The sequence below is a fragment of the Nostoc sp. C057 genome (assembly GCF_013393925.1).
GTDB lineage: Bacteria > Cyanobacteriota > Cyanobacteriia > Cyanobacteriales > Nostocaceae > Nostoc > Nostoc muscorum_A.
In genome coordinates this window covers 1-57671 of the sequence record NZ_CP040291.1, presented here as the reverse complement: position 1 = coordinate 57671, position 57671 = coordinate 1, and the positions used below count along the sequence as shown (strand labels likewise).

Sequence of the window (57671 nt, the reverse complement as noted above, 5' to 3'; positions counted from 1 at the left end):
TAGAAGGTAGTATTTAGCTCCGTTTTGATTACCCCAGTCCTGAACCTGTTTAGCAAGCATCTTGGCAATTCCTTGACAACGATAAATATGACTCACGCCTATATCGTCTAGCCAGCATTCAATATGACCTGCTTCAGTAGTGTGGAGTGATGCCAAGGCAAAGCCAACAATATTATTCTCAGAACAGGCAACAAACAGACCAGATGAAGAGATGTAAAGGCGACCGATGAGTTGTTTTCTAAAAATAGTTCCAGCTTCAGGGGATGGTAGAGCAAAACCTACTGCTTTTCCCTCAGCCAATTCACTGAAACTAATGTAAGTAGGATTGAATACCTCTTCGTATATCCTAGTTACAGCATTCAAATCAGTAGATATCATTTCTCTTATAATTACCTGTTCCATATAGTTTATGTAATTAAATATTAGAGTTTTAACGAATTGAAGGCTTCAAAGTTTCGTAATAATTCAGCAACCAGAAGTTAGAATTCAGAACTAATAAGAAGCTTAAGGATATCAGCGTATTCATCTATAATAATTTTTTAGTTAGTCTGGCTCCTAAATTCTGACTCGTGAATTCCCTAAAATAAGAGGGCGGTATTTCAAAGGAATAAACAGTAAATTCGACGGTAATATAAGGAGAAAGCAGATAAACATGTATTTACATAGTTGCCAATTATATTAATGTCCTATCCTAAAGACTAAAATGATGGCAATGAGATGAAATTTTAATGAATCGTTACAATACCCGGAATTAATTTCGGAGTTAATCAAGTGCCCCTAAAGCTTTCAGTGTGGATTTCTGAGCTTCTGTTAGACCTGTGATACCCCTAATATTCATGCCCTCGTAAAGTCTGGTGGCTCTTAAAATTTTTAAGCATTCGCCAGTTTCTACATCCCACAGCCTAATCCTTTCATCCTGGTTTCCACTGGCAACAATTTTACCATTGGGGCTAAAAGCAACTGACCACTCAAAGTTATTAGTACGACCTGAATCTGTCTCCCCCTCCAAAAATTTAAGATTCTCTCCAGTGCTAACCTTCCATAACCCTACTGTATGGTCTCCACTGGCACTGGCAAGGAGTTTTCCATTTGGACTGAATACAACTGACCAGATCCACTCCTTGTGTCCCTCCAAAGTATTAACGCATCGCCCCGCATCAACATCCCATAGCTTAATTGTCTTATCATCACAGCCACTAGCAAGAAGTTTTCCATTTGGACTGAACGCAACTCTCCATACTTGAGAAGTGTGACCCTCTAAAATTTTGAGGTATTGCCGAGTATTGACATCCCATAAAATGATCGTATTGTCACCACTGGAACTGGCAAGGAGATTCCCATTGGGGCTGAAAGCAACTGCCCAAACCTGATTAGTGTGTTTTTCTAAAGTACTGAGGCAGCGACCTGTATTAACATCCCATAGTTTTACCGTAAAATCACCACTGGCACTGGCAATGGTTTTGCCATCAGGGCTAAAAGCGACTGATGACACATTATTTTTGTGTCCCTTTAAAGTATTGGAAAATTGTCCTGTAGTCATATTCCACAACTTCACAGTTCCATCATTACTGCCACTAGCAAGTTTTTTGCCGTCGGGACTGAAAGCAACTGACCATACCTGGTTGGTGTGTCCTTCTAAGGGTGTAAACTTTTCTGTTTCAATATTCCATAGCCTTACCATTTTTGCTCCACACCCACTGGCAAGGGTTTTACCATCAGGGCTAAAAGCGACTACCCCTACTTGTTCACTTCGTCCTTGTAAAGTTTTAAGGCATTGTCCCGTTTCTACATCCCACAATCTTACGGTTTGGTCATCACTGCCACTAGCAAGAGTTTTACCATCAAAACTGAAGTATACCGATTGTACTCCACTATTATGTCCCTGTAAACGTTTGAGAAATTGCCCAGTTTTAATCTCCCACAAGCTTACAGTCTGGTCTTTACCACCACTGGCAAGGATTTTACCATCGGAACTGAAGGTAACTGACCAAATCTGATCCGCATGTCCTGACAAAGTATTGAGGCATTGACCAGTTTTAACATCCCACAAACAAATGGTTTGATCTTCACTACCGCTGGCAAGAATATGCAGACATGGACTGAAAGCAACAGAGCGTACCTTGTCAGTATGTTCTTGCAAAGTCTGCATGCAGTTCCCCGTTGTCACATCCCAGAGCTTTACCATTTTATCGTTGCTGCCACTGGTAAGGATTTTCCCATCGGGACTGAAGGCGACTACCCGTACCCCATTATTGTGACCTTCCAAGGTATTGAGGCATTCGCCAGTGTTGACATTCCACAATCTTATGGTTTTGTCATCACTGCCGCTAGCAACAGTAACACCATCAGGGCTAAAGGCAACTGCCCATACCCAACTGGTGTGATAACCTTCCCAAGTTATACGACATTCTCCGTTGTGAACATTCCATACTTTCACACTAAAGTCGTCACTGCCACTTGCTAAGGTTTGCCCATCCGGACTGAAAGCAACTGCTCTTACGTAATCGGTATGTCCCTCACAGGTCAAAATTAGCTTCAAGTCTGGAACTGTCCATAAGCGAATTACGCTACTATCATCACCTGTAGCTAGTTTTCCTTCTCGGCTAAGAGCTAAAGCATAAACATTACTTAATGTTTCAGCAAAAACAGACTTAGCCAAATCACAGTTCATGAGATTTACGCGATGTAACTGCACGTTTGGCAGATATGCTTGCCAGATCATTAAATTAGAAAAGTCATACTCTGTTAAATCAGTTCCTAATTCCGCAAACAGGTTGAGAAGATTTGCTCCTGCATATCCTGGTATTTCCAGAAATTTATCTTTGAGTATTGCAAGGATTTTATTAAGTTGTATTTTTAAGCTTTTTTTGTTATTAAAAGCTTTTAAAATTGGTTCGATTATGAGACAAATTTGAGTTTCTCTAACATAGTCTTTAGTCTGCGCTTTTAGCAGGGCATACTCATTAAAGACTGAAATTTGCCCTAAGTTAATATCGTGACATATCGCATCAATTAAGCGAGCAGTCACATGCTCCATAACTACTGGCTGTTGAGTAAAATTCGTTGCTGTTTTCTCTGTTATAGTTTTTTCCAGGAGAGAGCGCCATGCCAAAGAGTCAATTGCTTCTTGTAAAGATGATGATGAAACTGGTAATAGAATGTCATCTTTTAATTCTTGAAGAGAAATAGGCTCTCTTTCAATCGCCAGCCAGTACATCAGCATTTTCTCTTTCTCTGATAAACGCTTAAACTGCTCATCGAGTAAAGTACTTATATCGCCGAAAACTATTGTATTTGACAATAAAAATTCCGAAAGATTTCCATTATATGAATCTTGAATAGTTGTTGATACTAATTTTAAAGCCAATGGATTGCCTTTATAGTCAGCAATAAGTTTTCTGGTGTCTTGCTCTGTGCCAAAGATATTTTTCTCAGCAAATATTTTATTTCCTTCTTGTTCCGGTAATCCAGTTAGGTGTAATGAGCGCACAGGTTGATTGTTTCCCTCTAGCCTGACAAATTCTTGAGGCTTTTCTCGGCTAGTCAGTACTATGCAACTTTCGTGAGAAACTTCTCCCAATCGTCTAAATAAATCACCATATTCCTCATATCCTTCTCGATATTGCCCAGCACGGTCTTCCTCCCGCAGAATTGATTCCACATTATCCAGTATTAATAAACAACGGTGTTCGGTAAAATACTTAGTTAGTTTGGTAATTCTCTCGTATGTTGTTTCTGGTAAATTTTGTTCTTGGTGGTTAGATAAAAATTTAATAATTTCTGCTAATATGTCTTTGATAATCGGGGCATTTCGGAGCGATTTCCAGATAACATAATCAAATTCATTCTGAATCTCTTGCCCTAGCCTGGTTGACAGAGATGTTTTACCCATTCCACCCATTGCCAAAAGTAATACTAGGCGACATCTGTCTGTCAAAGTCCACTTTTTTAACTGAACGAGTTCTTCAATACGTCCATAAAAAATGGAAACATCAGGTGCTTCTATCCAATCAGCTCGTGGAGTAGCTATCCTTACTTCCTCAAATTTTTCCAAAGCTTGTTGATAGCTATTACATTGCAACAGTTCCCCACATAGAAAGTTGAGGTTCTTTTCTTGCATATTTAATATAGAAGTACTGTTAAAAAAATTACGGATAGTTTTCTCTGAAATTAACTTTTCTGAACTACCTGCTCTACGATCTATTTTGTCTTCGTAAGTAATATCGAGTTTCTTGATTAGTAAACTAGGTGACCCGCCAAATTTTTCTTGATAAGCTTTCTTAAGTTGCTCAAACACTTTTTGGTTTACTTTAATTGATGACATTTTGATTTCTTCTCAACATACCTACGCTTTAGAAATATTTTAAAAATAAAACTAAGTTAAAAATTATACTAGTTGTCTAAGGATGATATGAATCATCGTTATATAGATAAAGGTCTCAGAAGTTTGAGGTCAAATTACCTCCTGACTTACACATCTAGAAGGCTTAGGCGGCATTTTTATATTAATAATGTTTCGCCAACGGTATTTTTATCTCGACTCAATGCCCAGTTAGGGAAGTCGGACACTTACAAAATATAAGGTTAACTTTAACACCAATTGCTAATTGGTCTGTCTATTTTTCTTTAATGCAACAAAGCCACTTAGAACTGCTATAGTTTCACAAGCGATCGCAGAACTTTTTGATTTACTGATATTCTTCGTTACCTTGATTTACTGATATTCTTCGTCACCTTTAGCACTAAATTTCAATTACTATACCGTATATGTAGTGCTTTATCCACAATCCTTTCTGAGCAAGCTTTTTGAGACTAAACACGCTCATTTTAAGGGGTGGCAATCATCACCAAACCAAGTTATATAAAGATTAGAGGGTACATGCCCTTTGAAAAAATGGAGAAAAAACAGGGGTTTATTGACAATGAATCATGCATTGGTGAGATACCAGTCTCGTATTTCTTATAAGTTCTGCGTTCGCATTCAGCATAACCTTTACCTAGAAACGAGGATTTAATCGGTTTAATTTAGCTGTGTGCTGGAAAATAAATATAAAAATAAACAAGAAGATAATGCTTGGTATTTATTAACTAATCTCGCCGATTTAGAAACTGTCGTTAAAATTTATGTTTATCGTTTTGGAATAGAAGCAATGTTTAAAGACTGTAAAACTGTTGGTTACAATCTGGAGGGTTCAAAAGCTAATCCTGATAGACTTGTACGTTTAATTTTGTTAATTGCCCTGGCAATGACTTCTGCTTGGTTACAAGGATAAAGGACCAGAGGAAACGCACCTTATTTCCTAATAAAAACTTATAAGGATTTCAAAATAATTTATATAAGTGCAAAACTTGACAAAACAGATAAACAGAATAAATCGATTATTTTGCTAACACGTAAATTAGCTTATCTCTAATGAAAGAACTCTTATCTAAGAATAAATTAGTTAACTATTCAGGCATAAATAAGTAAGCTTATCCCTAAAAATAAGTAATAATCATAACTAAATTATTGACAGACAGGCTAGTTTACGCTAATGATAAAACTGTTTCTAAATAGTTGTTATCCATCGCGGCGAGAAACTGTTTATTTTTGATTCCTCGTTTGACTCGCTTCTCTTTACCTAAAAGATTGACTGCAATTTGCCGTAATACTGCGAAATTCTGTGGAGCATTGTCTTTCCTAATCCGGCAGTCATCTTCTTTTAAAGCAACATCCAACACCCAATGTAATGAGTTTTCTATAGCCCAATGACTACGAACAGAATTGGCGAATTCTTTAGCATTATTGATAAGGCTACTAATGAAATAACGAGTTTCGGCTGTTGTTTTACCATCAGATAAGCGGATGGACTCTACCATCCCAACACTGCTAAACTTTGACCACACTGAATCTGGATCGAGTTGTGACCCAATTCTAGTTAACATTACGTAATTGCGAATTTCATGACGACCATGCCCTGTTTCTTCTGTTTTATATGTGCTATGCTCAATTCCTTTAAAACTCGTACTTATCCTGTTTTAAATAGGTTTTCAACTGAGTCATAAAGATTACCTTGGTTCTTTTTTAATGTGATTACATAATCTGCTGATTGCTGTGTAATTAACTTCACAATCTCCTTCTGGCAACCGATTGCATCAATCGTCACAATACATCCAGATAGTTCTAATACCTTTAATAATTCTGGAATCGCTGTAATTTCATTTGATTTTTCATCCACCTTTACCTGTCCCAACACTAATTTATTTGTAGTTGCCCAGGCACTTACCATTTGGATTGCACTCTGCTCACTACTTTTATCGTAAGAACCGCGTAAAGTTTTCCCATCAATTGCTACAACTTCACCATTAGTTATCTTAGTTATTGATTTCATCCAATTAAGGAAACATTCTTGGAACTCTTGGGGATTTATTTGTGCAAATACTCGCGCAAAAGTGTCGTGTGATGGTATCCCATTTGGTAGCTCTAAAAACGTTTTTAACCCGACTACTTTGCACATCCGTATGTTTCAATTGCCACCCAACTATCTGCCCCACATATCACTCCACAAATGGCAATAGTCAAAATATCGATTAGCTTATGACGTTTTGTACGATCTATTCGTGGATCTGACATCTGTGCAAAGTGGTCAGCAATTGTAATTTTGGGCTTGAGTTTCACGCCTTCCGTGGGGCTTTATTGTTACTTCTACAATGACTTTACCATCAATGTCCCAAAGATATCCTTTATACCACACGCGTAGGCGTTCGCGTAGCGTCTCGTAGAGAAGCCCGCCGTAGGCATCGCTACCTTTATCCTTTATTTAGTATTTATGTACTATATTTAGATGCGTTTGCCCTGGATAAAGGACCAAATTACAAAGACAACTCTATATCTGTCGGACTCAAGAAAAAGGTAGAACTAAAAAACGGCACAGTAATTTTTGGATAGGTTTATACGGACAAAATTGGATAACTGCTTTTCGTGAGTGTCAAATATGGGTTGAGGAACTCATGGGTTCTATTCGCAATAAATAGAGGTTTTATCGCCAGGGTTTGAAAGCTATGTCACTTATATAGCAAGCTCTTTAGCTCCCTTGTCGCCCCCTGAACACTAAAAGTTAGACGAAGATTGCCTGGCTTTTCCTTATATTGCCGTCTATATTGCCGTCAAATTCCTGTTTATTCCCTTTGAAATACCACGCTCTTTTTTTATAGTTATCTCATCAGGCAAAGCTCAGGTTAATTAAAACCGAGATAACTGACAAAAACCAGTAAATAAGCAGGGAATAAGCATGAATAAACTCAAAAAAATCAGTATTTTGACGTTAATGTCTCTAATCTTGAGTGCAGTGCCACTTCTACAAGCTAATGCAACGTCAACAAAGCAGCGTATGCAGGTATGGGTAGGTAATAACCAAGGGCAAACCATAGACCAGGATCGCAGCTTTGTTGTTGTTACATGTGATACTACAGGTATGGTTAATGTTGTCGGGCATTTGCATAAAACTAATCAGATTTCAAAAGTGCTTAAGATAGCCGTTAAAAAGGATGCTTCAACACCCTTTGCTCCTGCTAACTCTGATTTCACCACAGACACAGCAGGTAACGGTAACTTCTCTTTTACTCTTACTGGCTTCGCTTCTGGAAAGCACGATTTAGTGGTTGAAATACAGAATTATGCATTCACTGGAGTGAACTTGTACTTTAACGAGGATGCAGCAAATGGCACTACCACTTACGGTGTACCTTTCATTTGCCCAGCGCTGTAAGCAGATGGAGGTCGCGTCAAAAGTACATTGACAAATTAAAGAACAAAGGATGCTGCGTTGATTGGGTGCAAAGTGTAGTGGCTGCGGAGAATGACCTTGCTACCAAGCTTAACCCACGCAGCTTTGAAGATCGGATCAAACCGCTTTTCTCAGCACTATTGCCGGAAAGCTATCTAGTACTAGGCGATACCGCAACCGACATCTACTATGCTCGGAGTATAGGCGCTCAAGTGGGCTGGGTAACCTTTGGCTACGGCGACCCCGATGTATGTCAGTCTTTGAACCCCGATTACATCATCCAGTCTATCCCTTCTGTCATCGATACTGTAACCAAACCATGCCTAATGTCATCAATATTGTGACCAAACCATGCCTAATGTCATCAATATTGTGACCAAACCATGCCTAAAAATAGTCTGAGTCTCGCAGTGCGCGAACAAGCTGACCGTTTATGTATGTTGGAAGATTTGAATTACGCACCTGTTGATCTCGGAATTATACGTGACTTCACAGATTTCTGCTCGCCTCATATTTTAAGGAGCAGCGCGCAGGAAGTTATCAACCAGATGACGTTTAAGCTTTTTACTCATCCGATGACCGCGTTTAGTGTGCCAGATATGATGATACCGATTGCCCGTGCTGGCAATATAATTCAGGATTTTTCAGCATTTTTGAGGATTTTTAGGTCTACGCTGAAGTCTATTACCTAAGTGCTTAAGTAGTTTTACCACTAGGGCTAATTTTAAAAAAGGGAATCTGTCATGAAAAACTTCAGAACTTTACCAAACCATTCACATCAAGCCCATTTTCCTTGGGAACAAATCAACACCCAGGATTTATTACCTGATTTCCTGAGAAATGGCGGATTCGCAGGTGATTCTGGATTAAGCCTGACTTGCAAAGCTTCGCAAGTCACGACATCAGTAGTTTTTGCGGAAAGTCTTCAGATTGATTCCAGTAGTGGAAATGACTTGTTGGAGATTCAGGGAATAGTGGATCAAGCTTTACAGGATACTTATAGCTATCTCAGTCAGTTCCGATTGGATGCAGGGTACACTGAGAAGTTGGAAACTGCTTTTGGTAAGGATTTTAATCAGGGAGTAGCTAATCAATTATTTGATAATTTTGCTCAAGGGGATCTTAGCGATATTCCTACCATTGAAATTGTGAATCGTAATAATATTAATGGTGCAAATGGAGCTTTTTCTATTACCACAGGCAAGATTTATTTAGCTTCTGAGTTTATTAGCCAAAATTCTCAGAATCTCAATGCGATTGTGGCTGTATTACTGGAAGAGTACGGTCATAATGTTGATTCAAAAATTAATACGACAGATGCGGCAGGAGATGAAGGTGATATTTTTGCTCGGTTAGTGCAAGGAAAAAATATCAGTCAGCAAGACTTAGCCGTTTTAAAGGCTGAGGATGATACGGCGACTGTTACTTTGAATAGTGAGGTTATTCAAATTGAGCAGAATGCTCAAACTACGTCTCAATTTATAACATTACTTAAACCTACAACCACATCCACAACTATTATCGATTATGGAAGTACCCAAGAGGATATTCTCCAACTTCAATCTTATAGAACTACGACACCAGGACTCGTACAAAAAGTTTGGGGTTATGACGGTGCTGATATCTTCAATGTAAATTTTGAGCTTCCTGGTAATGGCAAGGTCGGAATAGACTTTAATACTGGGAATTTAAAAAAGTTAGCTGAGATGTTAGTAGAGCCTGATTGGGATGTTCGGGCTAAACGTATTGCAGCGGATACAGCCGCAGCTATTACAGGCTCAGTAATTGACTATGCTGCTGCTTCTGCTCAAACGGCATCCTCAATTCCCTTTTTTGGAGGTGGTGTAGCTTCCGCTGCTGAAGTAATAGCCACTACAGCACATTTAGCAGTTGATCTAGCTAATATTGCCGCTAATGGGTACTTAGACATCGAAGAATATAATAATAGTCTGGCTGGTATAAACGACTTCTTTGCTGATCAAAACAATAGTAATTGGGGATCTGTTAATATATTAGATGCCAGAACAGGAGTTGAAATCAGGGATTTTCAACCTGGGGTAGATATAATCACGCTTCCTGAATTACCAACAAATTGGAGTTGGAAAGTCGGTTCAGGTACGTTCAGTGATACTGCTAAAGACTATGTTTCAATAGGCTTTGTAAATGGTAGTAATGCTTCTGGAGAAATTCTACGAATTGGCTTTAACGACTACTCATCATCACTAATCATTGGTAGCAAACAGGATTTTATTAGTAATTTGTTAACTACTTCAGCCAACTCAGGTTGGGTGATCAGTGACACTATTAAGGAGCAGAAAATTGCATCAGATAGTATCTTGAATGGAACTATTGCAAATGACGTACTCTCTATTTTAGCTACAAACTCTTTCCCAACAGTTACGCTTTCTGGTGGTTTGGGTGATGATGTGTTAATAGGTAGAACAAATGGAAATGACGTATTAAATGGTGGTGATGGCAACGATTATATAGTACTTCAGAAAGTGTCAGACACTATCTATGGTGGGATTGGATATGATCGGGTTGACTATTCCAATCTCACAGCAGGAGTAAATGTAACATCTTCATCATTTATATCTATAGAAGGTGTTATAGGTACTAAATATTCTGACGTTATCGATTTGAGGAATTTAATAGTCAGTACTTCCGAGAATTTAGTTACAGGACTTATCTCTATACAGGGGAATGATGGAAATGATAATTTAACAGGTAGCAATTATAATGATCTTCTGGATGGCGGTGCTGGTAACGACATTTTAGTAGGTAGGCAAGGTAATGATACTTATATTGTCGATAACCCAAATGATACCATTACTGAAAATATAGATGAAGGTATTGACAGCGTTAAAAGTTCATTTACTTACATTCTGGGTAATAATTTAGAAAACCTCACTTTAACAGGTAAAACTGCAATTAATGGCACAGGAAATGCAGCTAATAATGTCATCATAGGTAATGCTGTTAATAATATCCTAAATGGTGGTGGTGGTGATGACACCCTAAATGGTGGCGGTGGTAATGACATCCTAAATGGTGGCGCTGATAATGACACCCTTGATGGTGGAAGTGGTGATGACACCCTTGATGGTGGGACTGGTAATGATATTTATGTTGTAAATACAACTACTGTCATCATTACAGAAAATATCAATGAAGGTATAGACACTATTCAATCGAGTGTCACCTTTAGTCTGGCTAATTTACCTAACGTGGAAAACGTCACTCTAACGGGGACAACAGCGATTAATGGAACTGGTAACACAGCTAATAACTTTATCACAGGCAACAGTGGCAATAACACCCTTGATGGCGGTGCTGGTAACGACATTTTAGCAGGTAGACAAGGTAATGATACTTATATTGTCGATAACCCAAATGATACCATTACTGAAAATATAGATGAAGGTATTGACAGCGTTAAAAGTTCATTCACTTATATTCTGGGTAATAATTTAGAAAACCTCACTTTAACAGGTGAAACTGCAATTAATGGCACAGGAAATGCAGCTAATAATGTCATCATAGGTAATGCTGTTAATAATATCCTAAATGGTGGCGGTGGTGATGACACCCTTGATGGTGGAAGTGGTGATGACACCCTTGATGGTGGGACTGGTAATGATATTTATGTTGTAAATACAACTACTGTCATCATTACAGAAAATATCAATGAAGGTATAGACACTATTCAATCGAGTGTCACCTTTAGTCTGGCTAACCTACCTAACGTGGAAAACGTCACTCTAACGGGGACAGCAGCGATTAATGGGACTGGTAACACAGCTAATAACTTTATCACAGGCAACAGTGGCAATAACACCCTCGATGGTAGTGCAGGCAATGACACCCTCAATGGTGGTGGAGGTATTGACACCCTGATTGGTGACGCAGGCAATGATATCTATATTATTGATACAACCACTGACACGATTACAGAAAATGCCAATGAGGGAACAGATACAATTCAATCCAGTGTCACCTTCAGCCTAGCCGTCTTAGCAAATATCGAAAACCTCACCCTGACAGGGACAGCAGCGATTAATGGGACTGGCAACACAGCTAGTAACTTTATCACAGGCAACAGTGGCAACAACACCCTTGATGGTAGTGCAGGCAATGACACCCTGATTGGTGGCGCAGGCAATGATATCTATATTATTGATACAACCACTGACACGATTACGGAAAATGCCAATGAGGGAACAGATACAATTCAATCTAGTGTCACCTTCAGCCTAGCCGCCTTAGCAAACATCGAAAACCTCACTCTAATAGGGACAGCAGCGATTAATGGAACTGGTAACACAGCTAATAACTTTATCACAGCTAATGCTGGTAATAATATCCTTGATGGCGGTGCTGGTAATGACATCCTTAACCCTGGTTATAGCCAAGGCTCAGTTGACACAGTTAATGGAGGAGATGGTACAGATACTCTCGAAGCTAGTTACACAAACAAAACAGATGGTGCTGGTATTCATGTAGGAGCTACTAGTACTTCTAATACACCTCATATCAGGAATCGTGTTAATGGTCAGATTTTAGTCAATGTCTCTAATGTAGAAAACTATAATATTACTGGCACACAATATGATGACATTTTTGTAGGGCTTTCAGGCAATGACATCTTTAATGGCGGTGCTGGTAATGACACGTTTGATAGTGGTGCTGGTAATGACATCCTTAACCCTGGTTATAGCCAAGGCTCAGTTGACACAGTTAATGGAGGAGATGGTACAGACACTCTCGAAGCTAGTTACACGAAAAAAACAGATGGTGCTGGTATTCATGTAGGAGCTACTAGTACTTCTAATACACCTCATATCAGGAATCGTGTTAATGGTCAGATTTTAGTCAACGTCTCTAATGTAGAAAACTATAATATTACTGGCACACAATATGATGACATTTTTGTAGGACTTTCAGGCAATGACATCTTTAATGGCGGTGCTGGTAATGACAGGTTTGATGGTGGTGCTGGTAATGATATCCTTAACCCTGGTTATAGCCAAGGCTCAGTTGATACAATTGATGGAGGAGATGGTACAGATACTCTCGAAGCTAATTACACCAACAAGGTAGATGGTGCTGGTATTCATATAGGACATTTTGGTACACCTCATGTCTGGAACCGTGTTACTGGTCAGATTTTAGTCAATGTCTCTAATGTGGAAAACTATAATATTACTGGCACACAATATGATGACGTTTTGTTGGGATTTTCAGGCAATGACATCTTTAATGGCGGTGCTGGTAATGACACGCTTGATGGTGGCGGTGGTAATGACATCCTAAAAGGTGGGGCTGGCAATGATGTTTATGTTGTAGATACAACTAATGATAGCGTCACAGAAAATGCCAATGAAGGTATAGATACAATTCAATCGAGTGTCACCTTTAGTCTGACTAACCTGCCTAACGTGGAAAATCTCACCCTCACAGGAGCCACTGCGATTAATGGTACAGGTAATGCAGCTAATAACGTCATCACAGGTAATGCTGGTAATAATATCCTTGATAGTGCAGTTGGTAATGATACCCTTAATGGTGGTGATGGTAATGATATATTAACCGGGGGAGTTGAGAAAGATACTCTAACTGGAGGATTTGGAGCAGACCGTTTTGACTACCGCAACTTAGCTGATTCCATCTTCAGTAGCTTTGATATTATTACCGACTTTAATGCTACCACTGGTAATGATTTATTCCTCATTGCCAATACACGCACTGGATTTGTTGATGTGGGATCTGTGGCAACTTTGGATATAGTAGGCATTGCAGCCAAGTTAACAACCACTAGTTTTGCTTCTAACTCTGCTGCTCAATTTTCTTTTGGTAGTCGTACTTTTGTCGCTATTAATGATGCTACAGATGGCTTTAATACTAATACCGATGCCATAATTGAGGTAACAGATTTTGCTGGTACTCTAGGAATTAGTAATTTCACTACTACCTAAGCGTAGCTCCTAGTATTATTGAGCGAATCCTAACAAATCAAATTTTAAGTAGAGTGGGTAATAAGCCATGAATGTCATAGCTTTACCCACTTTATCAATGTGATAAGATTATTTTGCTCATATCATTACTACGCTCGTCAGTATTAAAACGCAAAATTCTCACTCCTCCACCAGATACCGCCGCATCATATCCGCCACCGCCACCGCCTTACCCTCCGGCGTATACACAACCTCACCCGACATCGCAATCACAACCCTCTGCCGTCTCGCCCACTTAAACCAATCCTCCACAGCAGATTTGGCCTGTGTGGACTCCGTTTTTCTCTCCCCCTTACAAGCAACAACAAACACGGCTTCTGGTGAATTAACGCCAATCCTCGTTCGGAGTGCTTCCTTCAAAGTCAGCGATCGCGCTACTGCTCCCAGTATTAACCAACACCCCATCAACACAAGCGATACCCCACTGCAAATACTTCGCCAGCAACTTCTTGATCACAATCTGCAAAGCTGGATCATCACTCCAACACTATTGCAAAAAGTCAAAGCCCGGATTCTGCCCTGAATTCGCCGCAACTTTCAGTTTCTGCATCCGCTCCGGTCGCATATTTGACCTTGCAACAATCGCCTCATGCGACCATTTCTCAGTACTGGGGATAGGCGCGGCGGAACCTTCACCTTCATCAACTGCTTTGATTTCTACACCTGAAACTGAATTTTCAACCAACAATGTAGCAAAATAATCTTGTTCTACCTGCCCCTGAGTTTGATTAGCGATCGTTGAACTTAAACAAAATTCATTTTGGGCGACGGGCGCGGCGGAAAAAGTAGCCTCATGAGAGTCTCTCACTTCCTCATCACAATCATTGATTAAACAAATTGGCAGAACATGAGCAGAATTTAAATGCGAGAGGGCTTCCAGTCTGCTTAATTTTGTTGTAGCAAAATAGACCATCAAGGTATAAAGGGGAGGTTACAGATTCAAGCGTAATTAGTGCTTTGTCGCCTCCATTTCATAACATCGCAAAATTAGAGGCTTAAGTCTATCAAAATCATTTACTGAATCAATTTTTATTTTAGACACCATCTCAGAATTAATCCCAGGCACATCTTGAATCACAAAATCAGGCGCTAATATCTTTGCTTCATCAGCACTTATCCTAGCAATAAAACTTTTCTTGCCTGATGATAGATATAATCGCAAAAACCACCATGTTGTTTTACCGAGATTAATCCCAAAGTAAGAAACAGTGTCTCTATGTTGGATACCAATATTGAATTTAGTAGAAGTTTGTGTGATTGCTTGAATTCTGTTAAAGGCCGCTAATTCTTCCTGGGTTGTAATAACATCGGCTTTTTCTTCAGCATCTAAATCGTTATTAATATCTGGGTCTATATGCTCTGAACGTGTCAAAGGTTGGTCATCAGCAGGATGAGTCATTTCTTGATTGACAGACCGAGTAATCAAAGATAGTAAACTAGATTGGAGCGAACGTTTAACAATAGGCTTAAATCTATTAATTACTCGTGCATTCACTACACTGCCTCGAAAATCAAATTTTGGTGCAACTGTACCAAGTTCTTTAATTAAAAAATGAACAAATTTATCTGAAGGAGATACTAAAAGCCCATCTATTAACTCACTTATCCCTTGAGAATAAAGCATTTCTTCAGCATCATTTTTAATGCTAGACGCATCAAAATTATCTCGGTGAAAAAGTTTAAGATTTTCTACATCTTTTGAGGTGTAATCTAGGATGTTGAAGGTGAAAAACGCTTCCTTATCCATCATGTGAAGATTTTCTAAATCAGTAAAAAATCGATATTCAACCCCATTCGTAACAACGCTAATTTGAACAGTTAAAATAGCATTGAAATAACTTCTAAGTTGTCCGTCGTGTATTTCTGGTTTTTCTTTACAAGACTTCGCTTCAACCAGCATAACGATGTTGCTGTTAATTGCGATTGCATAGTCTACTTTCTTTGGTTGTTTTACTCTTGTAGGGGTGCCAAAATCCGCGAAATATTCGTGTCTAACTTCGCTTGGATCGGTAATGTCGTAGCCTAAGATACTTAAAAATGGAGAAATAAAAGCTGCCTTGGTGTTTTCTTCTCCTATAACGATAGGAAGGTTTTTATTAACTTTTTCGGATAATTTAACTAAATCTTCTGCGAAACCCATACTGTAAACATGTGTGATACTTTTGATCTAATAAAAGTATTCCCAGGTTTCCCCAGTAACTATCACTTGTTTGTTAGGCTCGATCCGAAAGCAACGACGCAGTTGACTTATGCTTCGTGAAGGCAGTAGTCGGAAAGTTACCTATTGCATGGATCAGCCGTCTAATATTCCTGTGACAATTCGTAACTGAGAGTTTTTGCTGCGATGCCCACAACATATCTTGTATGGGAATAATTACATGAACTAAACTTCTATTTCTCCTGTGCTTTCTTGATGGCATAAAGCAGTGCTTCAAGATATTCCAGGCGTGTTAGGCGAAACTCCCCGTTGTTGCAATGGGTGGTGTGTCCGAGACATTTCAAGTGTAGGAAAATACAATACGAATAGTAGTATAAGGGTTGAATGGCACTAAGATAAGCGCAAATTCCTTATTTATAAGGCTTTTGGGTGATAGTGAGGAAGAAGTTTTTTCGCTATTCATTCCACTTCACCAACTCCCCATCCACAAACGCAATCCCCCACTGCGGAAACTTCGCCAATAGTTTTTTGATCACAATCTGTAAGGCAGGGTCATCATGACAGCATTGTTGGAGGAAGTGAAAACCAGGATTTTCCCCAACTAGAGAAGCCATCTTCAGTTTCTCCATTCGCAATAGTCTAGCTTGGGATCTCATGGCGATGTCTTCTCTACGAGACGCTCCGCGAACGGGGGTAAACAACGCCTCACTAGATTTTTGCACCTGATAATTGACTACAGATATATTCCACAGCTTCTCAAACTTGCTGATTGTTGCCCTCATGCTGGCGTAATACTTGCTGTCTAGCAAATATTGAATTACCCACAATGGAGGGCATTCTCCAAGGTTTGCTCTATCCAACCATTCAAATACCTCACTTTGATTTAATGACACGGGCGCGGCCGAACTTGTGCCTTCATGATCTACTTTATCTTCATCACCAGAAACCAAGTTTTCAGCCAACAAAGAAGCAGAGGGATGACTCGGTTCTATTTTTTGATGTGCGATCGCTTCCTTAGAAGAAAATTCATTTTGAGCAACGGGCGCGGCGGAACAAGCACCTTCATCACAGTCCCTCGGCTCAACACCATAGTCTTGGTTTTCAGCCAATAACAAAGCAGATTCACTCGGTGCAGCATCCACAAGCGCTAGCGTCGTGCAGTCCATTGCCACAGGCAAGCCTTCAAGTTCTGACGCGCTTTCGATATGTGAAGGCGACGCGCCCCTCAAGGGCGCATGAGCCGTCTTCTCTAAACCCGAATTTTCAGTTGGCGCGTCAGAACCAACTACCATACCAACAACCTTAGTTGGTTGTTGGTAGGTAGTTAACGGGTTGTTAGAAACGTTGTTAGGATTTTGGAACCCTTGCAAATCCTCACTTTTTTGACCATTCTTTTGGAATGATTCCAAATCAGTGTGGATTTGTTCCACGCCAGGGTAATTTTCATTCCGTCCGAGCGCATTTGTTTTCTCCCCGGCGTGGACGGCTTTCTCGTCACAAGAATTGGTTTCCGCAGACGTGGACGATTCCCAGTAAAAGCGATTGTAATAACCATGAAGGTTACGTACACGGTAGCTAATCAATCCAGGTCTACCGGAAGGCAAGCGGCCAAACACTTCCTCAAACTGAAATAATCCTTGAGCAGTTAACGCCGCCCCTGCTTTTTGCAAAGATTTGTAGGTGAGGTTAGTGTCGAGTTTATGGGCAGAACCTCCGAATTGTTCAGCTGCTACAGAGTCTAACCAAAGCTGCTGCACAGATGGAGGTTGCTGACGAACCCAGTTAATATCCTCTATCGATACTTTGCAATGTGGTCTAATCGATTTGTCTGCATCCGTCTGTTTGCGATCGCTTCGCTGTTTGCTGCCACCGTTAATTGCTTTTAATGCTGTAGTCATATTTCCCCCAAAATTTGCATGACAATGTGAGCGACATGGTTGCAATGCCGCGTTTAAGTTTTTTGGCTATTCTCTTAGCGAGTCTTTATCTACTGCTTCTCGCCCTTCCAGAATCGCAACTCGTCTCGAAAATACCTGTCAGTCTTTTTCGATTCGTTCTGCCAGTGATCCCAGGCAACGATTACCTCATCTCCCAAATCTTGAATTACTTCTCCTCTGGCGACATACAAGGTACGGTATGGGTCTGCGTGGGCAACGATAGAACCAACTTGAATAGTTGGCGGTTCGGTAGATGCTTTCTCAAGAGCAGCAATTAATTCTGTTTCTTCAGTAGTTAATTCCGCCCAGTAGTCTGATTTAATCACCTCGTACTCTTGAGCAACTTCCCAAAACTCCTGCCAACTACACCCAGGTTTAGCTAGCACCCGCCGAATATCACTAACCGCTTGGGGCAACATTTCCAATTGTTCGGCCCGATACGCGATCGCTTCAGGAGTCGGACTACTGCCCAGAATTATCGCAGCAGCTTCGAGCGCTTGGGTGTTGTTCATCGCACTGGCAAGGTTTTTCAAAGCCATTCCCATCAGCCGCAGACATTCTTGGGCATTCTCCTTGGGCGGTTCTACAGCTAGCGATCGCAAATCAATAGTTTTTTCCAAGGCTTGCTTCACCTGCTTGTTCAACGCTTTAGTCGCCTGTTGGGTCATGGTATTTCCCCATTGTTGAACCGGATGCTGTTGTACGGCGTGTTCTAATTCTTGGATACGTTGCTGGAGTTGTTGATTTTCAATCTCCAGTTTCCGTAACCCCTCCATTTCATCCAGCCGTTCCTGCAACTCGATGTTTTGCTCTTTCTGCTGCTTGTACAGGTTTTATAGAGATTGGATTTGCTCAATTACTTGTTCTTCTGCTCTGGCCGATACTTCTGCTTGTAGCCCAATTCTCAATTCCTGCTCTAGACGCTCTAACTCAAGCTTGTGTTGCTCTTTGATTTGGGCGATCGCTTCCGTGTATTCTTTTGGGTATGTGCGCTCTGCTGAGAATGACACAATCGCGTCATTTAAACCAGTCAAATCAGCATTGTTGATCAACAACCTTTCGCCATCAGCAAAGGTGACAATCTGCTGATAATTATTCGGTGCGTCTGCCTCAATCACTCCCGACTCCCCATAACGAGGATGCGAAAGGGAAGAAACAGTGACAGAATTACACAATTGCGTTTTGACTTTTTCTTGTTTTGTGCTACTGGTTCTAGTGGTTGACGTATTTTTTGGAACAACCTTCTGAACTGCAAGAGCAAAATCGGCGGCAGTGGGGAAGGATTTTTCTTGGGAGGCGATCGCAAACAAAGCGTGGTTTGTAAAAAGTTGAAACGAGCTATTTGCCTCATCTCACAAACTTGTTCATTTGTATATTTCCACAGCATTCACACACGCACCTATGGCGTTGATACTCCACTATTTCAACGGGACGTTCCACTAATTGCGCTACACAGTGCTTTTCTACTTTTACTGCTAGGGGTATAAATGCTTTTTGACCACAAAAAACACAATCTGTAGGACGTAAAATTTCATAACGATCTATTCTGCCAAAACCCTTACGAGTCTTACCTTGATGCCCAGGCTGTCCACCTGGTTTTCTTTTCGGTTGATTTGATTCCTCTTGTGGGGGTGCTTTTTTGTTTTCGCTCTTTTTGTGAATGTCCCCAGACGGTGGTTTCGACGAATTAGAGCTATCCAAATCTCTACTGACTTTTAAACGTTCTATTTCTTGCTGTAGTTCTAATACTGTTTTCTGTAACTCACGTATTACTTTGCTCTGCTCAATGATTATCTCTACCAGTTCTTCCTTCGACAACTGGTTCAAGCTTTCTCAGTCTAAATCTTGAGGCAGGTTTTGGTTCATATATGTGATACTCCCCCTCAATCGTTCCCCTTGTCAATACTCTGCCACCTGAATCCTTACGATTTAGCAACGTATATCGAACAATATATATACGATTTTCGGGATAAAGAGATAGTACACGATTCCTGTTTTAGGAAACAAGATACAATATGTATAGCAAATAATGGTATGTCTTTAGGTTATGGATTATCGTACCCAAAAGATACTGATAATATGAAACAATCTCTAATTTTGGATCATTTATTGGTTGGAACACTCTAAGTAGACAGCTAGAGTTGACCGGGATTGTTAACTTAATTTTAGTCATGGAATTGCTTGGAAAGCGTTTTTAGATTCTTACAAAGGAGATTAGATTATGTCTGGTGAAAAAGATATTCAGATTGTTCGTGGGAATAATAACCGTACAGCTAAAGGAGACAATAGCACTTTTGTTCAAGGAGACAATAACCAAATGTCTCAGGCCGAACAAGTCTCTACAACCGAAGTCATTGAGATGTTGGCTTACTTGGAAGAACAAATTCAAAATTTAACTGCATTGTCAGAAGTGGAACGGGAAAAGTCCGTAAAGCGTTTAGAAGCTGCTAAAGTAGAAGTAATCGAGTCTGAACCTGATAAGGAATCTATTGCTAAGAGTCTCAAACGAGTTAATGAAACCTTGAATGAAGCGGGTGAAACAACTCAAGAGGTGAAAGAATTGGTTAAAGAGCTTTTCCCCACTGTGGTAAAAGTTGCCGGATGGTTAGGATGTGCTGCGGGAAAAATTTGGATGATGTAGTTCTTTAGTATTGCTTTATGAATCAACCAATTATATGAAATCCGGATAATTACTATACTCAAGTCATTGCGACTGGAAAGGAGTGCAAGGAAGCAATCTCAGAGGTTTAGGAGATTGCTTCCTGTTGTTGGAATGACAAGTTTTCAATCGGATTCTATATTATTAAAGATCCTTTAGCTTTAACCTAGCGTGGCAAAACTTACTAGAGAAGAGCGGAAATCCTGTAATCTTGACCTTGTAGCGAAATACAGCACTTCCGGCAGCTATGAGGTACATCCTAAAAGCTGAAAGCGATGATAGGAGAGGGGCAAGGAGAAAACTATATTGCATAATAGCCGGAAGTGCTGTAATAGTGCAAAAACTTGGCAAGAAAAAGTTTAAAACCAGAGGCAACATCGTTTGAAGTACTCGATTGTGTTCAAAAAAAAATGCCCCTCGTGCGGTCAAGCAATGTGGAATGAATACAATAATCCTCGACATATAAGAACGTTTTATGGGGTAGTAGAACTACAGCTAAAAATTCGTCGATGTCAAAATAAGTCATCTCTGCGGTACAAAAAAGCATATCGACCAGAGCAAGAAGGGTCACTCGCTTTACCACAGAACGAATTTGGTTTAGATGTGATTGCTTATGTAGGAGCATTACGCTACCAGGAACATAGAAGTGTTCCTCAAATACACACTCACCTTGAATTAAAGAGTATATGTATAAGTCAATGAACCTGACTTTTCCCGTTAAGTCTCAAAAAGCTTGCTGGTAAAGGATTTAGGAGACAGCACAGTATATACAGTAAAGTAATAAAAATCTGGTGTTATGTTAAAGGTGACGAGCAATGCTGGACTGGTGGGAGAAAAATTTTGCAACTTGTGAGTTGGGCGATCGCCGATTGAATGAGCGTGCAATGTCAATTGGCTATGCTTTAAGTCAAGGATTTGGCAAAGCACTGTCAGAAATCTTCAGTGGAGCAACCGTACTCAAGAGGGCTTATGAGTTTTTGCTAACCCAAAAGTAGAATTTTCAAAACTAATAGAGCCGCACTGTCAAATGACGGCGGAAACTGTTGCAGAATATGATGTAGTGTTGTGTGTTGGAGACACTACTTTTCTTGATTATGGCAGTATTACGGTGAAAAAAGAAGGTTACGGCCCGATTGGTAAGGGAGGTAACGGTTTAATATTACACAGTGCTTTAGCTATAGAACCGGAAAAAGGTCAGTCCCTTAGTCTGCTATGGCAAAAACTTTGGAACCGAGAGCCAAAACAGAAGCTACCAAAAGATGAAACTCCGACACAGAAGAAACAACGGCAAGCAGCAGCCCGTAAAGAAGCTAGAAAACGCCCCTTTGAGCAAAAAGAATCTTACAGATGGGTAGAAGCACTTACCACTGTAGAAAACGAAGTTAGCAAGTCCACGCGCGTGATTCATGTCTTTGATAGAGAAGGTGATATCACAGAAGTTTTTGATAAAGTTCGTCAACTTCAGCACACGGGAGTTTTGGTGCGTGCGGCTCACAACCGTAGTTTAGATCAAAATAGTGAACGTCTGTGGTCAAAGCTGGAAGCTCAATCTATCGGTTTTGAACAGGAAATCAAACTCCCAGATACGAGCAAGCGTTCTGCTCGCAAAGCAAAGCTGGCTGTAAGATCTTGTCCCATTAATCTCCGTACTCCCTACCGTTTTGACAATCGCGATCCTCTACTCGTGTATGCTATTTATGCCACAGAAGTTGATTGTCCAGAAGGTGAAACCCCTGTAGAATGGATGTTGCTAACCACAGAAGTTGTCGCAGATATCCAGATGGCTTCTACGATTTTAAATTGGTATTCTTACCGTTGGCGAGTGGAAGAGTATCATAAAATTTTCAAGTCAGGGTGTCAGTTAGAAAGATATAGACTTGCTGCTGATGGGATGAAAACCTTAATTGGAATCTTTACGTGTGATTGCTGTTGAGCTTTTGCAGTTGACTTATCTACACCGTACCCAGCCAAATGCCGACGCAATTGTTATCCTCAATCCCCTTCAGCTTCGCATTTTGAAAGCTAAATCATCTAAACTACCCAAGATATTAACAGTTAGTTGGGCTGTGGAAGCGATCGCTCGTTTAGGAGGTTACTTAGAACATCGACATAAAACTCCTATTGGTATCCAGGTACTGTGGCGGGGCTGGTTAAAATTGCATGACCTCTGTGAGGGTTGGCAGCTTGCTAGAGAGACTTAACGGGAAAAGTCAGGTCAATGAACGGTTACGCACTTAATTGACAGATATGACGAGTTACTTTCTTTATGGCTAAAAGATCATAAAAGGTTAAAAGCAATAGTGGCTAATCAAGGACGGGTGATATTAGCGATCGATGGAATGCAGCCAGAAATTGGATATGAAGTATTATGGGTAATTCGAGATTGCTTATCAGGTGGCTCGAATTACGCTCTCAATTGCAAAAACACCACAAAGCCAGAATTGAACAGTATCGATTTCGCAAAGACCCCAAGGGTTACTTGGCTAATTTAGAGAGTCGTCTTCTCTAGTAAGTTTTGCCACGCTAGGCTTTAACTTCAACACACCACTAGAACACAACCTTTTCAATTCAATGATGTAGTCCTTTACTATGAACCTACTTCTCAATCTGGTGGGAACATTAATCCTTAGTGGTTTCCTCTTTTTTATTTTTGTTGCCCACCGCATAAGCAGCTAAGTCTGGAAATGAAACATTATTTTCTACCGCTATCTTATGGAGTTTTCTAAAAGAATCAGCAACATCAACTGGTATTGTTATTCCTCTAGCTTGTTTTAACCATTCAACTTGGTCATCAATTCCCTTGTATGGATAGTCAAGTGGTTTTTGATACACAAAAACATGAAAAGGAAACTCCATACCGGAATCTTTGATTGGAATAGTGAATCTTTTCATAGATTGCTTAGATGCTAGAGTTTCTAGTGCTTCAGCCCGTGAATTGTCAACCTGCACACCCAATCCTTCTTGATACATCCGTGCCAACAGTTTAGAACCTTCTTTTTTCCCCCAGCGTGAAGTGTATTCAAGTATAGGTTTTGCCTTTTCAAACCTATCTTTCTCAAATAGAAGTTTTCCCGTATGGTAATATGCACCCAAGATATTATCATGTAAGTAGAAATCAAACGAATGTTTCTCAAAAATCGGAAGACAAATATCGTTAATTGTTTTAAAGTCTTCCAGAACATCCTCAATATTTTCACTTTCATAGTTAATTTTCAGCCGTGTTGCATAAGCACCACACACCCAAGCATAACGCTCATCGTAAGTAGATGTGTCTTTGAGAATATTTGTCTTTGAGAAGCGACTTATGACTTCGTTCACATTCGCAAGATTTTCTTGAGGATTTGATTCTTTTTTGAAGCCTTCTAATTTATGGTAAACACTATCTGCTGCAATTAAAGCTATCTCTGGTGAATCACTAAAAACATCATTACTTTTTCCTATGGCAGCTATAATTTTTCCAAAAATATTTTTCTTTTCTACAGCACTATCATAGCTAATTAAATGATCTCGTATATTTGTATAAACTGTTTTTAGTGTCGATACATTAACAGGAAGAGTGTTTCCATTTCCCACCACATCTAACCAATCTGTTAGTACCATATTAAAATATCGATTTGCTGCTTCTTTGTCGCCTCGTTGAAATTTCTCTATATTTATTAAACGAGATGTAATGTAAGCTCGTAACAACTTGAATTCAACATTTGAAGGTTCCATCCGAACAAAAAAGTTAAGATCCCCTCTCACATCAAGTAATTTTGCAATATTTTCATCAGGTGTTCCTTGAAGGCTCTCATCGTAAGCACAATTAACAATTGTGTTTACAAAAGCTGCGGTAAAATTTCCTGACCGATCTACTTTGACAATTTCACAACTTTCCTTTTGATACCTATCTGCTTCTTCTGTTGGCATTAATGATTCAGGGGTTAGGGATAAATTTTTCACATATACCGCGAGAGTACCCTTGAACCTAACATCATCTTTGTCCAGAGACACAGCTTTCCTAGCAAACTCTACAGATAAACGTTGATGTTTCAATGATTTTTCATCATCATTTTTCTCCTTATATAATCTTGATAAACCATTTTCCAGTCCAGCAATTGAACGAATCAATTCAGGGCTTTGCTCTCCTGTATAACTATTCACAAATGAATTTGCCGTACTCAAGATAGACTCAGCTTCATCAAGATATCCATAGTTCATCCGATTCCAAGCATAAGAGAGTGCTATTTCATTTAAAAGCTGGAGCAATTTTGGAGGAACTGTTCCTGTTCCTGAAGCCGAAAACTTTTCCGTAGCAGCTTTTGCCTTCTCGAAAGCCAACCTTAATTGTTTTTGTGCCCCAATACTATCTCCTATTTTTTCTGAAGAACTTCCAATTCGATAGTGAGCTTCAGCACTTTGCCAGAAGTTGCTAGATTGATTATTTTGAATTATGTAATCATGGTAAGGCAAAAATAATTCAAATAACTCCTTCTGAATGGGGGCAAAACCAATAATTTCCTCACTTTTTTCTCCTTGAACTACTTCAGAAACTTCACTTATAAGTTTGGTCATTTCAGCTAAATTTTGATTGGCTTTATCTCTAGCAACAAGGGCACTACCCATTCCTGCTAAAGCTAGCAATAATGTTCCTCCTAATCCAAAAGTAAAACGACGTAATTGTTTGGCGTTACGAGTTTGTATGTCAGCTTGCTTTCTTTGCGCTTCAGCTAACTCTTGAGCCTGTTCCAATTCTCGTTGCCGTTGGGCTTCCTTTTCCCGAGTTTCACGTTCCCAAAAGTTTTGACTTTGGCACAGTAGGTCTTCTGCTGTCTCATCTAGAGTTAAAAACTCTCGCTGACTATTAATAATGTTGTATTTGTCCTCATTTAATAGCGTGCTAAAACGCTTAAAAGCTTCAACCTCCTGATTCAGCAACTCCTGAGCGGCTTTTTGGGCTTGTACTTCTGGGTCAATATCTATTTCATCCAGTAAATAATCGTGAGCTAATTCATAACTAGCTTCATCAGTTTCTTTGTCCTTTTCCACATTGATCAGTCGGCTTTCCACTAATTGAGCTAGTAGGTTATCTAAGCTATCGACAGTAATAATATAATTAGCTAGCATAGCAGCCAAATTACTGCGAGTGCGGCGAATACGGTGTCGTTCGGAAGAAACCAAAGCGATCAGCAATTGGCGAGCCAGTTCTCGTTCATGTTTGGTTGGCAAGGTGCGCTCTAACACCTGGTTCAAGTGACCACGCAAAATTCCTTCGGCTCGACCCTCCTCCTCATACATTTGCTGAGTAATGCTCAAAGATACATGAGGGTTGACAGCCTGCTGTTCTATGAAAACTTGGTATAGAGATGAACAAACCAATTGAATTTGTGGTGGGGTAATCTCATTATCTTGCCCTTTGAGGTCAGCTAACAACTGGTCAACTAAAGATAATTCAAAGCTAACCCCTTGCTGAATAGCTGGTTCAACAATAACAGCTTCAGCCTCAGCCAGAGTTAAACGGTTGAGACGGTAATCATTATCAAAAGGATTTTTAATACGGGGGCGGAAGTTAGCTAAGTTGCCAAAAAACTCACTACGCAAGGCTAACACCCAACGTACATTAAGGCTGTCATCTTCTAGACAGTCAGCTAGATCATTGATAAAGGTGATTCGGTCTGATTCCTCTTTTAGTAAAGTAAAGAACTCCTCAAACTGATCAAGCAGTAAATATAGAGTCGCAGACTGACCTAACACTCCAGTTACTTGATGTAAGAACTCACGCAGAGAGGACTCAGCCAAATTGGGTGTTAGTGCCAGATTAGGCAAAAACGCCTGTTTGATTTTTAGACTAGGTGGAGTATTGTAAGAACGAAGATTAACAGGTAAATGGCCAGCTGCAATTAGCCTGGGTGCAATTCCTGCTTGTAGAAGCGAACTCTTCCCAGAACCCGACTCAGCCTGCAAGACAGTCAAGCGTCCTCGTTGCAGACATTGCAGCATTTCGGAAATAGCTCGTTTGCGGCCAAAAAAAAGCTCGGCATCGTTAAGGTTATAAGATAGTAAACCCTTATACGGGCTACAAACATCCTTATTAACGTTTGCTATAGCAATGGATTTCAATCTTTCAGCAAAAGCTGTAACACCTCTAGCTAAGTGTTCAGCTTCAAAAGCATGGCGATCTCTAGCCTCTTCAATAGCTGTTTGTGCTCGCTCAACAAACGCACTAATATTTTGAACGACTTCCTGCCGACCAATAATTTTAATATCTTGTTCAGTGGTAGTAGAGTTATCAACATGATTATTATCACCTTGTACAACTTTACTCTCATTGCCTTGAGCTGTGTAGTTTTCGCTACCTTCGACAAACTGACTAGCTTTACTGATTGGTTGATTCATAACTCTTCCTAGCTGAATAGACCTCTTGCAGAATTACTTTTGTGTTGTATATTTAAGAAAATATGAATTGAGAATAGTGAGGTTAAAATTTTTGGCAGCAATAGCGAGCGCTAGTTCTTGGAGTTTTAGTTTTTTGTTATTTTGCATCTTTATTTCTGCTACTCTTAATTTACCAAAGAAGGTTAATCATAGGATGAATATTTTCTATTCAATAAATAATATTCAATACAAGATACATCATTGATTATTGTTACTAATTCGAGTAAAGCCAATCAAACACATTCTCGCTAATTAAATACGTATGTACTACTGATTCGCGATCGCACTGTGCCAGTTGCGTAAGTCCTGATCTAAAAAATATCATTAAAGTCCAGTATTCACACTTAATTGTAGATTTTTTTACTAAAGCTTTATATTGATCAAGTAAAATACGGACAAGTTAAAGGAAGTTTGAAGAAGAGAAAATACCTAAAGCTTATTGCGTCCTTATGAAACTATCTAGCAGTATCACATAGCTTCCATTTTCCGTTTTCTTTAATTAAACGAAATGCCTCTTTTTTTAGGTAGTTAGGAATTGAAACAACTCTTGTATTTCCGTTATCAGAATAAGTAACATTACCTGAAACTTTAACAATGGCTCTGCCTTTTTGAGGATCATAGAACCTCGTATCATAGTAAACGTCGGACATATCTACGTTTGTGAAAGCAGATCCGATTTTTATGTACGTCTCAAGTAACTCTCTCATCTGTCTTCCGAACAATACATCAGAAGCAGCTATCATCAATCTGTCAGATTGACAGAAGTTTTGCTCAATATTATCTACATTCCCGCTTCCTACTTTCTGGTGAAAATCCCTTAAGTCAGCTTCTGGGCTGTCTAGGTTTCTTTGTGGTGGTATATATGTCGTTGAAAGTGCTATCGCCAAAACTGACTGTTGAAATTTTTTAAGTTCACCAGGGGCAGTAGTTGCCGTGATGACGTTTAATACACCGTATTCATTGATATAACCAATCCAAAGAGCATCGTATTTTTTTCCATCTTCAACATTGTTTGGTTGTCTCCATAACCACAAAGTTTTTCCATATAACGTAACCTGCTGGATTTGAGACTGCGTTACATTTATCTTGTAACGACCAGATAGAAATCTTAGATAGGTTTCTAAAGCTCTTTCTGGTGTGTAACCAACAACCCCTGCTTGTTCTAGTATCTTTACAGGAGCAAAAATTCCGACATATACCTCATTTAATCCTCCAGTAAATCTATCTACGTTTGAGATTTGGTATCTGTCGTCTTGAGGTCTTAAACCACCATTCCAACTAGACGGATAACGTACTGCCAAACGACCAAACTTTAGATAATGTACATAATCAGCTATATTAGCAACGTCTTGTGGAACATTGTTTGTAATATTCTTTGGTAAATTCTCAGGAATAGTAAGATACTGTGCTTTAGCAAAATCATCACAGAATAAAGCAAGAAAAGAAGCAATTATAATTGCTTTAGTAAATTTAAGCATAAATCATTTAACAAGGATAGATTTTCTGATAGTAAATTAAAAAGGATAGGTTTTCTGATAAGAAATTAGACAATTGAGCCTAAAATGCAATATTTTTTGTCAATTTATTTATGTTTCTTAACAAGATAGATGTGGACAATAATCAACTATGGGGCAAAAAGGGCATGGATTGTTGAATCATCGGCCAAGTTAAGAGCCGTAAATCAAAATTGTCAGTTGAGTGCAGTTGCGATCGCAACAACTTAATTGATCCTCGACAATCTCGCTTACTCTGGCTGATGCTCTGGCGACATTTGGCAGAGTTCACATAAAAGGTAATCTGAGGTGCGTAGGCGCAGCCCGCCTCCTGCATCGCCCCTCCAAAACTTAAACAAAAAGGCGATCGCACCCCCAAACCGCGTAGGCGCAGCCCGCCTTCGGCATCGCCTTTTTCCTCTAAGAAAATTTGATCACAATCTGCAAAGCAGGATCATCATTCCAGCATTGTTGGAGGGAGTCAAAACCAGGATTTTCCCCAACCAGAGAAGCCATCTTCAGTTTCTCCATTCGCAATAGTCTAACTTTGGATCTCATGGCGATGTCTTCAGTGGTAAACAACGCCTCATACCAATTCGCAATTCGCAATTCGCAATTAAAAAACTTAGACGCAGCAAAGTTTTCACGCCTTACATCTGTATCAGATTTTTCATGAAATGGTATCACTAGATTTTTGCACCTGATAATTGACTACAGATATATTCCACTGCTTCTCAAACTTGGTGATTGTTGCCCTCATACTGGCGTAATACTTGCTGTCTAGTAAATATTGAATTACCCACAATGGGGGGCATTCTCCAAGGTTTGCTCTATCCAGCCATTCAAATATCTCACTTTGATTTAATGACACGGGCGCGGCCGAACTTGTGCCTTCATCACAGTCTTTCTGCTCAAAACCAGAAACTTGATTTTCCCCGGACAACGGAGCGGAATTACTTTGTTCTACTTCCTCCTGTGTTTGATTAGCGATCGCTTCCCTGTCAGAAAATTCATTTTGTGCGATGAGCGCGGCGGAACAAGCACCTTCATGAAAGATTGTCGCCTCAACACCACAGTCCTGCTTTTCAGCCAATAACGGAGCAGGTTGACTCGGTGCAGCTTCCACAAGCGCCAGCGATGTACAGTCCGTTACCGCAGGTAACTCTTCCACGCTTTCAACAGTCTGAGGCGACGCGCCCCTCAAGGGCGCATGAGCCGTCTCCTCCTCACGCAAATTTTCTATAAGCGTGTCAGAGTCACTCCTCACAATCTCTTTTGAAGAGTTTGTGAGGAGTTTCTGACCAGTTCGTGAGGGTTCCCAGAACCCTTGCTCTGACTGCTCTTTACCTAAAATAGATGCTTCATACAAAGCACCCATTTTTTCAGAGCCAGCATCTATCTCTGAATCCCCAGCATTTGGTTCTCGTTTTTCAGCATCTGGTTTTGGTGACGCAGAGTTAGCTTTCTCCCAAAATTCCTTCATCCGACTGCCATGCAAATTTTTCACCATCCAGCTAGCTGTTTCTCGGCCATCTTGAATCGATTTGTCCGGTTTGAAAATAAACAACCCGCTTTCGGAGAGAATTTTCTTTGCAGAGATAAAAGTACTGTAACCCAAAGCAGAGGTCAAAGGCATCCATCGGGAACCATAAGGGTCAGCCGTCCAGCACTCCTGCCATAGCTGATTAACAGACGGCTTTTGCTGCGAAGCCCACAGCATATCTTGTATGGGAATAATCACATGAAGCCTTTTATACGGTGACTGTGGTTTGCTGGCGGCAGCAGCCTTTTTGGGCTTGGGACGGGTAATGGTTGCAGTCATTTTACAATCTCCTGTTATATTGACGCACGGAAATTTCCCCCACTGTGATTGCGGGGCTTGGTTTGATATTTATCGGTCTTAAAAGTTATCAGTACATTTGGCGGTACAACTAGCTACATTGTTATAATCGTGTTGTTGTCTACCGTTTGCGGCGGAGACACTTTTCATAGGGTGATTGCACAGTTTTTAACTAAGCAATCGCTCTAATCAACAACCTCACCTACTCTTTTTCCGGTTGCCAGAATCGCAATTCGTCTCGGAAATACCTATCAGTCTTTTTTGATTGCTCCTTCCAACAATCCCAGGCAACCACCAACTCTTCGCCTAAATCTTGCACCACCTCACCCCTTTCCACATACAAAGTGCGGTATGGGTCGGCGTGAGCAACGATAGAGCCGAGTCCGATTGTGTCCGGTTGAGAGGATGCGTTCTGGAGTGTGGTAATTAAATCAGCCTCTTGGGTGGTCAATTCTGCCCAGTAGTCATGTTTAATCACTTCGTACTCTTGGGCAACATTCCAATAGTCCTGCCAGCTACACCCAGGTCTTGCAAGCACCTGCCGAATATCACTGACTGCTTGAGGCAACATTTCCAATTGTTCGGCACGGTAGGCGATAGCCTGTGGTGTCGGTTCACTCCCCAGGATTATCGCCGCAGCTTCTAAGGCTTTGGTGTTGTTCATCGCTTCGCTTAAGTTTTTCAAAGCTATGCCCATGAGCCGCAGACATTCCTGAGCGTTTTCCTTGGGTGGTTCTGCTGCAAGCGATCGCAGATCAATTGTCTTCTCCAGTGCTTGCTTCACCTGCTTGTTTAAAACTTTGGTTGCTTGCTGGGTCATGGTATTTCCCCACTGTTGCGAAGGACGCTGCTCTACGGCGTTTTCCAAATCCTGAATACGCTGCCTAAGCTGTTGATTCTCAGTCTCCAACTGCCGTAGCGATTCCATTTCATCCAGCCGTCGCTGTAACTGAACGTTTTGCTCCCTTTGTTGCTTGTACAGGTTTTGCAGAGATTGGATTTGCTCTTGCACTTGGGCTTCGGCATTAGCGGTGGCCTCTGTTTGCAAACCAATCCTCAATTCTTGGGAGAGTCGCTCTAGCTCCTGTTTATGGCGTTCTTCGATAGCAGCGATCGCTTCTGTATATTCTGCGGGGTAAGTGCGTTCTCTGGGAAAGGGAACGCTTGGGGCATCCAAATCAGTATTGTTGATAAGCAGCCTCTCACCATCAGGAAAGGTGACAATCTGTTGCCAGCGATTTGGTGCGTCTGCCTCAATGGTTCCCTCTTCTCCATACCTTGGGTGTGATTCTTGTGAAACAGTCACAGAATTACACAATTGAGTATTGGGGTTTTCGGTTTTTGTGGCGCGTTTAACCTTTGGCGCAACCTGTTGTACTGCTTTGGCAAAGTCTGCGGCGGTGGGGAAAGGTTTTTCTTTAGCTGCGATCGCAACAGCTTCGTGTAACTTATCAGGAGTTTTAGCCAGCCGGAGTAAGGGGCGAGTTTGAGAGGGTTTAGTAATCTTTTCCCTGAGTTCCTCTGGCAGAGTATCAACTACTTTCTTCGCAGACAGCAAATCTCTGACCCGGCGATATCCACCGTGCTTGGTTAGTTCTTTTTCGCAATAATCTTCAAAACTGGCATAACCAGCATCAGAGTAATAGCCGTTATTCCGCATCACCCGCAGTTCTTCTATTGCCTGCCACTCGAAGCGGTCTATGGCAGCAAAGGTATCTTGGATGCTGGTATTGAGAATGTTGTAATCGAGTGCTGATGTTGTTTCGGAACGGTTTAGTGTCAGCATGATTTTACCTGTATGTGCTGTATACACACGGGAAATACTGGTTAATGCAAATGAAAACTGCTGTATTCTCAGCAATTACTTTTTATTGCCTTTGGGAAAGCGTAATTATTTTTGCCATAACCTCCTTAAAATAAGTTCACAAAACAATTTGACGGCTGGAATACTCATGCCGTCTATGAATTCTTGTATAACTGAACTGGTTGATTGAACTCACAGTACAAAAACTATCTTGCCACATGACAACTGAAAGTGCAAATATAAAAGTAAAAAATACAAAGGAGGTAATTATGGTTCCCCTGGACTGGGTTGTTATGCTTGCGTGGAATAAAGAATGTGGAAATAGCCTAAGATTATTACGTGGCAAGAAGTCTAGGCGTGAGATTGCAGATGCACTTTTGAGCCAAAAGGTTGAATGCTCTCAAGAATACATTAGAAAGCTAGAGAATGGCGAAGCAGCCTCTGTTTCAACAAAAATCATTACAGCAATCGCCAAAACTCTTGGTGTAGAACTGATTGAGATTATGTCTGACTTACGTGTTGAAGTTTCCAAAAATATTTGTACTTCTAGTTGATTTTTGTACTCTGAGTTGTTATTATAGAGATATGAAAACAAAAGACGACCGCCCCAGCCTACGAAACTTGTGCGATCGCCCTTTGACCCTTTGCAGGAATCTATATTATGACTCAATCAGTTTACACACAGCAAACGGCTTCTAGCTTTAACTACAACACATCAACAACAGTTACAGAATTTCCCTTCAAAGATGAGCAAGCCCTAGCTCAAGCAGAACTAAACAACTACATCGAAACCCAAGCTGAAGTTGTAGCCCCAACCCAAGACCCCCTGACATCTCGTGACCGCCGCATCATTGGCGAGATTATTCAAGTCGAACCGGAATCTGTTCGTACTATCTGGCTGGAAGGTGGGATTACATTATGGGTGCAGTTAGTCGGTGGCGGACGGCTACCCTTTGATCGCAACTGGTTCGCTACAAGAGTAGCGCAAGTAAAAGCGACTCTGCCAGAAACCCCGCTAGAACGAAACGAACGATTGAGCGATGAATTGGAAAAAGCCTGCGCTGTTTTTGGTCTGTACCACGGAGAGATTGACTGGCTCTCGTTTAGCACCAAACTCTACCAAGACGGGCACTTTGTTGGCTTCGTCGGGTGCAATCAAGAAAGTTGGTACGCAAGACCAAGACAGTACGGGGTAAATCGGGTTGCTGGCAGTGCCAAAGATGTGATTGCGTTGTTGGGAGTCCGAGCGGCAGTAGCGGCGTAAGTTGCTGCAAGTGAGAAAGGCGATCGCACACCAAGACAACTGCGATCGCCTCTGCAACAGAATTTATGATCCAAATCATGACACACAGACTATGATTACCACATTTTCTCTTCAACAGACGGAGTTTGAAGAATCTGTTGACAAAATCCTCCTACCTCCAACCGACCCCAATGCAGAGGTGCAAGAGATTGCTGGCTACAAGCTGGTTTACGCTGACGGAGCTTGCCCCAGAAACTATCGAGTGTACACAGATGATTTCATGATTGGAGTGATATTTCAACACATTACGCACTGGTCGAATGCTGTAGATAAGATTCGATATGCCGAGCCGGTTGATGCAGCAGTTGGACTAGACAACTTCATGAAGGTGGCAGGGGTATCAAAAGCGACTACAGAACAATTGCCCACAGAAGAAGAGTTGCTAGATATTGAATTCGATTCGCTAACTTTTGAGGAGTGGGAAAGGTTAAAGAGATACGTGCCAGAAACTAGAGATTTAGTTGCAGCGTGAGTAAGGAAACGGGTGGGCAGGAAGACCCACCTGTATGGCGAGGAGCAAAACTAAATTATTAGTTTATCCGAATGTAACACCACAATTCATCGAATAAACCAATGTCACCCATAGAAATACTACAAGAATTCAACTCGTGCTACGTGAAGATTCAGGCGATCGCTCAAGATGAAAATTGGCTTTTGTTGATTGCGGATAAAAGGATTGACCCAGAGGCAGCAACTCACATAAGCGATACATTGCATTACTTAGGCGAGGTTATGGGGTGTGTAGAAGAAATCATTGAAATCAAGTTTAATCAGGAATCAAAATCATGAAACTCTATGCAACCAGTATTCCTCAAGTTTTGCCAACTTGGGCAACTGTTATATCAAATGATGCAGGTTTGATGGAGATAGAAATCAATGATCAAGACCCTGGCTTTCATTCAATTATTGAGGAATTATCTACTGAAATTGAGCCAGGAATTATTGGTATAAAAGCTAGCGATTTATGTCTCGTCCTCAGCATTGAGATGATTGATACTACTGAAAAAATTTGACAACCAAAATGAAATTTACAACTGTATCTGTTAGCTACTCAAGAAAATTCAATCTCGGTGACTATGAATCCCTAGAACTGGGCTGTTCTTTATGGGCGCAAGTCGAGGATGGAGAAGACGCTGATGGAATAACCCAATTTCTCTATCATCAAGCCAAAGCTTCAGTCAAACTTGCGGCAATGCCTGTTTTGAAAGCTTCCGAGTTTCAAATAAATAAAGCTAAATCTAGCAAAAAAGTGTCTGATGATGTTAACAAAAATGATTGGTAAGAGTTTGGAATTGACTAATGCAAGAATTAATCAAAGCTCTAATTAAAGCAAAGGCAGAGTTTAATCCCATTCAAAAAGACGGGACTAATCCTCACTATAAGCGCAAATATGCAACCCTAGATGCTGTATTAGATGCTGTCACTCCTGCGCTTGGTAAACATGGATTGGTAATAATTCAAACTACCGAAATCTTTGAAGGGAAAACTGTACTACGGACTCATATTTTTCATGAATCTGGAGAGAGTATCACCAGCACTTATCCTTTACCTGAAATTAGTGACTCTCAAAAGTTTGGTGCAGCATTAACTTATGCACGACGATATGCGGTTTGTGCAATTTTATCGGTGACGGCAGATGAAGATAATGATGCTGAAGGTGCAACTACTCCTCAAAAGCCTGAACAGCCACAGAATAACATTAGACCCCGCAAAGACAATCAACAGTATAGAGTCCAGCCACCAAAACAGGCTGTAACTGCACCATCAATCAGCCCAAAAGATTTGCGAGTCAAAGAAGTTCGCACACTTTTAAATTATCCGTTGGATTTAGTCAAAGAGTGGCTGCATTCTCGAAATGTTACAAGTCCAAGTGAGCTTGATTCTGTTCAGATTGATGAACTGGTGAAGACTATGTGTTTGGCTTGGGCTGGTAATAAGTTTGGACATCCTGATCATGCTGTTAACTCTTATCAGAAACACGTCGTTGATGCTGTATTGCGAGGTGTTTCTGAGATGGAAGCGATTCAAGCATGGATGGAAGGAGCGCTTGCACAATTACCTGAGTTGAATTGAAGCAAACATATCTTCTCATAACACTGATAGGAAAAATATCATGCCGAAAAAATCTACTTACCCCACCTCTACTGACCAGTCCTCACTATGCCTACAATACCTCCGTTGTTGTGGGGGTAGCGCTCGATTGGGCAGTATCAAATTTAGTCTTAGTGTGATTCAAACCTTGGTCAATCAAAGAAAGGTAAAGATTGCGAATACAGGTGCAGGTTTCTATGTCCAATTGGAGGAATCCAAATGACTAACTACAAACAAGTTGTTTACCAATCTCAATTAGACCACAAGAGTAAATTGGTTCTTCGCCGCCGTACTAAGAGAAGATTTAACCCCAGGATTTTTTTCGACCGCATCATAGAAACAACTGCAATTATCTCTCTGCTGTTGACTGGGTTTTTAGGAGTAGGGGCAATTGCTTGTTGGGGGCTAGAGATTATCGAGCATAATAACCCCAACATAATTTTCTCTGGTTGGGAGCAACAGAAAAATATTTGCCTGGGTGCAATGCTGGTCAGTTTTTTTGTCTTCTTAGGCAGTTCTTTAGTCGGAGCAAGTCTCAGTATTCAACAGGATAAATTTTAGGGAAAGAAACAACGATGGAAATTAAATTAACCACAGCAGAGATTCGGACTATCTTGCAAGGGTGTCAATATACATTGCGGCTTGTTGGAAGTAGTCGAGATTATCGTAAAATTCAATCGTCAGAACACTTTTCTACCTCAAATGATGTTGTGCTAAACGATGCTTTCAGTATTTTAGGAGAAATAGTGGACGCAATTGAGCAGGTAGAGCAATTTTCTCAACAAGGAGAATCCAGTCATGGAACAGGAAATTAAAAATGCACTTGGTTTAGACATTCCTGAACTTGCCATAGAGTCGAAACCAAAACCTGAAATAGAACCAAAACCAACAGTAACGATTTACGACTTCAGCGCTTTATTATCCAAACACGAACCGCCGAAAAAACCAACAATAAAAGATGAGCCTCCCTTCTCAACGGGCAGTACTAAATACTGTTCATCCCCACGGTTACTTGATGAAAAATGTCCTGATTGGTCAGTCGAGCAATCTAATGTTGTACATAGGAGCAATAATATGACATTCACTTTGAATAATCGCTCTCAAAATAAAGAATCTTCCTTAACTCAAGCATTACGGCAAATACAGCAATTGAATTCTAAGATTCAGGAATTAGAGCAGCACCATCAAGACTATGTGCGTTCACAACAGGATCTGATTCCAGCCATCGCTGAGATTTGTGTTTCTCCGATACAAGAAGTCGAGGCCCTTCGTATTCTGATGTATCGGGGAGGAGCAGCTTGTCGGCAGTATTTGCGTTCGGTGCTAGTCAAACAAAAGAAAGGTTCATAACCTCTATCAGGGAAAGGCATTCTAATTATGAAACGGAATCAAGCACGAGTAATTGTTGTAAGTCTGAGCAGCACATTAGCGGCTATATCTATCGGATATTTAGGGGTGCAATTTTTTGGCAAGAATGCAATGTACATGATTGCGACAGGAATGTTTGGGCTGGGTACTGGGGGTTCTATTGGTCAGGTTTTGGTAGAGAAAAGGCAGCAGCCAGTAGTACAAACACAATTAAGACAGTAATAATTGAAATCGCATGGAAACTTCAAAAGTTGTCATATCATCTTGTAAAAAACTTTGTTGTTCACAAACAAAATCATTCATTTTTTTTGAAAATATAAATTATGCTGAGATTTTTTCACCAACAGCTTGATGTATAATTTCTTTCTTTAACGAATCTGCTGCGACTGCTGCAATGGTTTCCCAATCTTCTTGTTTTAATAACAACCCAAGCAGTTCGCGCAGTATCTCTCGATTAGAAATGAATTCTTCACCATAAAGCTGATCATTTTCCAGAGTAGCAAGTATGTATTCTCTTACCTCTGGTGTCGGCAGTCTAAAATTTTCAAGTATTCTTTCTCTTGCAGTTTTTACAGCAATTTTCGTAGCTGTACCTAAATTCCAATTATTCAGCAGCAACCGCACTTCTCTATTTAGAGAAATACGCAACGTCGTGAAACGTCCCAACAGTTCTAGATTGCCCATTAAAGAACCAAATGCTGACCCCCAATCTAATCCAGCCCCAATGTTGCCACCAACTTTATCCTCAGCTTCAACACTTTTTCTTAAAGATTCTTCATCAAATAATTGACTCATTTAGCTTTACTACCTCATACAGGAGAACGAAAAACTCCATACTCAAAATAAACTAGTTCATCGTAATCTTCATCTTCTCCCACATCAATCATGCCTTGGTTATCATAAAATTCTTCTACTCCAGGTAGTGAGTGTAACCCTACTCTTCCCTCATAACCTAGCTCTAAACTGCGAGTTCTGGCAAACGCTAAGAATGCAGTTCCAACACCTTTTAATTTCGGAGGACGTTGGATATATGCCCGATTCCATGGTGCGGTAGCTATGCCATCAACATATACCAAGCGTTTTCCCTCTTGTAGACGAGAACCGTGCATTTGGGTTTCAATCAGCATTAACCCTTGAGTTTCATCTTTGTATTCAATCGCATAGCCTTCACGGTTTGCTTGTCTATTAATGATAAACTCCAGTTTAAAGTCCCAGTCCCAAAATTTGTCTGATTGGTCGTGCAGGTTCAATTGTTCTTTCCACTTGTTGGCATAATCATCGACGTGCTTTTGCAATAGCTCCACTAAATCTGCTTCCACAATCGTGTTATCTTGACCGCGAATTAGTTCTACTTTTGTTCGCATTGCACCAAAATTACCCATGAACCAATTTTATCAATCCGATCAATCAGCATCATGCTCTGTTTCTTGCAACCAATTTAAAATAGTCAGCGCTAACTCCCAGGATTCGCGCCGCTCCCAATTAGGTAAGTGATTCAGTACTTGTACAAGGAATATTGCTGGGTTTTCCAACTCTCCGCCACGAGCCGCAACACCATCCCTAACGAGCGCCCCCAAAGTGGCAGCTTGATTCCCTTTATAGTCAGGCTGTCTCTTAATTTCATCAACAATCCAGTCCGGTACTGTGATTGTTTTAAATCCTGATTTCGGCATACACAACAGAGAAATAATATAAAGATAGTACGGCAGTTGACGTTATGTTTGCAAATATTTTTGCGGTATGGTACGTTAAAAAATGGACTACTCCCACAATAGCTTCACAAATAGTAGGAGCAATCAAGTATGAAAAATATTGGTATTAAGCCAATACATCCTAAAGAATTTAAAAGAGTTCATAATTTTTCGACTTACCAAATGAGCCGTTTGTCAGGTTACTCAGTTGAGGCGCTAAAAAACTGGTTAGCTGATGAAAGTAGTTCCAGATTTGTCGAACCAAAACCGTATGTACTTAACCATTTTGGAGCGATTCATAGTTACTTATTAAGAAGTTAGTGTTTCCCAAACACTAAGCCATTAGAAAAACCCTCCCCACCAGTCGGTGGTTTTTTTATTATTAGTATTAGCAGTACCGGAATTCAATCGGAACTCAACCGGAACTCAACCGGAACTCAATCGGAATTCAGTCGGAACTCAGTCGGAACTCAATCGGAACTCTAGGAGCCGAAACCATTGCTAATTCAAGGAAGCTGTGTAGTTGAACAATTGTTAACACGAGAGGAGGCAGCCAAGAAATTGGAGCCATCAGTTGGAATTAGACAGTTCCAAAAGTATCTAGACTTAGCTTCTTTGTACTTGTCAGAATTTGAGGATTTTCGGGACGAAGAGAATGGAGGGCTAAACGGACGAGCAAAGTTGACAAACTGGCATTTACCTGTGCTTCAAAGAATTAGAAGTTACGTTTTAGCCAAAGGTTCTTTGAAGAAGGTGGCAATTGAATTAAAAAATCACCCCGAAAAGTTTTTAGGAGCCTAAATGATGATTGTTAAAGAATTCGCACAAGCTCTCAACAAAGTACCAGGAAAGATAGTTGATGAACTACGCCGTCAATATCCAGAGCAAAAATGGACGGTCGATTCACAAGTTCCAGACGAGATTTTAGCTAGATTCCAAGATATTACCAATAGTGAGAGATTACAGCCTAAACAATCACCTGTAGCAGATATACCCGAAGCCACAATCACCAAAGCTGACGAAGCAATTCAACAAGCCTCATACAAGTTGACTGCGGCTGATAAAGAGACTATTTCTGGTGCTATAGCCGTTCAAAATGAGCAATCTAAGATTCTGGGTGCATCAACTGGTGTCACCGGAGCTTTATTGTTCATGGAATCCTTGATTGGAGCCAAAGGGACGGTGTTGGATGCCTTTGCTGAACAATCCATGTTGGAAGTTGATAACCAGATTACCGAGATAGATCAGAGTTTGATTAATTTGGCAGAAGAAGCTTCAACAAGATTGGGGGAGTCGATCCGAAAAAAGGAACAACTCAAACTACGACTCAATTTGTTGCGGGAGAGAGTCAGTTCAATGGGGACACAGATCCGATTTTAGAAGCTTATAAAACAGTGGCGGCATTGTTACAAATCCAAAATGAAACTGTTGCTACTGTTGCCGAAATCCGACTGCTTCAAGAACTATTAACTCATCAAAGGAAAAATCAGGTTATGGATATTCTGAGTACGGGATTGTTTGCTACTTCAGTTGTTGGCGCTTTAGGTGGCAGTGCATATCTCGTTGGTAGCGTTGTTGCTACTGGATTAATTGGTAGTGGGATGTTCATTCCCTTGGGATTACTTGTTGGTGCAGGATTGACTTTTCTGGGACGGGCATCAAAGTAATAGTGATGGGCGCGAGTGTTTCTTAAAACTGTTTCACGAAACTGTTTCATGAAACGTTTCAACGGTTTCATCAATGTTTCAGGGCGTGAAACAGCATGAAACAGCATTCCCCCGGCGTGAAACATGAAACGTGAAACATGAAACACCAGCTAATTCCCTACTCGAAAGCCTTTATGGGCGGGATTGTTTCACGAAGCTGTTTCACAGCACTGTTTCATGAAACAGTTTCAACGGTTTCATCAGTGTTTCAGGGCGTGAAACAGCATGAAACAGCATTCCTCCAGCGTGAAACGTGAAACATGAAACACGAAACACTAGCTAATTCCTTGCTCGAAAGGCGTTATGAAGGGTAGTGTTTCATCCAGCTGTTTCACAGCACTGTTTCACGAAACTGTTTCAACGGTTTCATCAATGTTTCAGCGTCGTGAAACATGAAACGCCTCATTTTATGTGTGAAACAGGGGAAAAATTTGTAGTAAGAACGCGCTATTTATGTGTGAAACAGGGGAAAAATTTGTAGTAAGAACGCGCTATAACACAGTAGTCTCATGTATAAGAAACAACTGTACTTAGCTTTGGCTAGTGTTGGCATTTGCATATTGCCTGTAATCATCCCCTTAGTACCCAAGTTGGGGGCTTATGCAGAGCTTCAACGGCTAAAAGCCACAGAAGAATTAGAGCGTTCCCGCATAGAAGAACGGGCAAAAACCAGTGATGCTCTATATGAGGCGGGAGTGATGCCCACAAGTCGCAAGTTGAGAATTACCAATTACTTTGATAGCGCTAAACGCAATCCCAGACCAGACACAACCTTTTATCAAGATGATGAGATTGTTGATGTTTTTGATGCGACGGGCAGGTGTATTGGGCGGATTGAAGAAGGAATTTGGAAGTGGAAATACAAAGCCAAAGGGATTTGTAAAAGCGTTCAAAATATCAAACCAGTGAGGAAAAAGTAATGGCTAATAGTTCATCAAGTGCGGAAACTAATAGTACTGGCAACAGCGATAGTAAGCCTAAAGGTAAGAAGCGATCGCTTGGTGAAATTATCGATTTTTGCGCCAAGGCTGTTGTGATGATTGTCGGCTTACCCATTAGGGCAGCCGCCGCGATTGTCAATCAGTTTGTTGCTAACGGTGGTGCGGGTCGTGCCTTGGTTGGCGGGATTTTATTTATCGGCGGTTCCATGATTAGTGCTGATTCAACTTGGCAATTAATCTTTCAAGGCCCGCCTGTTTTTGCCTGGTTTGAGCCGAATTGGAATTGGCTAAATGTGCCGTTTGCACTGTTCAACCCGTTTTTTTACCTGGCATTCATAATTTCTGTAGGTGTTCAGGTAATTGAAGCCCACGCCTTACGCGGTAAGAACCCAGACTCAGCACGACGGGAGCTTCAAGACCACATGGTTTATGACCTTGAAACCAAACCTAGTGGCAAGATTGACTTAGTAGGCCAACTCTGGGCGGATTACAAAACCGCAGGTATACGTGATCGCTCTAGCGCAGGGCTGGTTGTGATTGCGGTTTGGGTGTTCGATATTGTCACCACCTTTGCGGCTCGTAACCCATTTGAATTTACAGCCCCATTCATGATTTTGGGCTGTATTTTGTTTAACATCGGCACAATGATGGCGGGTGAAATTGGGTTCGCTATTTGGCGACTGACAAAGGATTAGAACCGAAACCGCCCAAAAAACCAATAACTATAAAAAGGGCGGCAACGTTTACCAAGGGAAGCATTTATGCAAAGTAACGATATCCCAAAAATTACAACTAAGGAAACGGAACATTTACGCGAATCATATCCTAGCTTGTCTCACTTGGAAGCTGGAAATATCGCCCAATGGTTGCAAGAGAGAAAAGATGGATTATTTGAAATGGCACGGGCATCTGAGAATGAAGCAGACATGACCCGTGTACTTGGTTTGTTGGCTTCTGGGATTGGAGCGGTTTGTTATGCGGTCAACCCTTTGGCACTAGTTGGTGGTTTAATTGGTGGTGCTGCATGGCTATGGTTTGTTGTCGAACACTCCAACCGCACTAAAGAAATTGCGCCTTTGCCTTTTGTGCGTGGTAATTTTGTAGATGCTCTAACTCGTGCTGGGGATTATGATGCTAGAAGGACTTATCAAGCAGATCATCTTGCCAATACTGTTAAATTCCTAGAGCGACAATCAGCAGAAGAGTACACCTTTCTTCATGCTGAGTTTGAAAATATTAGTCAGTATTTAACACAAGTTGAGCCAGGAAAACGTTTTTACGCTTATCGCTGGATGTTTGGCTGGTTTAGCAAGCTCAAGGGTCGTCAGCTACCCACTTATGAAAGCATGGCTCTCCATTTACAGGATGTGACGGTTGATAGCCGAGTGAATCGGTCGGAGATCAGTGCGATCGCACAGGCAAACGTCCAGTTACCACCAACCGTAGATATCAAACAGTTTCAATCGCCACAAGTAGATATTGGGAAGATGAACCAAGCTGCGGAGCTTTCTAGACCTACAGAGTTACAACCATCTTCCTCTGATGGGCTTGTACCAGAGACTATAATTAATATCCCTCTGACTAATAGGGCAAACGCACTGATCGCTGCTTTAACGAAAAGTGGATTCCAAGTAGAGAATATGATGAGTTCTCAAGTCATTGCGATCGCTGGTACTCAGCGAGGTGGCAAGGGAACCTTAGCAGCAATCTTGGCAACATTATCAACTGCACTTGACCCCGCATTGAACACCCAATACTTTACAGCCGGATTGGACGTTTACCCCTTCGCTTGCAACTTAACCTCTGCCCTTAAATACCCGGATCAAGATGCAGATGGGGCTGATCAACTCGTCGCTCGTGATTTATTGAAATTTCTTAAAGGTTTAGATGGAAGCGAACCATACTCCCATAAAAACTTACTGCTAGTAATTGATGAGGCGATGCGGTTGCTGTCATTATTGGAGGAAAGCGATCGCACCTGGGCGATCCAATATTTACTTTCTCGCTTCGCTAAATCTGGTGGTACATTAATTATCGTGCTGCATGGCTCTAACCTGACAAGCGTGGTCGGTAAAGCTACGGCTGGGCTGGCAGATACCTTTAAGCAATCGGTTAACTTTATTGGTTGTGTAGCTCAAGCGGTTAGCGCTGGTGGTCTACGCAAAATGAATGTCGCTAGTGGAGAATATTTCAAAGCCAACCCTAATAACTTTGGAGAACCTGTTATTGGTGGCAACTTGGGCATGATTCCCGAATGGCTAAAGACCCATTTGCACCCAGGCAATGGGCAACCAGATCCAGCAAGAACATTACTTCAGTTCTTCCCGGAATTGATTCAACAGCATGAAAAAGCAGTCATACCCAGAGGAGAGAAGATTGCCCCATCAGACGCAGTTAATCATCTGGAGTCTATTTTTTCAAAACCTTATCAAGAAGTGGAATTTCTGGAACTAGAAGAAATTAAGATTTCTGAGACTGATTTAGAACAGATTGTGGCGATCGTTGCAGCTACTGCTAATCCTCCAACTTCTTTTGCTGCTATCAGAAACAGCCGCAAGTGGGGCGACGAGAAAAAGAGTGTTCTTTACTTGAGGAATGCCTTGTCACAATTGATTGACACTAACCGATTGTGCGGAAATGAAAAAGATGGTTTCAGCGTTTTTAACATTAACCACTAATATTCGTCACAGTTCCGGTCGAGTTCCGGTCAAGTTCCGGTATTCTTACATTTCCAAGTAAGGCTGAAAAATAGAGTCTTTTTGTCTCTCCAGTAAGTTTTAATTTTTTTCTAAACATTTTCCAGAATGTGGAAGCATCAGGAAGTTTAAAAATGAGCGATAAATTAACCACAACATTACAAAAATTAGCCATAAGTCCAGTTAAAGCAGACAGACTGGCCATTTGTAGATTGGAAAAAGAGTACGGCGCTTCTTTATCAGAAATCGTTGGTGAACTCGAAGATTATGCCATCGTTCACCAATCTATTCAAGACGAAAGAGCTAAACCCAAAAATCAGTTGATTATTGCTTGCTGTTATGGTTGTCTTTGGGGCGCAGTTATCGGAATTGCGACGTTATTTATCAAGCCTAATATTACTGTAGCGGCGATTGGGTTGGGTTTTACGGCTGGGGTGTCTGGGAAATTGCTGGTTCAAAAAGGGGAATAAGTTGAATCGGTTCGTCGGTACATCAGAGAAACCAGAATGGGTAGCTGTGGATGTATGCACAATTCTGGAAATCCAAAATGTCTCACAAGCTCTAGCTTCTTTTGATACGGATGAGAGGGGTCTATGTAATATATATCCCTGGTGATGACAATTCTCAAGGTCAGGAAATGTTGACTATGACTGAGGCAGGGCTTTATCGCCTGATCTTCAAAGCTCGTACTCACGATAAAATCATTGAACACGTCCGATGGTTGCCAGATGTTCTTGAGGTAATTGATTTGAGTGTGAACAGCTTAATTAAGAATCTATATTGCAAGCCGTAAGCTCCCGCCATACCGTCAAGCTTATCGCTTTTCTTTTAAAAAGGAAGAATACCTAACTGAATTTTGAATCCTGGCTCCTGAATCTAATAAAGAAAGATAAATCAATAAAAAATATCATGGATACACCTACAGACTTTTTATTTTTAAACGAAAGAATCTCCACAAATTTTAATCCATTTTCCGAAGGCGAATATTTGGTAATTCAGACTTATCCTCGTGAGATAGGTTTAAGAATTAGCAAACGTGACTTTGACTATCAATCAGCTAAGAATTATTGTGAATTAGAAAATATGGCTCATGATTATACATCTTTTGGAGTGAGAGTTTTTCATGAACAAAAGCTTTGGGATATAGATTTTTGTGGTCATCCCTCAAATATTTCTAAACAACAGGATTGGAAAATCTCTCCAGAATATTTATCGGCACATTCCGATAGTGAAACCAATGAAGAAATAATTGTATGCTCATGCAGCTATCCTCGTTTTGAGGAGTTTGCAAATGATTTTTGGAAACTTACCACCTGCCTTGTTGATGACAAAGGGCGAGATGTTGAATATTGCCCTAACTGTAATGCTAAGTTAATGCCAGAAGAGGATTGGGGTGAAGATTTTGATTTTTATGATGAAGAACCTAGACCAGTAACTTGCATGGGTTGCAATAACTATCATGGTCAGAAGTATGGGGAAAACTTGTTAGTTTGTGGGATCTATCCTCATGGGTATCAGGGTGAAATCTGCCCCGATTTTCAGGATAAAGTGAAGATTAAGGATTAGATTCAATAGGATTCCTAAAATGTCTGATTTAATTCCAGTTCAATAGATAAATTTGCTGCTTGCCAGTCAGACTAGGATAAAGTTTTTCTCAACAAGCAGGTTGGAAAACATTATCAAAGTTATTTGTCTAGCTAAAAGAAAAGCTACAAGGTGAACCCATGAGTTAAGATTACAGTAGTCATCTGCATAGAAGCAAAAACTGCTATGAGCGATAGAGAAACAGTCCTTGAACTTGTGAAGCGCTTGCCGCCAAATGTGTCTCTGCGTGAGATTGTTAGAGAAATTGAGTTTATCGCGGCTGTAAAAGAGGGTTTAGAAGAGATTGACCAAGGACTTGGAGTGTCAATTGAATCTGTTGAGCAGATGATTGAAGCATGGACTACCAAGTAGTTCTTTCTCCCAAAGCTGTGGGGGATTTGGAAGCAATTGTCAAGTATATTGCCTTAAGCAATGCTGAAGCTGCAAGGAAATTGGGTCAGCAACTCCTTGAAAAAAGTAGGGAGTTAAGTCAATTTCCATTCATTGGTCAGAAAGTACCTGAGTTTGACGACCCTAATATTCGTCAGCTTATTCTTAAACCATATCGTGTTGTCTACAGGGTTGAAGAGGAGAAAAAGCGCGTCAGTATCGCTAGATTTTGGCATTCGGCACAAGAGAATCTTGAGCTTTAGAGACACGCAAGTTCCAGTTAAATTCAAATCCTGGATTAAATCCCCACTTCTCACCAAATTCAGCCCGCTAAAATATTAACTTTTAGCGGACTTTAGGAAACTAAATACTGTTGAATTTCAGTTTTTTGACGACGTAGAACAGTGATTGCTTGCTGCTGAATTTGGCGAACTCGTTCTCTACTGACATTCAATTTCTCTCCAATTTGAGCTAAAGTTAGTTCTTGATCGTTCTCTAACCCAAAACGCAAAATTAATACTTCACGTTGCGTCGGTTTGAGTGATTCTAATAAACTATTTATGTCTTGGCGTAAAAGTTCTTTGGTGATATGTTCGTCTGGAGATATGCCCTCATCTGGTAAAAGTTGACTAAGTTCTGTGTCTTGGTTATCTCCAATCTTTACATCTAGAGAAATTGGCTGCTTTGAACTGCTGAGAAAATCCCTAATCTGACTTGGTTGTAAGTCTAAAGTTTCAGCAATTTCTATAACACTGGCTGGACGACCCAGTGTCTGAAATAATTCTCGCTGTACTTTCTTAATTTTGTTGAGTTGTTCGGTGATATGAATTGGCAAGCGTACAGTACGGGATTTCTCTGCGATTGCCCGTGTGATTGACTGCGTAATCCACCAGTATACGTAGGTGGAAAGCTTATAACCGCGATTGGGGTCAAATTTTTCTACACCTCTTTGTAAACCTATTGCCCCTTCTTGCAGCAAATCTAGGAATTCCAGATTGCGATTAGTATATTTTTTGGCAATCGAAACCACCAGACGCAAGTTTGCTGTCACCATTTTTTGTTTGGCTCGTTGCCCAAGATTTTGTATTTGAGCTATTTCCAATTCACTTTTGTCAACATCAACAGCTAATTCGACCATTGTTGGCTCCCTAGCTAGTTGTTGGGTGAGTTCATTTTTTCTTTGCTCAATTGCCATGATTTGCTGTACCTGCCTGCCATAAGCAATTTCTTGGTCTGCGGTTAGCATTGGATAACGACCAATCTCTTGCAAATAGATACGAACCATGTCTGGACTCAGGCTGGACATACGACAAAACTTTTTTGATATTTAGACGAACCTAAAAGTATAAATCAAATCACTGAATTAATTTTCCTGATTTCAACAGCTAAAATATCAACCTGAGATTGCAATAGTTGAATTCAATTTAGAACGTAATCATCCATAACGGTATCCAGTGAGCGCTTACTACACCTCCATCCCAAAGTTATACTTATGCCAGTTTTTGTCATTAAATTTAACTTGTTGAGAATTAATTATGGCGTTACTCAAGCTCTAAATGAGAGTTCCTGACTTAACTAGAAAAGTTGGGTAGGGTATGGGGACTAATAGTCTTTGCCGTACACCTTATACCCTGTTCGAGAAAAAGCTATTTGGGGGCAGTAGTCGCGTTGAGTTCCCCCCTTTTCCTTTTTTCCCTCTTGTTTGCACCTTGTGTCACCTTCAATTCTTCTTCTTGCTTACTAGAGTTGACCATTTTCACCAAGTGCTGATTTAGATAACTCTGCGCCGAAATGTACAAACTTTCCCAAATCTCTTGATTGCGGCTGATTTTTGTCCCGACTGTATTTCCTGCTGTTTTCTCCGACACTAAGTATTTACGGAAATAGTTATTCCACAAGTGTTGCAGGAAATCTTCAGCGAATTCGTTAAACGGCAGAATCCATTTATAATCTTTATCTAGAAATACCCGATATGATGCGATTATCGGTAGTGCTAAGTCGGTTGGCGCACCAAACCCGAATGAATACTTGCTGTCAGGCAACAACGTAGTTTTACGTATATCTATTGATGCTAAATCGTTAGCACCCTTTCTTCTAGGGTTACTGATATGTTCTTGGATTATTTCGTAGAGTCTTTGCTCTATCCATAGAGCATGAGTCAAGAGAGGCAGTAAGGCGGTTAATCTTTCCCTTTCTGCGTCTGTAATGTTACTTGGAAGACTCATCCCTGCTGGATGTTTGGTTCGTTTATTGCCGTCGGGGTTGTATTTATTTCTGTCAAGGCAGTAAAGGAGCTTGAGCAAATGGGTGACATTGCACTGGGCATTTCTGGGAGCGCCGCTTTGGTTTTGATAATAGGCAATGCGGAATTTTCTATCTTCTTTCTGTTCTAACTGGGCTAAATACTGCTTGATGAATTTGTAATCACCCCTAGCGTTGACTTTGGAGCGAGAATCTACTGGCGTTGTCGTGTTGGAGGCCAGGGCTATATCCTTAGCCTCGTCTTCCGAGAGTCCGATGTGGATGGTAACTTTTACTCTGGCTTCGGTTAGGTCATATTTGTAATTTTTCGCTTGGTCAAAAGCTAAAACTGTGTGCCCTCCGTTGATAATGCCATCACTGCCTCCCTCGTTAGCTTCTAAAACTTCTAGCTCCAGTTCAGTTTTGTTCTTGACAGGTTTAGCAATATTCGCTGACAGAACAATTCCACTGTGGCGAGAGAAGAATTTTTCGGGTTCGGTTGTCAGGGAGTCGAAGACTTGTCTGTAAGTCGCACTTTTGCGGTTCGGTTCACGGATGTTCGGTTCTAGGGGTAGGTCTGTGGGGAACGAGTCTACATGAGCAGTGGCGATGATGCAATTGGGGTTGGCTTGAAAGTAGTTATCTATCTTGATGTTCCAAGTCTTGGGCATGGTTTGTTTGCAATGTCAGGGGAATTTCTATGTTAACCAAAACTAGTATCTGATATCGCGTTTCTCGGTAATGCCAAGTACCATTGTATGCCAACTCAAAAATGCGCTGTCAGGGCTAGGGTAGGGGGTGCATGGTGAGGGATTTAAAACCTTTCCCCCACCCCTTATGCTCTGAGGGAACCCCAACTTCCCCAATAAATAGCCAAGTCACGAAAGCGAACTACTTGATATTGTTGGCATTTCCAGTATGAAATAGGGGAAAATGTGAGCAATTGGAGCGCCTGCGTGGAATTGGAGCAAATAATATGTCTAATCTAAATATTGCAAAAGGTAGTTGCCTGTGTGGAGCAGTAAACCTTTCTACAACTAGCATGAGTAAAAGTGTGGGAGCGTGTCATTGTAGTATCTGCCGCAATTGGGGCGGAGGGCCTCTGTTAGCTGTTGATTGTAAAAGTGATGTTAGCTTCTCTGGTGAAGAAAATATTGGGCTTTATCAATCATCACAGTGGGCAGAACGTGGATTCTGTAAGCAGTGTGGTAGCCATCTATTTTACAAATTGAAACAAAGTAACCAGTATTTCATCCCCGTTGGACTATTCGATAGTTCTGAAGGTCTTGTTTTCGATCATCAGGTATTCATTGATGAAAAGCCCCAATATTACTGTTTCGCCAATGAAACTAATGACCTGACAGGGGCAGAGTTATTTGCACAGTTTGCAACTCCTGAATGACTTCTAAACTTCCAAACATTAGAGTTACCTTTTACCAGTTTGAATTAGGTTGGGCGAATGAGCGCACTGCTTCACTCACCCAAGAGACAACAAATCATCCAGCTATGTCTTTACCACTCTCATAATTCATAGCTCTGGGTTTCCTCTTGCCTATAGGGACTACTTTCGATTGCTTGGGAGGTTGAGGCGGACGGCATTTCTCGCAATATAGAGGTCTAACTCCAAAGGTTTCTCGTTGTGTGGGTTGTTCACACTGCTTATACCAATTTAATATGAAGCTGCATAGAAAAGAGCTTCGAGAATAAAGTTATAAGAAGAGATAGATATTACCTGCTCAAGTGTAAGTTGATTAAATATTTCTTGGATGCGATCGCGTAAATTCTGTAAAGAAGAGAAAAGCTGATTTTTGAGTGGTTTCTTGAGGAGCTGCCAAAGCCTTTCAATGGGATTGAGTTCAGGGGCTGAAGGTGGTTGAAACAGAGGAATAATATTTTCTGGCCAACGAATTGCTGAACTTGTATGAGCAGGTGCTTGGTCAACCTGTAAAATAGCGTAATCCCCACCTAATTGTTGAGATAGCCAGTCCAAAAACTGTTGAAAACACTCGCCATTCAGTTTTGGATATTCATAAAGAAAATGATCTCCAGTCAATGGTTCAATTGCACCATAAATCCAAAAATTTTCCCGTGGCCATTTCACCTCAACAGTAGGCTTAACTCCAGAGGCAGTAATCACTTTTCCTGTAAGAGTTTTCAGTCCCACCCTCGTTTCATCCTGGCACAGGTAGCGAACACACTTGCCGGGTGCTAGATGTTTTTCTAGACAATTCAGAATGATACCGAGTTTTTTTTAAACTCAGATACTAACTTTTCATCCTGCTTATGGCTTTGAGGACGTGGTACTTTTAGTTTTGCCCCTAATCGATATCGAACCAATGCATAAACCGTTGCATACTCGATATCAAGCCCCTGCTCTTGCTTTAACCACTCTACTATTGCACCATAGCTACTAAAGCCTTTTCCTGTTTTTAACTCCTCTTCAAGTGCCGCGATCGCTCCTTCAGGAATTTTCCGTTTTGCTCCCGGAGCTTTTTTTATTTTCAATAATTCATCTAGCCCACCCGATCTATATTTTTGTAACCATCTTGTCACCGTTGATGTATCTTTAGCCAAGCGTTTTCCAATATCTTGCTGCTCCTTGGCCTGCCCGCTTTTTATCCACCACAGCATAATAAGTTTTTCTTTCTGGTTCCCTAAATTAGCTGTTTGTAGGCGTTTTTTAAGTTCTTCTTCGCTCTCTGCGATTTCAATCTCAAAAGGGCGGCTCATGGTTCTTTTAATTTATCGAGTTTGTTTTCTCTATTATATGCAGCTTCATATTAAATTGGTATTACACACAAAGTTGAAAACGCGAGTATGAATTTCCCGCTTGTGCGCTCTAACGGTGTACTCTCGGACATCGATTGTTTTGCTGGACATTGATCAGTTTTTTAAGTTGCTATTTATAAATATAGTTTCTTGTTTTTGACTAATAGTATAGCCAGAGCATCATCTTCATGATTAAAACAAGGATAATTGCCCTGGGGAAATATTACCTTTACGTCCGCGATGATACTAGAGCGGGAAATCAATCTAAGCTAATCGGCATTTAAGTTGCATAAAAGCAGGGCTTCAGCCCTGACTATAAGCGAATCATTCTGGAAAAATGAATGACGATTAACTTAATTAAGATACTCCTTAATATCACTTTTTTGACGGCGAAGAATAGAGAGTGCTTTATGTTCAAGCTGGCGAATTCTTTCTCGGCTTAAGTTAAGGCGTTCTCCAATTTGAGTTAGGCTCAGTTGATGGTCATTTTCTAGCCCGAAACGTAGAGTTAGTACTTCTCGTTGTATTGGAGCTAAGGATGCTAGCAACTCTTTAATATTCTGGCGCATTAGTGAAGAATTTAATTCTTCCAAAGGGGAAATCTTTTCGTCAGCTAAAAGTTCGCTTAATTCTGTTTCTTGTTCATTCCCAACGCGCATTTCTAGCGAAACTAACTTTCGGTCTGCTTGAATATATTCTCGAACCTGCTCTGGTTTAACCTTTAATTCTTCAGCAATTTCTACTACAGTTGGTTTTCGACCCAATGACTGGGATAATTCCCGTTGTATTTTCTTGATTTTATTCAGTTTTTCGTTGATATGAATAGGCAAACGAATAGTTCGTGATTGTTCTGCGATGGCACGTGTGATTGATTGAGTAACCCACCAATAGGCATAAGTTGAAAGTTTGTAGCCCTTGTTTGGATCAAACTTTTCAACGCCACGGTATAAACCGAGTGTACCTTCCTGGATCAGATCAAGAAATTCTAAGTTTCGGTTCTGGTACTTTTTAGCGATCGCCACCACCAGCCGTAGGTTAGCAGTCACCATTTTCTGCTTTGCTCGTTCCCCTTGATGAAGAATTGACTCCACTTCAGCTTCGCTTTGCCCAAGCGAGGTAGCTAATTCTCTTGCAGTTGCTTCTCGATTTAGTTGAAGTGCAAGGCTTGAGCGCTGTTCTTCAATCGCCATCATCTGCTGCACAAGCCGAGCGTTTGTAATTTCTTGCTCAGGAGTTAGCAGAGGGTAGCGTCCGATTTCTTTGAGATAGGAGCGAACTAAGTCGGTAGTTGGACTGGGCATACTTTCAATTAATTGTGACGACTACTTTTCTTTTTCGTTTGAATAGAATGTTTTATCTCAAGAATTAACTAGCAAATCAAATCTTAACCATAGATTTAACCTAATATTTATCTTTGAAAAGCAAGGTTATAACTATAATACTTGAAATCTAAAAATAGGTAAATATTAAAAGCTGTTTTATTTGATATTAAGCTTTAAAAAACAAAGAAATTTGGCTAAATTAAATTAGAGAGACGCTACGCTAATTTTAGAGTGAAGTCCTCTCTTGAAGAGAGAATATGTTCAAATTCGCTTCACATTTGAACAAGGCTTAAGAACGCTTTGCGTAGATTAGATGAAAATTACAAATACTTAGTTAAGAAATAATCATGGATATACAATCTCTACTCACTTTGACAATCGTAGCTATCTTTTGGGCATTTGTTAGTCTCGTTATGTTCCAGTTCATTAACGGACTATTTGTATCGGCTGCTTACACTAGTAATGCGGTTCCAGTTAGCAATGGAAATATAGCCGCTTCTACAATCCCATCAGTATCAGAAGTAATCACACCACAAGCTCGGACTTTTGAAAAGTTGCCAGATCCTTGGACACTAGAGGATGAAGCTATTCATCATACCAGTAACGAAGCAGTTATTCTCTCATTCCCTACATTGAGATTACTGCCTCCAGTTAAAGAAATTTCACCACAACCAAAACGTACTACTCGTTCAAGCAAAGCTAACAATGCTGCCAACAAGTCACCGAAAACTAAAAAGGCTGATGTAAAGTCTTCAGGCAAGCGCAAGCCAGGTAGACCGCGTAAAACTGCTTAATTCGCTTTTTAATTCTCGTTCGATCACCGAAGAATAAATATCTGAAGGTTTAAAAGTTTAAATGAGGCTAGTAATAGCCTCATTTATTAATAAGAGAAAGGCTTCGCCATAGCAAGGGTGAAAAATAATATTGTGAGTGATGCAATGGTACAGCAACTTTTCACTCAAGGTTCTTTATTCGATTTGCAAACAGTAATCGATTATGGGCAGTCAGTTATTAATGTTGCCCAAGAGCTTGCAAAAGTTTTAACCTAGAGTGGTAAAACTCGCTAGAGTAGATTTTTCATGATTGAAATAGGCGTAAATAGGTAAATCAAAATTTTCAATAATAACGAATTTACTACGTTTAAGTTTTTGCTCTAGCTAGTTTTGCCACGCTAGGTTTTAACAGATAATCGCCCTCTCTCTACAAAAACTGTTTCTTCCCAGATGAATCGCTACTTTCTAGGCACTCCTGCGTCCGGTGCGTGGCAATGGAAAGATGCTTACGAAGCTGTGGAAGTGGCGCAAATATTATATCTGCGTCATCTGGGAATTAGGATTTTATCACAACAACCTCAAGTGGTTGTGCAACAATTAGAAGAATTAACAGCCTTCTGCCCGACGCATACTCGCCGTAGTGAAGAGTCAGTAAACCTTCAGCAATTCTCCACGCCTCTGCCGCTTGCTTATCTGGTAGCCAAAGCAGGATTTATACAAGCTACTGATTTGGTGCTGGAGCCAAGTGCCGGAACTGGCCTATTGGCACAAATGGCTAAACTGCACAGTGCAAGTCTGATGCTCAACGAGCTTGCACCTGATAGATCGAAGATTCTGCGGCGATTATTCCCTGGTACACCATTATTCTCAGTAAACGCGGAACAGATTAACGATTATCTGGTTGGAAAGACTCAGCCTTCAGTTGTTCTGATGAATCCACCTTTCTCCGCATCTCCCAAAATCAACAGTCGCAACCCTGATGCCACAAAGAGCCACATCAACTCGGCATTGCAAAGACTGGCTGACGGTGGACGGCTGGTAACAATCACAGCCAACTGGTTCTCACCTAATAATCCCATTTGGCGCGAGACTTTTGTTAGGTGGCACTCAGAAGCACGAGTTTTAATGTCAGTCGGGGTTAACGGCAAGGTTTACTCAAAACATGGGACAACTATCGACACTCGGATTACAGTGATCGACAAAGTTCCGGCTGATAATCCCGGCAACATCCCCTGTATTCCCGAAACCTTGGACTTGCCCGAACTGCTGGCGTTGATTGAGCAGTTGCCACAGCGATCTTCGTGGGAACGCTCAGAGATCAAAGCTACTGCGAAGGCAAAAGTTGTTCAATTGCCAAAACGTATTATAGTTGCACAACCAGAAACAGTTTTCTCTCTTCCAGACGACGTAGTAGTGCTGGAATATGAGGTTATCGAGTGGACGGCTAGTGAGGGTTTGAAAGACACCCTATACGAAACATATCGCCCACAACGAATCCGAATTAAAGATGCTTTGCCTCATCCCTCACTGCTTTGCGAAAGTGCAGCCCTAGCACTTGTCTCGCCACCAGCACCAACTTATAAACCGCATCTACCACAAAATATTCTCACACAAGGCTTGTTGTCAGAGGCACAACTTGAAAGCGTCATCTACGCAGGTCAAGCACACTGTGAATTTCTGTCTGGGTCTTATATTGTAGATGATTCATGGGATAATGTGACTGTAGCAGCAAATAGCTCAGAAAATGCTGTGAAATTTCGTCGTGGCTGGTTCTTAGGCGATGGGACGGGTGCTGGTAAGGGTAGACAATGTGCAGGAATCATCCTCGACAACTGGTGTCAGGAACGAAGAAAAGCAATCTGGGTATCCAAAAGTTCTGCCTTAATTGAAGATGCCCGTAGAGATTGGTGTGCGCTGGGTGGTACTGAGCGCGACATCATCGACCTGAGCAACATTAAGCTTGGCGATCCAATACCCTTCACCCAAGGCATTCTGTTCTGCACGTACTCAACTCTACGTTCTCAAAAGAACGGTAAAAGTCGGCTCAAGCAAATTGTTGAATGGGCAGGCAAGGACTTTGAGGGAGCGATCGCTTTCGACGAGTGCCACAGCATGGGCAATGCAATGGCACAAGAGGGCAAACTTGGTATGGTTGCAGCATCCCAGCAAGGTATTGTTGGGCTGCGGTTGCAAAACGCACTGCCATCAGCACGGGTTATCTATGTTTCTGCAACTGGAGCGACGAAGGTTTCTAACCTATCTTATGCCAATCGTCTGGGGCTTTGGCAGACTGGGGATTTCCCGTTTACCTCCCGTGAAGATTTTGTGGAATCCATTGAGGGCGGTGGTATTGCTGCAATGGAAGTCGTCGCTAGAGATTTGAAAGCGCTCGGTCTGTATTTGGTGACTTCAGTCAGGAAAAAGACTATCGCTTTTTAGCTTTTTCTACTTCTTATTTAATTAATTTATTATTTTTATTTAGGGTAGATATCGGTAGTAATAATGTATTAATAATTTCTTCTTTCGTTTGTTCACTTACTAGATAATTGCTTTGGATACAATCAATTAAAAACTTATTAAGCTCACAATATTGCCATAAAGAATCTGTCTCCTGTTTATTAAATTCCCAATCATGCCCAATTTGTCTATACTGCACAATAATATTTCTAAACTTTTCTATACAAGATTCTGCATTTTCAGTCCACCATTGTTGCATAGAGTCAAAATTGTCAAAGATTGGAAATAATTCTTCTCTATTATTAAGAATAGTTGTATATAATTTATTATCAAATATTTTGGCTCTTTCAAGCGTAGGCTTTAATTCTCCCTCCGCAATAGAAAAATAGTTAATTTCTTCTATATTCTCATATTCACTTTCCAAGCTATTTTCAAATATGGATTGAAAGCCAATCCAATTATTTGATGCTTCCTTATTTTTAAATAAAATATCAGTTGTTTTGACAGTAGTAATACTTTTTTCTATTAGTTTTTCCTGTTCTTTTATAAACTTATGTAATATACGTATTAATGATCGATCTAAATTAAGCTCAATTGTTTCGTCTAAACGAGATACTAAATCTTGGTCATAAGTTACATTTGGGTCATAATTTTTAGCTAAACTTCCGACCATATTTTTATCAATTCCTATATTATAATACCAAGCAGAAGTTGTTGATGGATTTAATAATAGAAATTCGTTATTACCTAATGGTACTATATTAGTAGACAATATCAAATAAAAATATCTAATAGCAGCTAGATTGTATGAATCAACAATAGATATAAATTGAGATTTGATTAATAGCCATTCAAGATAATTTTGAAGTTTTTCATTCATAGCCAATGAATTATCAATCTTTTGCTTTAGATATTTGATTAGAGTATCAGGATCACTAATCATTTCTATAGCAATTAAAAATATACTTTGCCATTGTGCCTTGTGAATAGAATCAACAAGGTATTGTGATGATACAGGCAAGCTATTATTATCAATAATAAATAATGCTACTAAATATTCTTGAAATGTTAGGTGAGAAAATGACCAGACTTTTTCTGCTCGTTTAATCAATAACCCATGCTGACTTTCAATTGCGTTTAGTATTTTTTGACTATCACGTAGCTCAATGCCTAAAAACTCTGAAATGTATGCCTCTAACTCTTGTTGTTTAAATAATACATAATTCTCTTGTTCAAATTTCTTCATCGCTAAATAGCTCAACAGATTCAACTTCCGCTCCACAGACAAATTCTGATAAATTTCAGCCCTATCAATGCCTCGCTTTTCGTCCCACTGCTCTAACAATAACTCCAACCCTTCTTGATATAATTTGGAACGCTGCGAGTAAAATTTTCCCGTTTGCTGGAATACAGCACAAGTCAAACTCAGCAAAATCGGAGTAATCGCTAGTTCTTGAATCGCCTTGTTTTCCTCTAGAAACAATTGCTCCAAAAATACTCTTGTTTCCGTCTCTTCTGCATCTGCACAAACCGTCCTAAACCAGTGGGCTGCAAATGCTATCACCTGCTCCTCATCAAAATCTGCCACTTCTACACAGGTAAATCGGTTTGATACCCAATCGAATGGATCTGCCAAGGTTTGTGTCCGACAACTGACCACCACTTGCACTTGTGGATAAACACGAGCAAATTGCTTGATATTTTTGGCTATTTGCTTTCCTATTTCTCCTGTAACCTCATCTAAACCATCTAGCAGCACCAATGCCCGTCCCTGACTTAACACTAATTCAATATCTGAATTACTTAACTGCCAAAGTTGCCTCAAAAATAGCACCAAATTATAAGCATACTCACCTCCATCTTCCACAAAATCCCGCAACCGAATCAACACAGGGATTCGGTGTGCTTGCAATCTTCCATCGTTACATTCAGTTACAATTCTTTGCAGATACGTAGTTTTTCCCGAACCGGGTTTACCCACTACCATCAAGTTAGTATTTCCCTTCAGCACAATCAAGCCAGATACACGCTGCTGGTGTTTACCTACACCAATTCGATCTAAACTGTGGTAGTTAGAATTTCTCTCGATAAAATCCTGCCACAAATCCTCTAATTCGGCTCTACGGTTACTGCTGACTTGCTCTAAAATATTTACATCAACAAACAAGTCACCTAAAGGAACCGAACGATTTACGCCCCAAAGCGGTATCTCAGCGTGCAAACATTGGATATTGTCGTGGATGCGTGATCGCAT

Annotated in this window: 57 protein-coding genes and 5 pseudogenes (1 of these 62 running past the window's edge); 38 read left to right on the top strand and 24 right to left on the bottom strand. The window is 40.6% G+C overall.

Annotation, left to right across the window (positions count from 1 at the left end; genetic code table 11):
• Together FD724_RS39060 and FD724_RS39055 are read right to left on the bottom strand one after the other, a co-directional pair.
• Positions 1 to 378 carry the 5' portion of a GNAT family N-acetyltransferase gene (locus FD724_RS39060; protein WP_179076925.1) on the bottom strand. 96 nt of this gene lie to the left of the window's left edge, so the window shows 378 of its 474 coding nt (coding positions 1-378); it begins with the start codon at positions 376 to 378; its stop codon lies beyond the left edge, outside the window.
• Positions 379 to 763: 385 nt separating this feature from the next.
• Entirely contained in the window at positions 764 to 4324 is a 3561-nt protein-coding gene (locus FD724_RS39055; protein ID WP_179076924.1) for an NB-ARC domain-containing protein, read from the bottom strand.
• Positions 4325 to 5033: 709 nt separating this feature from the next.
• Between FD724_RS39055 and FD724_RS39050 the strand changes: the two genes are divergently transcribed.
• Complete coding sequence (locus tag FD724_RS39050; RefSeq protein WP_179076923.1) at positions 5034 to 5273, top strand: hypothetical protein; 240 nt, start codon at positions 5034 to 5036, stop codon at positions 5271 to 5273.
• A gap of 253 nt (positions 5274 to 5526) precedes the next feature.
• Here the strand turns inward: FD724_RS39050 and FD724_RS39045 are convergent.
• Positions 5527 to 6658 (bottom strand): annotated as a pseudogene (locus FD724_RS39045) (ISAs1 family transposase).
• 613 nt (positions 6659 to 7271) lie between these two features.
• Between FD724_RS39045 and FD724_RS39040 the strand changes: the two are divergent.
• From FD724_RS39040 to FD724_RS39025, 4 genes are all read left to right on the top strand, one after another.
• Positions 7272 to 7748 (top strand): hypothetical protein, encoded by a 477-nt coding sequence (locus tag FD724_RS39040; RefSeq protein ID WP_179076922.1) that lies wholly within the window; start codon positions 7272 to 7274, stop codon positions 7746 to 7748.
• A gap of 77 nt (positions 7749 to 7825) precedes the next feature.
• Complete coding sequence (locus FD724_RS39035; RefSeq protein ID WP_218651566.1) at positions 7826 to 8110, top strand: HAD family hydrolase; 285 nt, start codon at positions 7826 to 7828, stop codon at positions 8108 to 8110.
• Between the two features lie 39 nt (positions 8111 to 8149).
• The gene (locus FD724_RS39030) at positions 8150 to 8458 is read left to right on the top strand and encodes a hypothetical protein (protein WP_179076920.1); all 309 of its coding nucleotides are present in this window, start codon (positions 8150 to 8152) and stop codon (positions 8456 to 8458) included.
• Between the two features lie 51 nt (positions 8459 to 8509).
• Positions 8510 to 13741: a bluetail domain-containing putative surface protein gene (locus FD724_RS39025; RefSeq protein ID WP_179076919.1), complete on the top strand. Its 5232-nt coding sequence runs from the start codon at positions 8510 to 8512 to the stop codon at positions 13739 to 13741.
• A gap of 159 nt (positions 13742 to 13900) precedes the next feature.
• On the opposite strand, the gene FD724_RS39020 is transcribed toward FD724_RS39025, so the two are convergent.
• From FD724_RS39020 to FD724_RS38990, 6 genes and pseudogenes are all read right to left on the bottom strand, one after another.
• Positions 13901 to 14185 carry a hypothetical protein gene (locus FD724_RS39020; RefSeq protein WP_256874809.1) on the bottom strand — a complete coding sequence of 95 codons (285 nt, stop codon included), beginning with the start codon at positions 14183 to 14185 and terminating at the stop codon, positions 13901 to 13903.
• A gap of 82 nt (positions 14186 to 14267) precedes the next feature.
• Positions 14268 to 14588, bottom strand: a complete 321-nt coding sequence (locus FD724_RS41570) for a hypothetical protein (protein WP_256874794.1) — start codon at positions 14586 to 14588, stop codon at positions 14268 to 14270.
• Between the two features lie 141 nt (positions 14589 to 14729).
• On the bottom strand, positions 14730 to 15920 hold the full coding sequence (locus FD724_RS39010; protein ID WP_179076918.1) for a type I restriction endonuclease: 1191 nt from the start codon (positions 15918 to 15920) through the stop codon (positions 14730 to 14732).
• A gap of 473 nt (positions 15921 to 16393) precedes the next feature.
• Positions 16394 to 17836, bottom strand: coding sequence for a hypothetical protein (locus FD724_RS39005; RefSeq protein WP_179076917.1), 1443 nt, complete (start codon positions 17834 to 17836; stop codon positions 16394 to 16396).
• An 89-nt stretch (positions 17837 to 17925) separates the two neighbouring features.
• Positions 17926 to 19179, bottom strand: a pseudogene (locus FD724_RS42310) (hypothetical protein); the annotation flags it as partial.
• Between the two features lie 64 nt (positions 19180 to 19243).
• Positions 19244 to 19702, bottom strand: a pseudogene (locus tag FD724_RS38990) (DUF6444 domain-containing protein); the annotation flags it as partial.
• A 394-nt stretch (positions 19703 to 20096) separates the two neighbouring features.
• On the opposite strand from FD724_RS38990, the gene FD724_RS38985 reads away from it, so the two are divergent.
• From FD724_RS38985 to FD724_RS41565, 5 genes and pseudogenes are all read left to right on the top strand, one after another.
• Complete coding sequence (locus FD724_RS38985; protein ID WP_179076915.1) at positions 20097 to 20516, top strand: hypothetical protein; 420 nt, start codon at positions 20097 to 20099, stop codon at positions 20514 to 20516.
• A gap of 450 nt (positions 20517 to 20966) precedes the next feature.
• Positions 20967 to 21236: a hypothetical protein gene (locus tag FD724_RS38980; RefSeq protein WP_179076914.1), complete on the top strand. Its 270-nt coding sequence runs from the start codon at positions 20967 to 20969 to the stop codon at positions 21234 to 21236.
• Between the two features lie 113 nt (positions 21237 to 21349).
• Positions 21350 to 21529, top strand: coding sequence for a transposase DNA-binding-containing protein (locus FD724_RS38975; protein WP_179076913.1), 180 nt, complete (start codon positions 21350 to 21352; stop codon positions 21527 to 21529).
• Between the two features lie 32 nt (positions 21530 to 21561).
• A pseudogene (locus tag FD724_RS38970) lies at positions 21562 to 22735 on the top strand (IS4 family transposase).
• 21 nt (positions 22736 to 22756) lie between these two features.
• Positions 22757 to 22930, top strand: a pseudogene (locus FD724_RS41565) (ISNCY family transposase); the annotation flags it as partial.
• A gap of 223 nt (positions 22931 to 23153) precedes the next feature.
• Here the strand turns inward: FD724_RS41565 and FD724_RS38960 are convergent.
• The 6 genes from FD724_RS38960 to FD724_RS38935 form a co-directional block, all read right to left on the bottom strand.
• Positions 23154 to 26909 (bottom strand): DUF2610 domain-containing protein, encoded by a 3756-nt coding sequence (locus FD724_RS38960; RefSeq protein WP_179076911.1) that lies wholly within the window; start codon positions 26907 to 26909, stop codon positions 23154 to 23156.
• A 494-nt stretch (positions 26910 to 27403) separates the two neighbouring features.
• On the bottom strand, positions 27404 to 28426 hold the full coding sequence (locus FD724_RS38955) for a hypothetical protein (RefSeq protein ID WP_179076910.1): 1023 nt from the start codon (positions 28424 to 28426) through the stop codon (positions 27404 to 27406).
• Positions 28427 to 28568: 142 nt separating this feature from the next.
• Positions 28569 to 28814 carry a hypothetical protein gene (locus FD724_RS38950; RefSeq protein ID WP_179076909.1) on the bottom strand — a complete coding sequence of 82 codons (246 nt, stop codon included), beginning with the start codon at positions 28812 to 28814 and terminating at the stop codon, positions 28569 to 28571.
• Positions 28815 to 28861: 47 nt separating this feature from the next.
• On the bottom strand, positions 28862 to 29128 hold the full coding sequence (locus FD724_RS38945; protein WP_179076878.1) for a hypothetical protein: 267 nt from the start codon (positions 29126 to 29128) through the stop codon (positions 28862 to 28864).
• Positions 29112 to 30263 carry a hypothetical protein gene (locus FD724_RS38940; protein ID WP_256874793.1) on the bottom strand — a complete coding sequence of 384 codons (1152 nt, stop codon included), beginning with the start codon at positions 30261 to 30263 and terminating at the stop codon, positions 29112 to 29114. The genes FD724_RS38945 and FD724_RS38940 overlap by 17 nt, the downstream gene beginning before the upstream one ends.
• Before the next feature lie 220 nt (positions 30264 to 30483).
• Positions 30484 to 32067 (bottom strand): hypothetical protein, encoded by a 1584-nt coding sequence (locus tag FD724_RS38935; protein WP_179076908.1) that lies wholly within the window; start codon positions 32065 to 32067, stop codon positions 30484 to 30486.
• Positions 32068 to 32303: 236 nt separating this feature from the next.
• Between FD724_RS38935 and FD724_RS38930 the strand changes: the two genes are divergently transcribed.
• From FD724_RS38930 to FD724_RS38880, 11 genes are all read left to right on the top strand, one after another.
• Entirely contained in the window at positions 32304 to 32639 is a 336-nt protein-coding gene (locus FD724_RS38930) for a helix-turn-helix domain-containing protein (protein WP_094344365.1), read from the top strand.
• Between the two features lie 107 nt (positions 32640 to 32746).
• Positions 32747 to 33349 carry a hypothetical protein gene (locus FD724_RS38925; RefSeq protein ID WP_256874792.1) on the top strand — a complete coding sequence of 201 codons (603 nt, stop codon included), beginning with the start codon at positions 32747 to 32749 and terminating at the stop codon, positions 33347 to 33349.
• 10 nt (positions 33350 to 33359) lie between these two features.
• Entirely contained in the window at positions 33360 to 33860 is a 501-nt protein-coding gene (locus FD724_RS38920; protein ID WP_256874808.1) for a hypothetical protein, read from the top strand.
• 101 nt (positions 33861 to 33961) lie between these two features.
• Entirely contained in the window at positions 33962 to 34177 is a 216-nt protein-coding gene (locus FD724_RS38915; protein WP_179076907.1) for a hypothetical protein, read from the top strand.
• A complete protein-coding gene (locus FD724_RS38910) occupies positions 34174 to 34401 on the top strand; it encodes a hypothetical protein (protein ID WP_179076906.1) in 228 nt (75 codons plus the stop codon). Before FD724_RS38915 ends, FD724_RS38910 begins: the two co-directional genes overlap by 4 nt.
• A gap of 8 nt (positions 34402 to 34409) precedes the next feature.
• Positions 34410 to 34670, top strand: coding sequence for a hypothetical protein (locus FD724_RS38905; RefSeq protein ID WP_179076905.1), 261 nt, complete (start codon positions 34410 to 34412; stop codon positions 34668 to 34670).
• Positions 34671 to 34687: 17 nt separating this feature from the next.
• Positions 34688 to 35461 (top strand): ERF family protein, encoded by a 774-nt coding sequence (locus FD724_RS38900; RefSeq protein WP_179076904.1) that lies wholly within the window; start codon positions 34688 to 34690, stop codon positions 35459 to 35461.
• A gap of 237 nt (positions 35462 to 35698) precedes the next feature.
• Positions 35699 to 36040 (top strand): hypothetical protein, encoded by a 342-nt coding sequence (locus tag FD724_RS38895; RefSeq protein ID WP_179076903.1) that lies wholly within the window; start codon positions 35699 to 35701, stop codon positions 36038 to 36040.
• 14 nt (positions 36041 to 36054) lie between these two features.
• Entirely contained in the window at positions 36055 to 36294 is a 240-nt protein-coding gene (locus FD724_RS38890) for a hypothetical protein (protein ID WP_179076902.1), read from the top strand.
• Positions 36278 to 36829 (top strand): hypothetical protein, encoded by a 552-nt coding sequence (locus FD724_RS41560; protein ID WP_256874791.1) that lies wholly within the window; start codon positions 36278 to 36280, stop codon positions 36827 to 36829. The genes FD724_RS38890 and FD724_RS41560 overlap by 17 nt, the downstream gene beginning before the upstream one ends.
• Before the next feature lie 27 nt (positions 36830 to 36856).
• Complete coding sequence (locus FD724_RS38880) at positions 36857 to 37069, top strand: hypothetical protein (protein ID WP_179076901.1); 213 nt, start codon at positions 36857 to 36859, stop codon at positions 37067 to 37069.
• Between the two features lie 99 nt (positions 37070 to 37168).
• Here the strand turns inward: FD724_RS38880 and FD724_RS38875 are convergent, their stop codons facing one another.
• From FD724_RS38875 to FD724_RS38865, 3 genes are read right to left on the bottom strand one after another with little or no spacing between them, the layout of a single operon-like run.
• A complete protein-coding gene (locus FD724_RS38875) occupies positions 37169 to 37642 on the bottom strand; it encodes a hypothetical protein (RefSeq protein ID WP_179076900.1) in 474 nt (157 codons plus the stop codon).
• A gap of 14 nt (positions 37643 to 37656) precedes the next feature.
• A complete protein-coding gene (locus FD724_RS38870; RefSeq protein WP_179076970.1) occupies positions 37657 to 38211 on the bottom strand; it encodes a GNAT family N-acetyltransferase in 555 nt (184 codons plus the stop codon).
• A gap of 39 nt (positions 38212 to 38250) precedes the next feature.
• The gene (locus tag FD724_RS38865) at positions 38251 to 38520 is read right to left on the bottom strand and encodes a hypothetical protein (RefSeq protein ID WP_179076899.1); all 270 of its coding nucleotides are present in this window, start codon (positions 38518 to 38520) and stop codon (positions 38251 to 38253) included.
• Positions 38521 to 38649: 129 nt separating this feature from the next.
• On the opposite strand from FD724_RS38865, the gene FD724_RS38860 reads away from it, so the two are divergent.
• The 12 genes from FD724_RS38860 (at position 38650) to FD724_RS38805 (ending at position 46118) form a co-directional block, all read left to right on the top strand.
• Positions 38650 to 38859 (top strand): hypothetical protein, encoded by a 210-nt coding sequence (locus FD724_RS38860; RefSeq protein ID WP_179076898.1) that lies wholly within the window; start codon positions 38650 to 38652, stop codon positions 38857 to 38859.
• A 177-nt stretch (positions 38860 to 39036) separates the two neighbouring features.
• Positions 39037 to 39339 (top strand): hypothetical protein, encoded by a 303-nt coding sequence (locus tag FD724_RS38855; RefSeq protein WP_179076897.1) that lies wholly within the window; start codon positions 39037 to 39039, stop codon positions 39337 to 39339.
• Positions 39340 to 39918: a hypothetical protein gene (locus FD724_RS38850; RefSeq protein WP_179076896.1), complete on the top strand. Its 579-nt coding sequence runs from the start codon at positions 39340 to 39342 to the stop codon at positions 39916 to 39918.
• 14 nt (positions 39919 to 39932) lie between these two features.
• Complete coding sequence (locus FD724_RS38845; protein WP_179076895.1) at positions 39933 to 40205, top strand: hypothetical protein; 273 nt, start codon at positions 39933 to 39935, stop codon at positions 40203 to 40205.
• A gap of 548 nt (positions 40206 to 40753) precedes the next feature.
• Positions 40754 to 41164: a hypothetical protein gene (locus FD724_RS38840; RefSeq protein WP_179076894.1), complete on the top strand. Its 411-nt coding sequence runs from the start codon at positions 40754 to 40756 to the stop codon at positions 41162 to 41164.
• Complete coding sequence (locus FD724_RS38835; protein ID WP_179076893.1) at positions 41164 to 41880, top strand: hypothetical protein; 717 nt, start codon at positions 41164 to 41166, stop codon at positions 41878 to 41880. The genes FD724_RS38840 and FD724_RS38835 overlap by 1 nt, the downstream gene beginning before the upstream one ends.
• A 66-nt stretch (positions 41881 to 41946) precedes the next feature.
• Complete coding sequence (locus FD724_RS38830; protein WP_179076892.1) at positions 41947 to 43863, top strand: hypothetical protein; 1917 nt, start codon at positions 41947 to 41949, stop codon at positions 43861 to 43863.
• A gap of 152 nt (positions 43864 to 44015) precedes the next feature.
• Positions 44016 to 44351 carry a hypothetical protein gene (locus tag FD724_RS38825; protein ID WP_179076891.1) on the top strand — a complete coding sequence of 112 codons (336 nt, stop codon included), beginning with the start codon at positions 44016 to 44018 and terminating at the stop codon, positions 44349 to 44351.
• 176 nt (positions 44352 to 44527) lie between these two features.
• On the top strand, positions 44528 to 44674 hold the full coding sequence (locus tag FD724_RS38820; protein WP_179076890.1) for a hypothetical protein: 147 nt from the start codon (positions 44528 to 44530) through the stop codon (positions 44672 to 44674).
• 116 nt (positions 44675 to 44790) lie between these two features.
• A complete protein-coding gene (locus FD724_RS38815) occupies positions 44791 to 45447 on the top strand; it encodes a hypothetical protein (protein ID WP_179076889.1) in 657 nt (218 codons plus the stop codon).
• A gap of 204 nt (positions 45448 to 45651) precedes the next feature.
• A complete protein-coding gene (locus FD724_RS38810) occupies positions 45652 to 45837 on the top strand; it encodes a hypothetical protein (RefSeq protein ID WP_104902026.1) in 186 nt (61 codons plus the stop codon).
• Complete coding sequence (locus FD724_RS38805; protein WP_179076888.1) at positions 45822 to 46118, top strand: type II toxin-antitoxin system RelE/ParE family toxin; 297 nt, start codon at positions 45822 to 45824, stop codon at positions 46116 to 46118. Before FD724_RS38810 ends, FD724_RS38805 begins: the two co-directional genes overlap by 16 nt.
• A 92-nt stretch (positions 46119 to 46210) precedes the next feature.
• On the opposite strand, the gene FD724_RS38800 is transcribed toward FD724_RS38805, so the two are convergent.
• Entirely contained in the window at positions 46211 to 47161 is a 951-nt protein-coding gene (locus tag FD724_RS38800; protein WP_179076887.1) for an RpoD/SigA family RNA polymerase sigma factor, read from the bottom strand.
• Between the two features lie 340 nt (positions 47162 to 47501).
• Complete coding sequence (locus FD724_RS38795; RefSeq protein WP_179076886.1) at positions 47502 to 48767, bottom strand: AIPR family protein; 1266 nt, start codon at positions 48765 to 48767, stop codon at positions 47502 to 47504.
• Between the two features lie 305 nt (positions 48768 to 49072).
• On the opposite strand from FD724_RS38795, the gene FD724_RS38790 reads away from it, so the two are divergent.
• The gene (locus FD724_RS38790; protein ID WP_179076885.1) at positions 49073 to 49498 is read left to right on the top strand and encodes a GFA family protein; all 426 of its coding nucleotides are present in this window, start codon (positions 49073 to 49075) and stop codon (positions 49496 to 49498) included.
• Positions 49495 to 49623, top strand: a complete 129-nt coding sequence (locus FD724_RS41555; protein WP_256874790.1) for a hypothetical protein — start codon at positions 49495 to 49497, stop codon at positions 49621 to 49623. Before FD724_RS38790 ends, FD724_RS41555 begins: the two co-directional genes overlap by 4 nt.
• 142 nt (positions 49624 to 49765) lie before the next feature.
• Here FD724_RS41555 and FD724_RS38785 read toward each other — a convergent pair whose 3' ends face one another.
• The 3 genes from FD724_RS38785 to FD724_RS38775 form a co-directional block, all read right to left on the bottom strand.
• Complete coding sequence (locus FD724_RS38785) at positions 49766 to 50260, bottom strand: IS630 family transposase (RefSeq protein WP_245246029.1); 495 nt, start codon at positions 50258 to 50260, stop codon at positions 49766 to 49768.
• Positions 50261 to 50325: 65 nt separating this feature from the next.
• Positions 50326 to 50826 carry a helix-turn-helix domain-containing protein gene (locus FD724_RS38780; RefSeq protein WP_179076884.1) on the bottom strand — a complete coding sequence of 167 codons (501 nt, stop codon included), beginning with the start codon at positions 50824 to 50826 and terminating at the stop codon, positions 50326 to 50328.
• Positions 50827 to 51218: 392 nt separating this feature from the next.
• On the bottom strand, positions 51219 to 52166 hold the full coding sequence (locus tag FD724_RS38775) for an RpoD/SigA family RNA polymerase sigma factor (protein ID WP_179076883.1): 948 nt from the start codon (positions 52164 to 52166) through the stop codon (positions 51219 to 51221).
• Between the two features lie 368 nt (positions 52167 to 52534).
• Here FD724_RS38775 and FD724_RS38770 point away from each other — a divergent pair, with 368 nt between their 5' ends.
• From FD724_RS38770 to FD724_RS38760, 3 genes are all read left to right on the top strand, one after another.
• Complete coding sequence (locus tag FD724_RS38770) at positions 52535 to 52981, top strand: hypothetical protein (RefSeq protein WP_179076882.1); 447 nt, start codon at positions 52535 to 52537, stop codon at positions 52979 to 52981.
• Positions 52982 to 53098: 117 nt separating this feature from the next.
• Positions 53099 to 53236, top strand: coding sequence for a hypothetical protein (locus tag FD724_RS38765; protein WP_179076881.1), 138 nt, complete (start codon positions 53099 to 53101; stop codon positions 53234 to 53236).
• Between the two features lie 174 nt (positions 53237 to 53410).
• A complete protein-coding gene (locus FD724_RS38760) occupies positions 53411 to 55399 on the top strand; it encodes a strawberry notch-like NTP hydrolase domain-containing protein (RefSeq protein ID WP_256874789.1) in 1989 nt (662 codons plus the stop codon).
• Between the two features lie 13 nt (positions 55400 to 55412).
• On the opposite strand, the gene FD724_RS38755 is transcribed toward FD724_RS38760, so the two are convergent.
• Positions 55413 to 57671 (bottom strand): NACHT domain-containing NTPase (locus FD724_RS38755; RefSeq protein ID WP_218651565.1); only part of this gene is annotated, 2259 nt, incomplete at its 5' end.

Excerpts from the sequence above, each read along its gene's own strand:
- FD724_RS38955 (WP_179076910.1), bottom strand. The coding sequence starts at position 28,426 with ATGCTTAAATTTACTAAAGCAATTATAATTGCTTCTTTTCTTGCTTTA.
- FD724_RS38815 (WP_179076889.1), top strand. The coding sequence starts at position 44,791 with ATGGATACACCTACAGACTTTTTATTTTTAAACGAAAGAATCTCCACA.
- FD724_RS38880 (WP_179076901.1), top strand. The coding sequence starts at position 36,857 with ATGAAACGGAATCAAGCACGAGTAATTGTTGTAAGTCTGAGCAGCACA.
- FD724_RS38925 (WP_256874792.1), top strand. The coding sequence starts at position 32,747 with ATGACTCAATCAGTTTACACACAGCAAACGGCTTCTAGCTTTAACTAC.
- FD724_RS41555 (WP_256874790.1), top strand. The coding sequence starts at position 49,495 with ATGACTTCTAAACTTCCAAACATTAGAGTTACCTTTTACCAGTTTGAA.
- FD724_RS38980 (WP_179076914.1), top strand. The coding sequence starts at position 20,967 with ATGTGGAATGAATACAATAATCCTCGACATATAAGAACGTTTTATGGG.
- FD724_RS38795 (WP_179076886.1), bottom strand. The coding sequence starts at position 48,767 with ATGCCCAAGACTTGGAACATCAAGATAGATAACTACTTTCAAGCCAAC.
- FD724_RS39010 (WP_179076918.1), bottom strand. The coding sequence starts at position 15,920 with ATGGGTTTCGCAGAAGATTTAGTTAAATTATCCGAAAAAGTTAATAAA.
- FD724_RS38775 (WP_179076883.1), bottom strand. The coding sequence starts at position 52,166 with ATGCCCAGTCCAACTACCGACTTAGTTCGCTCCTATCTCAAAGAAATC.
- FD724_RS38825 (WP_179076891.1), top strand. The coding sequence starts at position 44,016 with ATGAGCGATAAATTAACCACAACATTACAAAAATTAGCCATAAGTCCA.
- FD724_RS39005 (WP_179076917.1), bottom strand. The coding sequence starts at position 17,836 with ATGACTACAGCATTAAAAGCAATTAACGGTGGCAGCAAACAGCGAAGC.
- FD724_RS38840 (WP_179076894.1), top strand. The coding sequence starts at position 40,754 with ATGTATAAGAAACAACTGTACTTAGCTTTGGCTAGTGTTGGCATTTGC.
- FD724_RS38865 (WP_179076899.1), bottom strand. The coding sequence starts at position 38,520 with ATGCCGAAATCAGGATTTAAAACAATCACAGTACCGGACTGGATTGTT.
- FD724_RS38890 (WP_179076902.1), top strand. The coding sequence starts at position 36,055 with ATGGAAATTAAATTAACCACAGCAGAGATTCGGACTATCTTGCAAGGG.
- FD724_RS38830 (WP_179076892.1), top strand. The coding sequence starts at position 41,947 with ATGCAAAGTAACGATATCCCAAAAATTACAACTAAGGAAACGGAACAT.
- FD724_RS41560 (WP_256874791.1), top strand. The coding sequence starts at position 36,278 with ATGGAACAGGAAATTAAAAATGCACTTGGTTTAGACATTCCTGAACTT.
- FD724_RS38800 (WP_179076887.1), bottom strand. The coding sequence starts at position 47,161 with ATGTCCAGCCTGAGTCCAGACATGGTTCGTATCTATTTGCAAGAGATT.
- FD724_RS38810 (WP_104902026.1), top strand. The coding sequence starts at position 45,652 with ATGAGCGATAGAGAAACAGTCCTTGAACTTGTGAAGCGCTTGCCGCCA.
- FD724_RS39040 (WP_179076922.1), top strand. The coding sequence starts at position 7,272 with ATGAATAAACTCAAAAAAATCAGTATTTTGACGTTAATGTCTCTAATC.
- FD724_RS38760 (WP_256874789.1), top strand. The coding sequence starts at position 53,411 with ATGAATCGCTACTTTCTAGGCACTCCTGCGTCCGGTGCGTGGCAATGG.
- FD724_RS38850 (WP_179076896.1), top strand. The coding sequence starts at position 39,340 with ATGATGATTGTTAAAGAATTCGCACAAGCTCTCAACAAAGTACCAGGA.
- FD724_RS38895 (WP_179076903.1), top strand. The coding sequence starts at position 35,699 with ATGACTAACTACAAACAAGTTGTTTACCAATCTCAATTAGACCACAAG.
- FD724_RS38860 (WP_179076898.1), top strand. The coding sequence starts at position 38,650 with ATGAAAAATATTGGTATTAAGCCAATACATCCTAAAGAATTTAAAAGA.
- FD724_RS38930 (WP_094344365.1), top strand. The coding sequence starts at position 32,304 with ATGACAACTGAAAGTGCAAATATAAAAGTAAAAAATACAAAGGAGGTA.
- FD724_RS38960 (WP_179076911.1), bottom strand. The coding sequence starts at position 26,909 with ATGAATCAACCAATCAGTAAAGCTAGTCAGTTTGTCGAAGGTAGCGAA.
- FD724_RS39025 (WP_179076919.1), top strand. The coding sequence starts at position 8,510 with ATGAAAAACTTCAGAACTTTACCAAACCATTCACATCAAGCCCATTTT.
- FD724_RS38790 (WP_179076885.1), top strand. The coding sequence starts at position 49,073 with ATGTCTAATCTAAATATTGCAAAAGGTAGTTGCCTGTGTGGAGCAGTA.
- FD724_RS38905 (WP_179076905.1), top strand. The coding sequence starts at position 34,410 with ATGAAATTTACAACTGTATCTGTTAGCTACTCAAGAAAATTCAATCTC.
- FD724_RS39020 (WP_256874809.1), bottom strand. The coding sequence starts at position 14,185 with ATGGGGTGTTGGTTAATACTGGGAGCAGTAGCGCGATCGCTGACTTTG.
- FD724_RS38870 (WP_179076970.1), bottom strand. The coding sequence starts at position 38,211 with ATGCGAACAAAAGTAGAACTAATTCGCGGTCAAGATAACACGATTGTG.
- FD724_RS38900 (WP_179076904.1), top strand. The coding sequence starts at position 34,688 with ATGCAAGAATTAATCAAAGCTCTAATTAAAGCAAAGGCAGAGTTTAAT.
- FD724_RS38875 (WP_179076900.1), bottom strand. The coding sequence starts at position 37,642 with ATGAGTCAATTATTTGATGAAGAATCTTTAAGAAAAAGTGTTGAAGCT.
- FD724_RS38915 (WP_179076907.1), top strand. The coding sequence starts at position 33,962 with ATGTCACCCATAGAAATACTACAAGAATTCAACTCGTGCTACGTGAAG.
- FD724_RS38910 (WP_179076906.1), top strand. The coding sequence starts at position 34,174 with ATGAAACTCTATGCAACCAGTATTCCTCAAGTTTTGCCAACTTGGGCA.
- FD724_RS38935 (WP_179076908.1), bottom strand. The coding sequence starts at position 32,067 with ATGCTGACACTAAACCGTTCCGAAACAACATCAGCACTCGATTACAAC.
- FD724_RS39055 (WP_179076924.1), bottom strand. The coding sequence starts at position 4,324 with ATGTCATCAATTAAAGTAAACCAAAAAGTGTTTGAGCAACTTAAGAAA.
- FD724_RS39030 (WP_179076920.1), top strand. The coding sequence starts at position 8,150 with ATGCCTAAAAATAGTCTGAGTCTCGCAGTGCGCGAACAAGCTGACCGT.
- FD724_RS38805 (WP_179076888.1), top strand. The coding sequence starts at position 45,822 with ATGGACTACCAAGTAGTTCTTTCTCCCAAAGCTGTGGGGGATTTGGAA.
- FD724_RS38780 (WP_179076884.1), bottom strand. The coding sequence starts at position 50,826 with ATGAGCCGCCCTTTTGAGATTGAAATCGCAGAGAGCGAAGAAGAACTT.
- FD724_RS38940 (WP_256874793.1), bottom strand. The coding sequence starts at position 30,263 with ATGACTGCAACCATTACCCGTCCCAAGCCCAAAAAGGCTGCTGCCGCC.
- FD724_RS38985 (WP_179076915.1), top strand. The coding sequence starts at position 20,097 with ATGTCTGGTGAAAAAGATATTCAGATTGTTCGTGGGAATAATAACCGT.
- FD724_RS38975 (WP_179076913.1), top strand. The coding sequence starts at position 21,350 with ATGCTGGACTGGTGGGAGAAAAATTTTGCAACTTGTGAGTTGGGCGAT.
- FD724_RS38820 (WP_179076890.1), top strand. The coding sequence starts at position 44,528 with ATGACTGAGGCAGGGCTTTATCGCCTGATCTTCAAAGCTCGTACTCAC.
- FD724_RS38770 (WP_179076882.1), top strand. The coding sequence starts at position 52,535 with ATGGATATACAATCTCTACTCACTTTGACAATCGTAGCTATCTTTTGG.
- FD724_RS38835 (WP_179076893.1), top strand. The coding sequence starts at position 41,164 with ATGGCTAATAGTTCATCAAGTGCGGAAACTAATAGTACTGGCAACAGC.